Here is a 57,671-nt window from a genome sequence, read left to right as displayed (position 1 = left end):
ACGAGCGATTTCGACGATCTGACCATTGCAGGGATGAACCGCGAAGATGTTGACTTCCTGACTATCGACGGAAAAGTCGATGAAACGGACAACACCAACTATGACCTGACGGCCTCCCTTTCCTGGTATGCGGACAGAGACAACGCCACTACCAACGCCCACGGCACCTTTACCCTGAGCGACCCTGACGGCAGCTTTAACGTTGCGGCTACACTGACAGACGTTGATGACACGCTGGATCCGGGTAGCAGATGGGACGGTAAATCGCTGACCAAAGAAGGCGCAGGCACGCTGATCCTCTCCGGCGACAACGACTACAGCGGCGGCACCACCATCAATGAGGGTACGCTGGTCGCCGCCAGTACGACGGCGCTGGGCACCGGTCTGGTAGACAATAACGCCACGCTGGTGCTGGACGCAGACGGTGAAGTCAGCGCGGCGGGCGGCATCACCACTCATAGCGGCGCGACGACCCAACTGGCGCTCGGCACCTCGTTGGATCTCGGCGACAGCGCGTTAATTCAGCAAGATGGCAGTACGCTGAACGTTGAGCTGAATAGTGACTCAGTGCAACCGCTGATCACCGGCGGCAGCGCCACGCTTGGCGGCGATTTGGTCGTCAGCGACGCCAGCCTGCAAGCGCGCGCCTCCGATGCGGAGTTCCAGTCCTTTAAACTGATGGATATGGACAGCGATATCAGCGGCGATTTTACCAGCCTGACGATGAACCTCACCGACAAGCCGGACTATCTGACCGTAACCGGGACAATCAATCCTGCAGATGCGTCAGAATATTTGCTTACCGAAGGGCTGAGCTGGAATGCGACCGTCACGTCAGCGACGCCAGCACACGGCACGTTTACTCTGGGCGCAGGCGACAGTTTTGAAGTCACCAGCGTACTGGGCGATAAAACCGGCAACGGCGATTGGGACGGTAAATCGCTGACCAAACTGGGCGCGGGTAAACTGACGCTGAGCGGCGCGAACACCTACACCGGCGATACTAACGTACAGGAAGGCACGCTATGGCTGTCCGGAGACGGCTCGATTGGCGAGATGGGCAGCCAGCAGGCGGTGAACGTCGCTTCCGGGGCGACCTTCGGCGGCAGCAATGGTACGACCGTTAACGGTAAGGTGACCAACGAAGGGACGCTGGTCTTTGGCGACAGCGAGGAAACAGGCGCCATCTTCACCCTCAATGGCGATCTGATCAACATGGGGACAATAACCAGCGGTAGCAGCTCCAGCACGCCTGGCAATACGCTTTATGTCGATGGCAATTACACCGGCAACGGCGGCTCGCTTTACCTGAATACCGTCCTGGGCGACGATGATTCGGCGACCGATAAGTTAGTCATTACCGGCGATGCCTCCGGCACTACCGATCTGTACATCAACGGCATCGGCGATGGAGCACAGACCACTAACGGTATCGAAGTGGTGGATGTTGGCGGCGTATCGACCAGCGATGCGTTTGAGCTAAAAAATGAGGTTAACGCTAGTCTGTATACCTACCGTCTGTACTGGAATGAAAGTGACAACGACTGGTATCTGGCGTCAAAAGCACAGTCTGATGATGACGACAGCGGCGGTGATGACACGCCTTCGGATGGCGGTGACGATGGCGGTAATGTCACGCCTCCGGACGACGGCGGCGATGGCGGTAATGTCACGCCTCCGGACGATGGCGGCGATGTCGCACCGCAGTACCGTGCGGATATCGGCGCGTACATGGGCAACCAGTGGATGGCGCGCAACCTGCAAATGCAGACCCTCTATGACCGCGAGGGCAGCCAGTATCGTAATGCCGATGGCAGCGTATGGGCGCGCTTCAAAGCGGGTAAAGCGGAATCCGAGGCTGTCAGCGGCAATATCGATATGGACAGCAACTACTCTCAGTTCCAGTTAGGCGGCGACATTCTGGCCTGGGGTAACGGCCAGCAGAGCGTTACCGTTGGCGTCATGGCGAGCTACATCAACGCCGATACCGACAGCACCGGTAACCGTGGCGCAGACGGTAGCCAGTTCACCAGTAGCGGCAACGTAGACGGCTATAACCTTGGCGTCTATGCCACCTGGTTTGCCGATGCCCAAACGCATAGCGGCGCGTATGTCGACAGCTGGTACCAATATGGTTTCTACAACAACAGCGTAGAGAGCGGTGATGCGGGATCTGAATCTTATGATTCAACCGCTAACGCCGTCTCGCTGGAAACTGGTTATCGCTACGATATTGCGCTTAGCAACGGCAATACTGTCAGTCTGACGCCGCAGGCGCAGGTTGTCTGGCAGAATTACTCAGCGGATAGCGTGAAGGATAACTACGGCACCCGGATCGATGGTCAGGATGGCGACAGTTGGACAACTCGTCTGGGTCTGCGTGTTGACGGCAAGCTGTACAAAGGCAGCCGTACGGTTATCCAGCCGTTTGCTGAAGCTAACTGGCTGCACACCAGTGATGATGTGTCGGTATCGTTTGATGATGCCACGGTAAAACAGGATCTTCCGGCTAACCGTGCGGAGCTGAAAGTGGGTCTGCAGGCAGATATCGATAAGCAGTGGAGCGTTCGCGCTCAGGTTGCCGGGCAGACTGGCAGCAATGACTTTGGCGATCTGAACGGTAGCCTGAATCTGCGCTATAACTGGTAAGTTAGACAAAACCGGGCGGGCGTTCCCTGCCCGGTTTTGAGGCGAATGACAAACCGGTTGATCGTCAGATTATGGCTACACCTTATCCGACGTGGCGCGTAGGTTGGCTGAGGCGAAGTCGAAACCCAACATCGCGCTGCAAAGAGTGAGGGAATATTGGATTACGTGCCCGGCGTGACGGATTTGACTTCACTTTCAAGCCAACCGTCCTCCAGCCGCGTAGTCATAATATCGCCTGCTTTGACCTGTTTGATCTTTTTCAGCACCTTGCCGTTCGTTGTCGTCGAAACCGTATAGCCGCGCGCCAGCGTGGCTAACGGGCTGACCGCTTCCAGATGCGTGACCGCGTTGCCGAAACGCTCGCGCTGTTCGCTTAACCGTGAGCGGATATTCTCCGTCAGACGATATTCCAGCTGTTGGATGCGCGACTGCGCGCGGTGAATGCGCGGCTGCGGATTTTGCTGGCTCAGGCGTTGGCTTACGCGCTGTTGGCGCTGAGTGGCCTGCTTAATCCTGGCCTCAAGCGCAAATCCCATCCGTTGGCGTAGACGTTCCAGCGCGGTTTGCTGACGGGCCAGACGCAGTTGCGGATGTTGCTGTTGCAGACGGTGAAAAATCTGCGTGAAACGACGGCTACGGTTGGCGAGGTAGTAGTCCATCGCCATGCCCAGACGCTGTTGGGCGGACTGAATCTGACGCAACAACTCCTGCTGGTTGCGGCTGACAATTTCTGCAGCTGCTGATGGCGTAGGCGCGCGCAGGTCGGCGACAAAATCAGCTATCGTGACGTCCGTTTCGTGACCGACGGCGCTGACCACCGGAATGCGGCTGGCAAAAATCGCCCTCGCCACGCGTTCGTCGTTAAAACTCCACAAATCTTCCAGCGAACCGCCGCCGCGTCCGACGATCAGTACATCACATTCGCCGCGCGCGTTCGCCAGTTCGATAGCACGAACGATCTGCCCCGGCGCGTCGTCGCCCTGGACCGCCGTCGGATAGATAATAACGGGTAGGGATGGGTCACGACGCTTTAGCACGTGGAGAATGTCGTGCAGTGCCGCACCGGTTTTCGAGGTGATCACCCCGACACAGTGGGCCGGGGAGGGCAACGGCTGTTTATGCTGCTGATCGAACAAGCCTTCGGCCTGGAGTTTGGCTTTTAGCTGCTCATATTTCTGCTGCAACAAGCCTTCGCCCGCGGGCTGCATACTTTCGGCGATGACTTGATAATCGCCGCGCGGCTCGTACAGCGTGATATTGGCGCGTACCAGCACCTGCTGCCCGTGCTGCGGACGGAACGTCACCCGGCGGTTGCTGTTACGGAACATCGCACAGCGCACCTGAGCGGTATCGTCTTTGAGCGTAAAGTACCAGTGGCCCGACGCAGGCTGCGTGAAATTAGAAATCTCGCCGCTGATCCATACCTGTCCCATCTCCTGTTCTAACAGCAGACGAACCGTCTGGTTAAGGCGGCTTACGGTAAAAATTGAGGAAGTTTGAGAGGATAACATGTGAGCGGGATCAAATTCTAAATCAGCAGGTTATTCAATCGATAGTAACCTGCTCACGGGGGATCGCAAGCACTATTTGCAAAAAAATGTAGATGCAACCGATTACGTTCTGTATAATGCCGCGGCAATATTTATTAACCTCCCAGGTGAGATATTGCCCATGCTACGTATCGCTAAAGAAGCCCTGACGTTTGACGACGTCCTCCTTGTTCCCGCTCACTCCACCGTTTTGCCGAATACTGCCGATCTCAGCACGCAGTTGACGAAAACTATTCGTCTGAATATTCCTATGCTTTCTGCGGCGATGGACACCGTGACGGAAGCGCGCCTGGCAATTGCCCTGGCCCAGGAAGGCGGCATTGGTTTTATCCACAAAAACATGTCCATCGAGCGCCAGGCGGAAGAAGTTCGCCGCGTGAAGAAACACGAGTCCGGCGTAGTGACCGACCCGCAGACCGTCCTGCCAACCACCACGTTGCATGAAGTGAAAGCCCTGACCGAGCGTAACGGTTTTGCGGGCTATCCGGTGGTGACTGAAGATAACGAACTGGTGGGTATCATCACCGGTCGTGACGTGCGTTTTGTGACTGACCTGAACCAGCCGGTGAGTGTCTACATGACGCCGAAAGAGCGTCTGGTGACCGTTCGTGAAGGCGAAGCCCGTGAAGTCGTGCTGGCAAAAATGCACGAAAAACGCGTAGAAAAAGCGCTGGTCGTTGATGATAACTTCCATCTGCTTGGCATGATTACCGTAAAAGATTTCCAGAAAGCGGAACGTAAACCAAACTCCTGTAAAGATGAGCAGGGCCGTTTACGTGTCGGCGCGGCGGTCGGCGCAGGCGCGGGCAACGAAGAGCGCGTTGACGCGCTGGTGGCGGCAGGCGTTGACGTCCTGCTGATCGACTCTTCTCACGGTCATTCAGAAGGCGTGTTGCAACGTATCCGTGAGACGCGCGCTAAATATCCTGACCTGCAAATCATCGGCGGCAACGTCGCGACGGGCGCAGGCGCTCGCGCACTGGCGGAAGCCGGTTGCAGCGCGGTGAAAGTGGGTATCGGCCCTGGCTCTATCTGTACGACTCGTATCGTGACTGGCGTGGGCGTTCCGCAGATCACCGCTGTTTCTGACGCAGTTGAAGCGCTGGAAGGCACCGGAATTCCGGTTATCGCTGACGGCGGTATCCGTTTCTCCGGCGACATCGCCAAAGCCATCGCCGCAGGCGCGAGCGCGGTGATGGTGGGTTCTATGCTGGCCGGTACCGAAGAATCCCCGGGCGAAATCGAACTCTACCAGGGCCGTTCTTACAAATCTTACCGCGGCATGGGTTCTCTGGGCGCGATGTCCAAAGGTTCCTCCGACCGTTACTTCCAGAGCGATAACGCTGCTGACAAACTGGTGCCGGAAGGTATCGAAGGCCGCGTAGCCTATAAAGGTCGCCTGAAAGAGATCATTCACCAGCAGATGGGCGGCCTGCGCTCCTGTATGGGGCTGACCGGTTGTGCTACCATCGACGAACTGCGTACTAAAGCGGAGTTTGTGCGTATCAGCGGTGCGGGTATCCAGGAAAGCCACGTTCACGACGTGACCATCACCAAAGAGTCCCCGAACTACCGTCTGGGCTCCTGATTTTCTTCGCCCGACCTTCGCGTCGGGCGATTTATTTAATCTGTTTCACTTGCCTCGGAATAAGCGTCAATGACGGAAAACATTCATAAGCATCGCATCCTCATTCTGGACTTCGGTTCTCAGTACACTCAACTGGTTGCGCGCCGCGTGCGTGAGCTGGGTGTTTACTGCGAACTGTGGGCGTGGGATGTGACAGAAGCACAAATTCGTGACTTCAACCCAAGCGGCATTATTCTTTCCGGCGGCCCGGAAAGCACCACCGAAGAAAACAGCCCGCGCGCGCCGCAGTATGTCTTTGAAGCAGGCGTGCCGGTATTTGGCGTTTGCTATGGTATGCAGACCATGGCGATGCAGCTTGGCGGTCATGTAGAAGGTTCTAATGAGCGTGAATTTGGTTACGCGCAGGTCGAAGTGTTGACCGACAGCGCGCTGGTTCGCGGTATTGAAGATTCCCTGACCGCAGACGGCAAACCGCTGCTGGACGTGTGGATGAGCCACGGCGATAAAGTGACGGCGATTCCGTCCGACTTCGTGACCGTCGCCAGCACCGAGAGCTGCCCGTTCGCCATTATGGCCAACGAAGAAAAACGCTTCTACGGTGTACAGTTCCACCCGGAAGTGACTCACACCCGCCAGGGTATGCGCATGCTGGAGCGTTTTGTGCGTGATATCTGCCAGTGTGAAGCCCTGTGGACGCCGGCGAAAATTATCGACGACGCCGTGGCGCGCATTCGCGAGCAGGTGGGCGACGACAAAGTGATCCTCGGCCTCTCTGGTGGCGTGGATTCTTCCGTCACCGCAATGCTGCTGCACCGCGCGATCGGTAAAAATCTGACCTGTGTTTTCGTCGATAACGGCCTGTTGCGCCTGAACGAAGCCGAGCAGGTGATGGACATGTTTGGCGACCATTTTGGCCTGAATATCGTTCACGTACCGGCGGAAGAGCGCTTCCTGTCCGCGCTGGCTGGCGAGAACGATCCGGAAGCCAAGCGTAAGATCATTGGCCGTGTTTTTGTAGAAGTGTTCGACGAAGAAGCGCTCAAACTGGAAGACGTGAAGTGGCTGGCGCAGGGCACCATTTACCCTGACGTTATCGAATCTGCGGCGTCTGCAACCGGTAAAGCGCACGTCATCAAATCTCACCACAATGTCGGCGGCCTGCCGAAAGAGATGAAGATGGGGCTGGTTGAACCGCTGAAAGAGCTGTTCAAAGACGAAGTGCGTAAGATTGGTCTGGAGCTGGGCCTGCCGTACGACATGCTGTATCGCCATCCGTTCCCGGGGCCGGGCCTCGGCGTGCGCGTACTGGGCGAAGTGAAGAAAGAGTACTGCGACCTGCTGCGTCGCGCGGACGCTATCTTCATTGAAGAGCTGCGCAAAGCGGATCTATACGACAAAGTCAGTCAGGCGTTTACCGTGTTCCTGCCGGTCCGTTCCGTAGGCGTCATGGGCGATGGTCGTAAGTATGACTGGGTTGTCTCTCTGCGTGCCGTCGAAACCATCGACTTTATGACCGCGCACTGGGCGCACCTGCCGTATGACTTCCTGGGGCGTGTTTCCAACCGCATCATCAATGAAGTCAACGGGATTTCCCGTGTGGTGTATGACATCAGCGGTAAACCACCGGCTACCATTGAGTGGGAGTGATCCAGCGTCCGGCATAGACTGGCATCAAAGAGCACTAAAAGACCTATAAGTCCGCGTAACTGCGGGCTTTTTTCATTATTGGCTTGGCACAGTCTGGCAAATTTTCGCATCGCCAAGCACCCGGTTTCTATGGCATGGTAGATGGTACGATTTGAACCTGATGCCATGTTCAGCACTCGATACCATGTCGCTCATAATGGGGTGGTCATGGTATTGGGTTCATATAACGCATTGTTCTGTAATGATTTTTTATGGGCGGCGCGAGGATTTTTGAGCATGGTATTTTTGAGAGGAAACCCAACCAGACCATGCTGACTGATACCAAGCTGCGCAACCTCAAGCCAAAGGACAAGCTCTACAAAGTGAATGACCGTGACGGCCTCTACGTGGCCATCACGCCAGCGGGTTCGATTTCATTCCGCTACAACTACTCGATCCACGGCAGGCAGGAGACAATCACCTTCGGCCGCTACGGTGTCGGAGGGATCACGCTAGCGGAAGCCCGCGAACGGCTGGGCGAAGCCAAGAAGATGATCGCCGCAGGGAAATCTCCAGCCAAAGAGAAGGCGCGGGACAAAGCCCGCGTTAAGGACGCTGAAAACTTTGGTGCTTGGGGCGAAAAGTGGCTGCGCGGCTATCAAATGGCTGACGTTACCCGCGATATGCGTCGAGCTACCTTCGAGCGCGAGCTTAAGCCGAAGTTCGGTAACCAGAAGCTGACAGAAATCACCCATGAGGACTTACGGGCGCTGACTGATGCGATCGTGGAGCGCGGGGCACCGGCAACGGCCGTGCTTTGCCGCGAAATTGTGATGCAGGTCTTCCGTTGGGCTATAGAACGCGGCCAGAAGGTTGAGAACCCGGCCGATTTGGTGCGCCCGTCGACTATTGCAAAGTTTGAGCCGCGAGATCGAGCGCTGACGCCCGATGAAATCAGCTTGATGTACCAGTACATGGAGCGCATTGGCACCACACCTTCGATCCGCGCGGCCGCCAAGTTGCTGTTGCTGACGATGGTACGCAAAAGCGAACTGACCAACGCAACGTGGAGCGAAATCAATTTCACCGAAGCGCTCTGGACAATCCCCAAGGAGCGGATGAAGCGCCGCAATCCCCATTTGGTGTTCCTGTCTAGGCAGGCGCTCGACATTTTCATAGCTCTGAAAACCTTCGCAGGCGGCTCGGAGTACGTGCTGCCATCGCGCTATGACTCGGACTCGCCGATGAGCAGCGCCACGCTCAATCAGGTGCTCACGCTGACCTATCGTCTGGCACAGAAGGAAGGGCAGTCGCTTGGCAAGTTCGGACCGCACGACTTGCGGCGCACCGCCAGCACGCTGCTGCATGAGGCGGGCTATAACACTGACTGGATCGAGAAGTGCCTTGCGCACGAACAGAAGGGCGTTCGAGCCGTCTACAACAAGGCCGAGTACCGCGATCAGCGCCGGGCAATGCTTCAGGATTGGGCGGACATGATCGATGAGTGGACAATCAGGAAGCCCCGCCTCAAGGACTGATTCGGAGCCTTGAGACCTGCATTTTGTCGCGAAATGCCCACTTCGGTGGGCATTTTTTTGTCCGTAAAACGTATTAATTACCGGACGCGATAAATTGGCTTTAAGTGCCTATTGCAAAACTAATTAAAACAGCGGTTTGCGTTATCAATATTGTCCGTCAAACGTTGAATTTACGGACACTAAGTGATTGATTTAATTGAAATAATATGGGAGTAGGTGCTGGAATTTTCCGGAATTATGTAGCAATAATTAAACCTCGGATGATGACAAAACGAGGTATTTGGTGTGGAAAAAGAATTAAGGAGAGCAAGTAAAGTTCTCATTAGCAAAAAGCAACTGCTGGAGATGATTCCGCTGTGCGAGCGCACGATCTACAACTTTGAAAAGCAGGGGAAATTTCCTCAGCGCATTGCGCTCAGTAGCCGCAAGGTCGTGTGGGATTTGGCGGAGGTCGAGGCATGGATTGATGCGTGCAAACATTCCAGCCCTGCCCCTCGTCCCGGAATGGGGGCCTGAATTGTGGCGATTGACTTACGGGCAGCGTTCGAGAACGAACCGCCCACACTAGACTTTATTTGGCCGGGCTTCCTCGCAGGGACAGTAGGCGCGTTGGTGGCTCCCGGAGCCACAGGTAAGAGCTTCTGGGCGCTGGAAGCCGCAATGACCATCGCGTGCAGCGTCGCGGGTGGTGATCTTTTAGGGCTTTCCCCGGCCAGTACTGGCCGCGTGGTCTATTGCGCCGGAGAAGACCCGGCAGTCGCACTGGTGCGCCGTATTCATTCCATTGGCCAGCACCTGAACCAGCAGTCACGCGACGCCATCGCGCAGAACCTCACCCTTGAGCCGATCATGGGTAAGCGCTTGAACGTGATGGATGAGCGGCACCTTGCCCGCGTCATTGAATTTTGCGCCGATGCCCGGTTGATCGTACTGGATACCCTGAGCCGCATTCATGACAGGGACGAGAACAGCAATGGCGACATGGCAAGGCTTGTCGCCACGCTGGAGCATATTGCGGCCAGCACCGGGGCGTCAGTTCTGTATCTGCATCATGTCAGCAAGGGCAGTGCCCGCGAGGGGCAGACGGATCAACAGCAGGCGGCACGAGGCGCATCCGCTCTAATCGACAATGCCCGCTGGTGTGGCTATGTCGCCAGAATGACCGAGGCTGAGGCCGAACGCCTCAGTGATCGCATATATGACCGACAGCCTATCGGGGAAAACCGCCGGAAGTTCTTTGTTCGTTTCGGCGTTAGCAAACAGAACTACGCCGAGATTGACGCTGATCGTTGGTATCAGCGCCATGACGGCGGCGTGTTGCTGCCGGTGGAGTTGTTGGACGCCAAGCAGGACAGCGGAAAGGGGCGTCAACGTGAGCAAGCATGACTTGACTCACGCCCGGCACGACCCGGTGCATTGTCTGGCACCCGGCCTGTTCCGTAGCCTCAAACGTGGCGAACGCAAGCGTAGCAAGCTGGACGTTGTATATGACTACGGCAACGGCAAGCGTATCGAGTTCAGTGGGCCGGAACCGCTGGGGGCCGACGATCTCCGCATTCTGCAAGGACTGGTAGCAATGGCTGGACCTTCTGGCCTTGTGCTTTCTCCCGATCCTCAGACAGAAGCCGGTCGGCAGCTGCGGCTATTTCTCGAACCCAAGTGGGAAGCCGTCCAGCAGGATGCGATGGTGGTCAAGGGTAGCTATCGGTCGCTGGCCCGTGAGGTTGGCTATGCGGATATCGACAATACTAGGCCAGTACGCGATTGCATTGAGAGGCTCTGGAAAGTCTCTATCATTGCGCAAAATGGAAGGAAGCGGCAGGGCTTCCGATTGCTGTCCGAGTACGCAAGTGATGAGCAGGACGGCAAGCTGTATGTGGCATTGAACCCTCTTATTGCTCGCGCAATCATGGGCGGGCAGCACATCCGCATAGACATGGCCGAAGTTAGGAAGCTACAGACCGACCCCGCCCGCCTGATTCATCAACGACTATGCGGCTGGATCGACCTCGGTAAGTCGGGGCGGGTAGAGCTGGACACGCTATGCGGCTATGTTTGGCCGGATGAACCGACGAACCCGAATACCATCAAAAAGCGCCGCCAGACGGCACGCAAGGCGCTGGCCGAGCTTGCTGCCGTGGGTTGGAGGCTGGACGAGTATGCTAAGGGCAAATGGGAAATCGGGCGACCCAAGGCATCCGACTGTAACGCTGCTCCCCCCTGTTTAACGGCACCCCACCCCCTGTTTAACAGTACCCAACCCCCTGTTTAACGGCACCCGGCCAGTTTCTGAAAACCCAGCAACGGTGGGCCTTTGCGGGCCGTTCGCAAATTCCACCCAAGATTCTCTAAGAATCTCCAGCATGCGCGCTAAGCGCCGCGCCTTGATGGCGCAGCTCATCGCTTGCTGCTCTTGGTCGGCCTACGGCCGTTGGGCACCAAAAAAGGTAGGGCGGGCCTGCCGTCGTCGACGCGGTTAGTTCCGTGGATTACCCACCGGTCGCAGCACCTGGTCGAGCCGTTGAAACCGGCAAAAAGACATCAGGCACCAAAAAGGGAAGGGCAGGGCCAAAACAGGCACAAGGCCTCTAACGGCCTGCGAAAGCGTCCAAAATCCCTCCCGTATGGGCCGTGGTGGCGTTTTTTCAGTGTCGGTATGGGTGTTTGTCTGTCATGTATGAAAACTTCTCACAGAGCGATACAGGCCGTTTTTGCGGTGTGTAATAGACGGAGATGCTGCGGCAGGAAAACAAAACCCCGCACTCAGGCGGGGTTGTGGGTGATGGAACTGGCTGTGCTCGTCAGCGATTGATGACCCTGCCTCGCTGCCGTTCTTCCTCTTCCATCTGAAGGATGGCCATTCTCACACGCTCTACCAGTACCACCTGATTCTTGCTGCCGAAAAGTGGCATGCGATTAAGCATACCCATGCCGCCGTAGAATTGCGCAGCGGCAGGCAGAGCCAATCGGTTCACCCGATGCTGTAGTGCCGTGTACTGCTTATCCAGTGCATCGAGCTGCGGGCCAAAGCCTTTGCGTCGGAGCCATTGGCCAAGCGCCCACATACCAATACCGAGAACAAAAAAGCCGCCGAGCATCATCAGGCCAAAAAATACATCGTTCATCATGATTACGCCTCCGATTGAGAGTTAACGCCAGAATCCATGCCGGGCACTTTGAGCGCGCCGACATCTCCGGTCCTAGCTGTGTCCGATATCGGACGAATAATGTTGGATTCCGCTTGTGTAGTCGGCTCTGCGCCGTCGTCAGGCGTTGGACTGTCGTCGCCGGGGACTGGAGGGGGAGACCCGGTGCCCCCGAGCGAAAGCCCGTGGGAGCTTTCCATACCGGGTACGCTGATCGCGCCCAGCACGCCAAGCGCCCGTGTGGCCACCTCGGCGACCTGCGCAACAGCCTTGCCGTTGCCGCCGGTCCCTCCTTTTGGTGTCATCTGCCGTTGCTGAGCGACGGCCTGCTGATCCGTATCGTCGTCACCGTCATTGGCAGCTCTTCCGGCCTGTTTGGCGGCTTGCTTCAAGCCGCTGCCTGCTTCTTGGCTAGCTGGCGAAGCGGCCGCCGACATTGGATTCGCCGATCCTGACGCGGCACCACCCCCGACGCGAGAACCTGCGGCCTTTGCGGCCGCACCGCTGCCCCCTCCTGTGCTTGCGCCAATTCCAGCGCTGCCGACGCCCGTAGCACCACCGATGCCCCCTGCGGTACTGCCGCCTGCCATGCTGGCGTTCAGTGCGGAGGCCAGTCCACCACCCGCGGCACTGGCAGCGCCTCCGCCAGTTCCTGCGGCCCCTAGTGCTCCTGCGGCCGGGGCTGCTGCCCCTGCTGTTGCAACAGTAGCGATTGCGGCCGCCGCACCGGCTGCACCGGCTGCGGCCATGCCCCCAATTGCAGAGCCGCCGCCCATCGACGTGCCGCTAATCATGCCGCCGATCAGTTCAGGGATGGTTTTGGTCAGGTAGGCGCACACCAAAGACAGGCCGACCAAGGTCATCAACGACGCTTCGTCGTTGGTGTAGGCTGCCGACCATTCTGCGGAAACCTGCATGATCAGACCCACAATCAGAGTCAGGACAAACAGCTTGGCACCTACTGCAACGGCATAGCGAATGGGAGCCAGTGCATATTCGCGTGTCCATTGAGAGCCACCGAAACCCATAAACAGGACGGCGGCATTGATGATGACGTAGGCCTCTACCAGCGTCACGAACACCAGAGCCGCTATGAACGTAAAACACATCAGGACGATCAATGCAGATACGGCCACTACAACCGATGTGATTGGGCTGAACATCGAAACACCGGCCGTCAGCACCTGCCGTGAAAAGTCCACAGCAGTTGAGAACATATCCCCCGGCATCAGCTCCGCACTACCCAACCCTGCCGCGTGCGCCCCGGCCTGCCGGAAGCTGTTGACGATGGCCCCGCCCCACTCGGTCGCGTGATCGAGCATCGCATAGAAGAACCCTATCACGAGGATGAATTTCACCAGCTCATGGAGGATGTCGCCCAGTTCAGCTCCGCGCATGACCAAAGGAGCAAAAGTCCAAACTAGCTGGATGACGGCAAGGCATCCCAAGAGCCACAAGGCGTAATCATGCAGGCGCGGTGCCCATTGGTTTGAAGCGTTCTGAATCAGCCGCAGAAGGCTGTTCATAGACGTGTTGCTCTGCGCCAAATCGACCCCGGCAGCCATCGCACTAGTTGCAGATAGCAAGAGCACCGCGCCGACAAGCGCGAAAACGGTTGAACGTCGCATAGTCAGAACCCCTCAGACGGGCCGCGAGTGTTTGGGCGGCTGCGGAATTGGTCATCCTGATGGCCATTGCCGACCGCTGCGCATTCCGGCGCGGCGGTGTTCGTGACAACTACGGCCGTCAGTGCCGACCCACCAAGGGCCGAGACGAGGCAGAGGGCGGCAATCAGCGCCTTAGAAATCATCATGTTTAGAACCCCTCAGACGGGCCGCGTGTATTTTCACGGCTGCGGAATTGCTGTTCGGAGGCATCGCTAACGGACTGTCGTTCGTTTTGCTGCGCCATGTAGTTGCCTTGCAGGGTGATTTGTGTGGCTACCAGATCGCGCAGCTTCTGGAGCTGCTGCACGTTCTGCGCCGCAATCTCGTTCCCGGCTTGAATGGCCTGCTGACGGCCAACGGCCGACTGCGAACGGCTCACCAACTGATCCAGCATCGCGTTCTCATCCTCGAATGTGCTGGTATTTACGCCAGCGGCCTGCATGGCCGTGCGGGCGTTATCGAAGCCGGATTGTGCCCAGTCCCGATAGCGCTGCGGCATGTTGTTTTGCCCTTGGCCAATCGAGTTCAGATAGCTGTCATAGCCCTTGAATTGCTGGCGAAACTGTTCGTCCAGATTGCTGATGTTGCGGCCGAGTGACTGCGCCGAGTTGTAGACGCTGGCCACGCGCTGGAGGTCGCCAGTGATGGTGTTGAACATGCGGCTGGGCAGCGACATGCCCTGCTTAATCATGTTGTCGTACTGCTGGATCTGCGTCTGCAACTGCTGCGCGGTGTTCAGTTGCGTATTCACCGCTTCGGCGTACTCGTACATCTGCTGATAGAACGTCGAGCAGTTCGAGCAGTAGATGGCATAGGCCGGAGCCGGTGCCATGTAGAGACTTACACCAAGGCCTGCGCTTGCCATTGCTAGAGCGAGCGCCGCGCCTCGACCGAATTTTCGGGCGGCATAAGCCGACGTTTTTTGCGATTCCATTTCCATACCGAATACCTCATTTTGTCATCGTCCGAGGTTTAATTATTGACCGATATGGAGCGGTTTTAAATATGCGGATAATCTTGTATCCGCATAGAATTCAATGATTTATGTCCGTAAACTGTCCGTCAATCTTCACGAGATTGTTTCTCAACACTATGATTTTGATCGCGTTTTTCATGACGAGCGGAACGGGCTTGGCTGTCCGTTTTGATACGTTTTGCGGACAAAAAAAGCCCACCGAAGTGAGCTTTTGATAAGCCGGTGCGTGGCGTCAGTGGGCCGCGTAATAGGGATTCTGTACGCGATAGAGGTCACGCTCTGTTTCAGGGATGTGCAACGTTTCAAGGTGCCACTCTTCGAGTAAAGAAGCCAGCTCGGCCGCAATGCGCTGGGCTTCCATAACGCTCTTGCTAGGCCGCCCACTGGCTCGACCGAGGCAGGCTTGCAGTTCGTTGAGTTGATTGGCCAATGCGCTGATGCGGTGAGCTGTCTTCATGATCAATTCCCCTTGCTGATCCTTTCCACGATTCTGTCGAATTCTTCCCGGACTTGATCGTCCGTCAGTTCAAGATTAACCAATCCTGATTTTATTGCAATTCTTCCGATTCTTTCGGCTGCCTCATTGTCAAGTTTTGCCAGCCTTGCTTTTGCCGTTTCAAGCTCCGAAAGCGCATCAGCTCGCCGCTCTGAAAGTGTCTTTCTGGCCAATTTATCCACTCCTCTTTGGTGCCATTTTGGCTTTACGCCGTTGAATGTAATTGCATTCTAACGGCCGTCGGCATGTTTGGCCATAACAGGATCATCGCTTCCCGTCGTGCTTGTAGGGAGCGAGGATTGGCTGACCTTGCTTGATGTATCGTGTGACGTATTTGGTGAACTGGGTGTATCCCATTTCGAGCTGGTCCGCGAATGCCTCATAAATCCATACCAGCGGTACCCCGCGTTCGTGCTCCTTCCGCACCTCATCCAGTACCGCCACGAACGATGCGCGGCCACGGCGTTGAGGGCGACGTTCAGTATTTGCATTTTGATGGTCGGTCATGTGCCTTTCTCCGTTCTCGACGTTCGGTCCAAACCAGTATATCCAAGCAAAGAAAATTAGCGCAATTTTACGCAATTCTGCGCTCGTAATAACGCGACGCTGCGCGATTTAAGGAAAACTAGCGCAATTATAGGAAAATGAACGCAACTGATGTTAGCGAAGCTGGCCATTAGCGTTAAATTGCCTAAAATTGCACTGAGCAGTACGGCAAGATGTGTGTTGTACCGGTACGGGCAAGCCCGCACCAGTCCAACACCGCCCCTTACTCACCTGCGGTTCGACGGCATCTTGCTCTGCGAGGCTGTCAGTCGCTCCGCGACATTTACACCAAAGAGGAAAGGCTTATGGCCGGTGAAAATGCGATTGAGGCTATCAAGCCGCATTCGCGTGGGACACGTCCACGGCGGGAGCGAATTGAGGTTTGGGTCAGCATTGATGAGAAAAAAGAGTTAGCCGAAAGGGCCGATCAGGCGGGATTGTCGAATGCCGCTTTCCTTCGCGCTGTTGGGCTGAATCTGCCTATAGGTTCACGGGCCGATTTGGAAGCTGTTCGCCAGTTGGCAAAGGTGAATGGCGACCTAGGCCGGGTGGCCGGATTGCTGAAATTGTGGCTCGCTGAGAAACGCGGTCAGGGCGCGCGACCGATTGACGTAGAAGCGATGATGATGGATTTCCGCGCAATCCAAGAGGACATGCGGGCGCTCATGGGGAGGATTTCCAAATGATCGCACATCGCATCAACCGTGAACGCAAGGCCTCAAGCCCAGCCCGGTTAATCAAGTATATGGTGGCGGCCAAGGGCGGCATTGACCCGACGAGCTGGGAGCGCACGGCCGATTACATTCTGGATTCCGCCAATGGCACGACCGAGGGCGAGAAGGTCGCCAGCTACCGCGTTACCAACTGCGGCACGGATGATCCGGCAGATGCCGCAATCTTAATCCAAGCCACGCAAGCGGCGAACACTAGGTCGAAGGCAGAAAAGACCTACCACTTTGTCTATTCCTTCCCGCCCGGCGAGCAGCCAGACCTTGAGACGCTGCACGCCATCGAAGACGAACTATGCGCTGCCATCGGCCTCGATGAGCACCAGCGTGTATCAGCGGTTCACATCGACACCGATAACCTGCATGTGCATGTAGCCATCAACAAGGTTCACCCGACCGGTTTACAGAACATCGAACCCTATTACGATCAGTTCCGCCTGATGGAGGCCTGTGAGCGTCTTGAGGTAGAGCATGGCTTGCAAAGAACGTTTCATGGTCTGGAGGCAAAGCAGCGGCATCAGAACCGCGACATTGAGCTGTTGCCAGCGAAAGCCCCAGAGCAGCGCGATAGCCTATTCCGTAAACACCTTAGAAACGCTTGCGACCTCAGCATATCGGAGCCTCCCGAAGCCAAAACCCTGAACGGGTTGCGCAAGCTGTCCGATACCCGTCTACAGAAGCAGTCAGCAGATAAAGCAGAGGCAGTCCGCATCGGCGCGAAGGTGGCCAGCGTGGAGGCGCACTCCGGCATCGAGACACTGACCGGGTACGCGGCTCGCGAGCTGGCCCCGGCGATGCGGCAGGCGACGAGCTGGCAGGAGCTGCACGACGCAGCGGCCGAGCACGGCCTAGAGGTTCGCCAGCGCGGCGCTGGCCTTGTCATCGGCGAGCCGGATTTAGGCATTTGGGCGAAGGCCAGCAACGTCGGCCGCGACCTTTCCATGAAGGCCCTGACCGACCTTCTTGGCCCGTTCCAGCCTTCCGAACGGCAGGCCGAGGCAAAGGCGAACCGCAAGCGGTACAAGCCACGACCCCGGCGGCCGGACAACCCAACGACAGCGGGCCTGTTCAACCACTACCAGCGCGAGCGACAGGCGGCCATTCTGGCCCGCCGTCAGGGCCTCGACCAGATCAAGCGCGAGAGTGCGGCTTTCAATGCGCAAGTGAGGCAGTGGAGCCAGACAGAGCGAATGCTTTTGAAGGTCGCGGGCAAGGGGCCCACCAAACGTCTGATGTACGGCACTATCAAACAGCAGGCCGACGCCTCGCGCCAGAAGAACCGGCAGAGCGCAGACGCTCGCCGTCAGGCACTGTTCAAACAGACGACGATGCCCACTTGGGCCGACTGGCTAACGCAGCAGGCGGAACGCGGCAACTCCGAGGCGCTGGCCTTGCTGCGCGACCGCGAGGAACGGACACGCCGCTGGAACGGGGAGCTACTGACTGCCGACCGGGCCGACAAGGCCAAAGCTATCGTTCTCGACAAGCTCAAGCCCAAGGCCCGGAAAGACGGGACGGTGGCGTACAGCACCATCGACGGCGGCATGGTGATCGACCGGAAGACGCACGTGCAGGCGCAGAAAGCCACGACCGGCGCGGCACTGGTTGCGCTCGAACTGGCGTCCAAGCGGTTCGAGGGCCAAGCCCTCATCGTGGAAGGCACAGACGAGTTCCGGCTTGAAGTCGCCCAACTCGCCGGTATGCACAGCCTCAAGGTCACGTTCACCGATCCGGCGATGGAGCAGGTGCGCCGCGAGACGGTCGAGCATAAGGAAATGGAGAATTCAGGTAAGGCTGACTCAAGGAAAACTTCTCGCCGTCGCGGCAGCAAAGATGGTCAGAGTGCAGGGGTGGAAATTTGATCTAGCGCTCTTGGTTTTTAGGTCCAAGAACTATGGTGGAGGTGGGATCACCTGCCACCATACGATGCTTTTGGATTGCGCAATCCATATTTCCCTATCTTTGATCTGGTGCCTCTATTTCTTGTAACTCACTAAATATTTTTGGTTTTATTCGCTTCAATCGAAATGCGTCGAGACCAGTCTCCTTATCTATTCGCGCATTCATTTCCCGCTCTAGGTCAATTAACCAAGGTCTTTCGGTACTCAAGTTCCGATCGAGTTGACCATGTTCATATCGATTGTCGAGTGCCATAGTTGTTTGTCGCCATCCACTGCGCGGACCGCTAAGCCAAGCGTCCAAGAAAGAATTCACAGGTATATGATTGAGGATAGGAACATGCGCGAGAGTGTTGCTTCCAGAGTTTGTTGGTGAAATTGTCTTAAAGATAGACGCTTGATCTTCTTTGAGTTGACGCAAAATTTCTGCGGCATGACTTGGATAAGTGGCCTCTAGCGCTTGTTGCCGCGCTTGGTCCACGTGCTCACAAATGGCCCTGAAATGTGGTCTCGCAACCTCTGAAACCCAATAACCATAACCACCATAAGCCTCAAATAGCCTCTCAAATGAGTATTCCAAAGGTTTTGGAGGCATTCTTTTGGTTGCTAAAAGGTCGTCAATATACGCGGTGCAGAGTGATGTTTCTTCTTCCATAGAGTGGGCAATAACGCCCTGTTCAACCATCATTAGCCGAAGTGCCGCGATGTGAAGAAACTCTCCGATTTCAGTTACGGCACGCTCATCGAACTGCTTTTGCATCCGAGATATGCCTTCTTTAATAATTTCATCATCGAGCTCATCGAATTTCATTACTATGAGCCACGGAGGGGTATCTGAGGCTTGGATAAAATAAGGTGTTTGATCGAGCCATGCTGCAAGCATTTCAGAATCAAATCTACCCTCTATGAGGGTTGACTCTAAAATTTCATCGCTGAGAATTGATCCTGTAATATCAGATGATGAATATTTTGAAATTATTTTACTTAATGGCCGAATATTGTCTTGATTGTTGCGATCCATCCTCTCCTCGATATGTAGTTTCATCCGGTTAAGGAGTAGATCTCGTGTTAAATTTCCCGCACGCACCTCTATATCCAAGGCGCAGAAAAATTTTATAATGTGCTCTATAGCGTCTTTATTTTCTAGATGCCTGTCTTTCATTATTAAACGAAGTCTAGCAACATCGTTGATAACGTGTTTCAGTATTCTCAAAGAAGACTGCTCGGATTGCGACCAAACTTCTTCAATAATTGATTTTCTTTTGGTGACAAAATCTTGTGCAACTTTATCTTGAATATCAGTTAGAAACGCTTCAAAAGCCGCATGAATTTGTGGTTCGACCATAACAGTATGGCCAAATGTTTTTTCCTTAAGCTCGGCTAGTTGATCAGCTATGCGCTCATCGTGACAAATAACTATAACGCGGAAGCCGCGATGTTCAACATAGTGATTAATTGCACCCAGTAATTCACTCTTTTGATTTGCCCATAAAGAGCTGCGTTCTAAATCATCAAAAATAATCGTCCGATCTGGTTTTAACCGTTGTCTTAGAAAAACATTCCATACACTGTTCGCGAAGCCGGCAAGAGCGTACTTATCGCCCATTGCCTTTCCTACCTCTCCGATTGTTGATACATATTCGCTGGCATTGAGGCTCGGTAAGCATGATGCAAGCACCGCATCGTGAATGCCATCAACAGTATCAATGCCGTACAGGCTAACAAAGTAACTCTCAGAATCTGGTATTAATTGCTTTACTTGATAAGTTTTGCCAACACCCCATGGTCCCGTTATTAGAACGGCGTAACCCGGAGACTTGAGATTGCTATAGTATGCTAGATAATTTGCTAGGGGCGTGTTTGGGCTTGAATATGTTTTCACAGCACTCTCTTCGTCGGAGGATTTTCTTCTCATAACTCGATTAAGTATGTTCCGCATGATTTGTCTGCATCATTGTGTTGGATAGTATGTTATCGCATGCTCTGCTGCTGATGACAAAGGCCAAGGCTTTCCGTTTTCAATCGCTAAGTCTAAGTAAGCAGATTTGACCTCGAAAGTTATGGTGTAGGAGATGTGGTGAACTGGTAACATTGACTGGCCCATAGGAGCATTTGACCGAAGAATAAACGGGATGAGGAGAGTACGTGAGAGATAGATCGCATGACACGGCGATGGCCGAACACTTCCGCGCCGATCCGACCTATGCAGCGGAGCTGCTTGCTGAAGTTCGCCGCGACGGCAACCCGGGCGAGCTGGCCATTCTGCTGCGGCAGATAGACACTTTCTTAGCAGGTAATGTGAGGTTGCATGATGCCGAGAGAGGGCGCACTCTACTTCGCTGATTTGAACATGGTATTTTTCATGGTTCAGTAAGTCAGTCTCCTTGCAATATGTTGATTTATATGATTATTATTTGGTGATTTATAATTGAATGGGAATAAGCCGATAACCCCTCCTGTGTTTTCATGAACAGGTAAAAGTGAATTTAACCCTCTGTTTTTGCAGAGGGTTTTTATTTATGTGCATAGATGCATTTTCTGTGTAGCGCACAGCTCCTGACGGCAAATTTGACGTAATTACTAACCCACGAAGGTTGGCTGTATCTTGCCGTGGTCGTTAATTTGTTCTCGCGCAAAGTTATCGGTTGGTCAATGCAACCACGAATGACAAAAGATATTGTCCTGAATGCGCTTCTGATGGCCGTGTGGCGACGTCATCCCCAAAAACAGGTGCTGGTTCAGTCTCATCAGGATAGTCAGTACACCCGCTATGAATGGCTGAAATTGCACGGACTGGAGGGCAGTATGAGCCGTCGTGGCAACTGTCATGACAATGCGGTTGCAGAAAGCTTTTTCCAGCTACTGAAGCGTGAACGGATAAAGAAAAAGATCTACCAACGACTCAGAAGTGTCCAGGTTATCCGTGGCGACTCAGCCCAAATAAGGGGTATTTAAAATATAGTAACTTATTCTTCAACTATATAACCAACGTCCAGCTTTAGCACTTTCAACGAGCATACCAACCGTTAGTGGTTTACGCGGATCAGGCTCTTTACTTCCAAAGTACTCTGGATTCAGATAGTTGAGTATGTCAAATCCTTCTGAATCTACATTCCAACGCTTGAAGTACTCTTGTAGAAGTTCTTCACTATCTTCAAAAACGAGTTTTAGATCATCCTTAATACTGATATCAAGCGTGATGGTTCGCTTTGGCCCACAGAGAAAGTACTTTTTAGTGTTATATTCCTGATCGATAAAATCGATAATTTCTTTCTTAATATCTCTCATTAGAAGTACGTCCACTGAATGCGATCTTTAGGAACCGCCACACGATTAAATGTATCTTTAATATCACGCTGGATATCATAAATCGTAGTGAATGTCATAACCCAACCGAGCCAGGGTACATTACGACCAACGAAACGACCTAAATTATTCGTTGAGCTTAGCTGTAATGAGTTGATGGTTTTGCCTGTCAACGTTGGTAATCTGATCCCAGGTGGCAGTTTATAGTTCAACCAATTACTGATGTACTTAGAAGCAATTGATGTTCCTGGAGTTGTCCCACGAGGTTTACCCCTCGTAGGTAGAACTGGTTGCCCTGAGATAACCAGTGCAGCATCGACCGCTGAGATCCCCAGATGATCGCTCACAACGGCGATGGTGATAGCCCACCATAGTTGTTGTGGTGTCAGGTTGGATAACCCGCCGTAGAAGTACGTACCATTCAATGTTTCAGTAGTGTCCATTTACTCACCCCTTCTAACCATGACCAAAAATTATACAACACCTAATCTCTTTGTTCTAACTAATAATTACGGGGTAGTAAGCGATTCACCTCTTTGAAAAAAAAGATCATCGGGGTTGTTTTGCAGTACATGATAGGGGCACGCTGAAGGCTATCGGGTTTTGTATTCGGTCGAGGGAATCTTAGTAACCGCGCATGTGATCTTATCACCCAGGCAGGATATCCCGCGGTTGCTCTTTAAGCGTCTGATCATGGCCTGAACCCATTGAGTGGGTTGTCTTTTTGCGTTAACGCTAAAGCTTCTTTTTCTTGCGCGGGCTTTTTAACGGATAACAGCTTAACGTTGTCCCGGTGTGGTGACAGAAAGCGATGACTGTTGCGCTTCTTTTTTATCCTGATGGTGCTGCCAGGCGCCGATAGAAGAGTAGACGAAACGTCCAAAGAAGAAGAGAAAACTGATAAGCAGTACGATACGGGTCATGCGAGTGTTAAATCGATGTCGTTTTCGCATACTGTTGGCCTGACTCACAAAGGGTTCCTTAACGTTGGCCCAGCGGTATGGGCGGGATCAGGCTGGGTTCTTCAAGGGTATTATCAAGGCGAAGAACGTAACAAGCCTGCGTTCACTCTACATTAAGGCATACTGCGAACCGATGGTCAATTCCTCTTAATGTAAAATTGCGTCAGTTGATTTATCTTATATTGTTATGGAAGATAATTTTAGTATTTACATTAATAATAAATTAATGATAACAAAGAATAAAAAGGCGAATAAAGGCTGCAGGAGAAAGGTAATAATTGACTTAAATCAAATGTTACTTTTGTTTAATAATTACAATCGATGACTATCGTGTGATGTATATCGCATCATCAATTTAAAGTCAGGTGGGATGCCTGTCTGTTAACGCCCCTTTGGGATTGGGGGGTTCTGCTGAGCATCTATGAAACTAAATAAAACTTATATAAATATCAGAGATAAATGGTGGGGACTACCGCTCATCCTTCCTTCGATTTTACTACCTGTTTTAAGTAGCGCAAATACTTATGCGCTTACCAGCACTGGAAATGTGGTTCTTTTTTACCTGCCGTTAGCTTTTATGCTTAGCCTGATGCTCTTTTTCGGCTGGGCAGCACTGCCGGGCATTGTGCTTGCTATCTTCTGGCGCAGATACCCGCAGACAGGGCTGTATGAAACCCTTTCTGTGACGATGCACTTTATCATTACTATCGTGCTAAGCTGGGGCGGCTATCGTGTCTTTTCCCCCCGGCGAAACAATGTTTCCCACGGCGACGCCCACCTGTTGTTTCAACGAATATTCTGGCAGGTATTTTGTTCTGCAACATTATTTCTGGTCATCTACCAGTTTGCCGCTTTTGTTGGCATGTACGAAAGCAAAGCCAGCCTGATGGGGGTAATGCCCTTTAATATCAACACGCTGATTAATTACCAGGCGTTACTGGTCGGTAACCTTGTCGGCGTGCCATTGTGCTATTTTATTATTCGTACTCTCCGCAATCCGCTGCACCTGCGGGGGTATTATCAGCAATTAAAGCTACAGATTGATAGCAAGGCCACTAAAAAAGAGATCGTTATTTGGCTGGCCGTATTGACTACACTAATGTTTATACTGTGTATGCCATTGACTGATAATAGTTCAATATTTAGTACCAACTATACGCTTTCGTTATTATTGCCGGTCATGCTATGGGGCGCGATGCGCTATGGCTATAAGTTTATTTCAATTATCTGGGCCGTCGTGTTAATTACGTCGATTCATTATTATCAGCGTTATATGCCCTGGTATTCAGGTTATGATACGCAATTAGCGATTACCTCTTCGAGCTATCTGGTTTTTTCTTTTATTGTTAATTATATGTCTGTACTGGCCACGCGTCAGCGCGTAGTGAGTGGTCGCGCACGGCGGCTGGCCTATCTTGACCCGGTTGTACATCTTCCCAATTTACGTGCGTTAAACCGCGCGCTCCAAAATGCGCCCTGGTCTACGATCTGTTTTTTACACGTGCCGGGCCTGGAGCTATTGGGTAAAAATTATGGCGTCATGCTACGCATCCAGTATAAGCAAAAGCTCTCTCACTGGATTACGCCGATGCTGGCCTCAAATGAGTGCGTCTACCAGATGTCAGGGCACGACCTGGTGCTGCGTCTTAATACAGAGGCGCATCAGCAGCGTATTGAAGCGCTGGATAAACATATTAAGCAGTTTCGGTTTATCTGGGATGGACTGCCGCTACAGCCGCCTGTCGGCGTGAGCTACTGCTGCGTGCGTTCTCCGGTTAGCCACCTTTATCTTCTGCTGGGCGAATTAAGCACCAGTTCCGATCTTTCGTTGACGACTAACGCGCCGGAGGATTTACAGCGGCGCGGCGCAATGCACCTGCAGCGCGATTTGAAGGGCAGAATTGCGATGATGAATCGGCTGCAACAGGCGTTGGAGCACGATCATTTTTTCCTGATGGCGCAGCCTATTTTCGGCGTTCGTGGGGACGTTTACCATGAAATTTTACTGCGACTCAGGGATGACAACGGCGACGTTATCAACCCGGACAATTTTTTACCCGTGGCGCATGAGTTTGGTTTGTCTTCCGCTATCGATCTCTGGGTGATTGAAAACACGCTGCGGTTTATGGCGGCCAGCCGGGAATATATGCCCGCGCATCGTTTTGCCATTAATCTGTCGCCAACATCAGTATGCCGCGCTCGTTTTCCTGCAGAAGTTAAGCAGCTGCTTACGCAATATCAAGTTGAACCCTGGCAACTGGTTTTTGAGGTAACGGAAAGTAACTCTCTCACCAATGCTGAGCAGGCGCAGTTGACGCTGGGACAGCTACAGCAGTTTGGCTGTCAGATAGCGATTGATGATTTCGGTACTGGCTACGCCAGCTATGCGCGGCTGAAAAACGTTGACGCCGATATTCTTAAAATTGACGGCAGTTTTATTCGCAATATAGTGTCAAACAGTCTCGATTATCAGATTGTGGCTTCTATTTGTCATTTAGCGCGAATGAAAAATATGCAGGTCGTCGCGGAGTATGTCGAGAGCGAAGAAATACGAAGCGTCGTGCTCTCGTTGGGGATCGACTATCTTCAGGGATATTTAATTGGCGAGCCGCAGCTATTATCTGAGATTCAGTAAAGGCAGACGCCGCGGCGCGGCGTCTGGCTCACAATTTACGCGGCGATCTCCGGCGAGCTTTCTTCCTCAATATTGAGACGCCAGCCAGTTACCGCTTCCCAGTACTGCTGTTCTTTTTCCAGATCAAGCAGTACCAGCGCATTCTGGCTGAACCAGTCATGCGGAAAACATAACGTCCAGTGGCTGTCATCGGTCGTTAGCCGCAGCGTCGGCGGCGTGGTGGTCGCCTGCCGCTGGTTGTTCAGTAATACGCCCAGCCGAAGTAGCTGAATTAACGGCAGATACTGTTTTTTCTTAAACAGCGTAAAGCGGGGCATATCATCCAGTTTTATGGCTTTACGATGGTAACGCACCAGCGTCGCCATCATCATTTGCTGCTCCTGATTAAAGCCGGGCAAATCGCTGTGTTGCAGAATATAAGCCGAATGGCGATGTAAACCGCTGTGATTAATATTCAGTCCAACCTCATGCAGCATTGCCGCCCAGCGAAGCAACGCTTCAAGCTGCGGATGCGCCAGTTTTGGCTGCTGGGCCTGCCACTGTTCGTACATCTGCATGGTGGTTTCCAGCACGCGTCTGGCCTGTTCTCTGTCAATGTTGTATTGATTGGCCAGACTTTTTGCGGTACGGCTGCGAACATCCTGATGGCGGAAGCGGCCTTCCATTTCATACAGCACGCCTTCGCGCAACGCGCCGTCGGAAAGGCGAAGCTCGCGGATAGCCAGAGCATCAAAAACGCCGCACAGAATCGCCAGGCCCGGCACAAAGACCGCTTTTCGTTCTTCAGACAGACCCGGCAGGCTGAGAGCATTAAAGGAGCGGTGCTTCAACACTTCTGACTTCAGTTTATCGAGGCGCTCCGGCGTAATGAAGCCATCTTTCTCACCCAGCGCCAGGAGAACTTCATGAGCGGCCTTAATCGTACCGGAAGCGCCCATCGCCACGTTCCAACCCTGAATACGATACTGCCAGGTTAAGGTTTCCAGTTTTTGCGCCGCCGCCATTCGGGCGCGCTGGAAGTTTTCTTTATTGATAACGCCGCCGGGAAAGTAGAGCTGCGCGAAGCTCACGCAGCCCATACGACGGCTTTCAACCAGCCTGGGTTCGAAGTTTTCGCCAATGACCAGCTCTGTTGACCCGCCGCCGATATCGATCACCAGCTTGCGGCCTTTTTCCGGCTGCGTATGTTCTACGCCCATAAAAATCAGGCGCGCTTCTTCGTTACCGGAAATAATCTCTATCGGGTAGGGAATAACCTTTTCCGCGCGTTTGAGAAAATCAGCGGCATTTTGCGCCTGACGTAACGTATGGGTGCCTACGATACAGACGCTGGAAGGGGAGAAACCTTGTAAGCGTTCAGCAAACAGCGACAGACAGCTAAGCCCCCGTTCCATGGCTTCTTCGCTGAGTTTGTTATCTGCGCCCAGCCCGTCCGCCAGATGGACGCGCTGTTTTAAACGCCCGATAATCTGCATTGCGCCGTCAACCACGCGGGCAATGACCATATGAAAGCTGTTTGAGCCGAGATCGACCGCAGCGAACTCCTGCGGGCGGGGGGATTTATCGTAAATTGGCATAGCGTTAGTCTGGTTGCTCGAGTGATTTGATGTAGTCATAAATTGCCAGCTGCGCCTGGACTTTACGGCGATTGCCGCGCGGTACGTAGCGGTTGCTGAGTTCTTTATCGATAAAACGCGCTTTTACCGTGTCGCTAAACAGAATGTCAATGATATCCAGGACGCGTTGTTTAAGCCGCGGGTCGAGGATAGGCGTAGCGACTTCGATACGGTAGTCAATATTACGCGTCATCCAGTCAGCTGAAGAGAGCCAAACTTGCTTATCACCGCCGTTTTCGAAAATATAAACCCGATCGTGTTCCAGATAGCGATCCACAATGCTAATCGCGCGAATATTATCGCTAATGCCTTCCAGTTGCGGAATAAGAGAACACATACCGCGCACCAGCAGATTGACCTGGACGCCCGAACCCGACGCGGCGTATAGCCTGTCGACCAACCCTTTATCGACCAGGTTGTTAAGCTTTAAGGTAATCCCTGACGGTAAGCCTTGCTGGGCATTGGCGATTTCACGATCGATCATCTCATACAGCAGACGCCGTGAGTTTTGTGGAGAAACCATCAAATAATCGAAAGTGACCGGGCGATAGGGGTTTTCAATAAAATTAAAGACCCGGCGCACTTCATTGGTAATGCGCGCATCGGCGGTCAGCAGCGAATAATCGGTATACAGCCGCGCCGTTTTTTCGTTGAAGTTACCGGTGCCGATATGCGCATAACGCACCACGTCATCGCCCTCTTTTCGTGAGATGAGGAAGAGTTTGGCGTGAATTTTCAGCCCGGGCGCAGAGAAAATAACATGGACGCCCGCTTCGGTTAACCGCTTGGCCCAGTGAATATTTGCCTCTTCATCGAAGCGCGCCTGCAACTCCACCACCACGGTGACTTTTTTGCCGTTATGGGCGGCATGGATCATCGAGTCAATAATGCGCGAGTCTTTCGCTACGCGATAAATATTGATTTTGATCGCCAGCACGCTTGGGTCAAACGACGCCTGACGCAGCAGTTCCAGCACATGTTCAAAGGTGTGATAAGGATAATAGAGCAGCACATCACGTTCACGAATCGCGTCGAAACCGTTACGAAACTTCTCTTTATCAAACCAAAGATGGCGTAACCGCGGTAACGGTTTATTGACCAGGTTGGCTTTACCGACATTCGGAAAATTAATAAAGTCTTTAAAATTGTGGTAGCGCCCGCCGGGTACGATTGAGTCATACCGGGAGATCGTCAGTTTTTCCCGCAGCACGTCGACCAGCGCGGCGGGCATATCGCGTTGATAGACAAAGCGCACAGGTTCAGCGGTCAGGCGCTGCTTCAGGCTGGAAGACATCAGCTCCATCAGACTGGATTCCATCTCATGCACCAGGTCATATTCGGCATCGCGGGTCATTTTCATCGAATAGGCATTAAGCGCGTCATAGTCGAAGAACCCTTTAAAAATGTCATCCAGGCAGTAGCGCAGAATATTATCCAGAAGGATCATCGGCTTGCGTCTGCGTGGTGTTTCCGGCGGCAGATTAACGAAGCGTGGGACTTTGTCGGACGGTATCTCCAGCAGCGCATAGTTGATGGTGTCGCCGCGGATAATCTCCACCGCCAGATAGGTGTAATCATCTTTTAAAAACTGAACAAGATCCGTCTCCCGGTTAATGAGAATCGGGGTAATATGCTGGCGCAAATAGTGCTTAAAATAGTGGCGCAACCAGCTTTGTTGGTTCACCGAGAGCTGACGCTCGTTGATCAGAAAGATTTGATTACGCGCCATTTCCAGCAGTAATTCGTTGTACAGGCCGTCGAACTCCTGGTCTGCTTTCAACACGCGGGACTGAATTTTGCCTAACAAATGGCGTGAATGAGAATTTGAACCCTGCTCTTCGCTGATAATAATGCGTCGTTTCAGTTCAGCGAAACGCACTTTGTAGAACTCGTCGAGGTTATTAGAATAGATTCCCAGGAACCGCATTCGCTCAATCAACGGGTTGGATTTGTCCGCCGCTTCCTGTAACACGCGTTCGTTAAATGCTAACCAGCTTAGTTCTTTCTCGATATATAGCTTTTCCTGACCCATTACTACCTATACTCCGTTTTATTCACGGGACACTGCCTGATGATTATGGCGAGCATTACGCGTTAATGTCCAACTGCGCCAGAAAAATATGACAATAAACTGATAGCATAAAGGAAGGGAAAAGAGTAGGCCGGATAGGCATTTATGCCGCCATCCGGCAAGCAGACGCAGTCCTGTTCGATGACGTATTATTCGTCAGACGCATAACCTTGCGGCGGCAGACGACGCCCGTCCAGCCAGGCGGCGTTATCGCGCATCTTTAGACGCCCCTGCGCAAACCAGCTAATCACCAGCGGATAAATCGCATGTTCCTGAGTCTGTACGCGTGCGGTGATATCATCTTCGCTGTCGTCGGCAAAAACCGGCACCTTCGCCTGGAGAATGACCGGGCCGCCGTCGAGTTCGTCTGTCACGAAATGTACCGAGGTACCGTGCTCCTCATCGCCGTTTTCCAGCGCCTGGCGATGGGTATGCAACCCCGGATATTTTGGCAGCAGGGAAGGGTGAATGTTCAGCAGACGCCCGTAGTAATGCGCGACAAACATCGGACTCAGAATACGCATAAAACCGGCCAGCACGACCACATCGGGCGCATACGCGTCTATCTTGCGAATCAACTCGCGATCGAAGGCGTCGCGGCTGTCAAACCGATCGGCAGTCAGCGCTTGCGCCGGAATGCCGGCTTCTCTGGCGCGTTCAAGGCCGAACGCGTCGGCCTTATTGCTGAATACTGCCCTGAGGGTGCCTTTAATTTTCTTCGCTTCGCAGGCATCGATAATCGCCTGTAAATTGCTTCCATTGCCGGAAATCAGCACCACAATATTCATTATTCAATAACCACACGCTGTTCGGAATCAGAGGCTTTGATGATACCGATTTTCCATGCGTTTTCACCTTTCTCGTTTAGCAGAGCAAGCGCTTTGTCCGCTTCCGGAGCGGAGAGCGCAATCACCATGCCGACGCCGCAGTTAAAGGTACGGTACATTTCATGTCGGCTGACATTACCGGCGGTTTGCAACCAGGTAAAGATGGCGGGCCACTGCCATGACGACTCATTAATTACTGCCTGGGTATTCTCCGGCAGAACGCGCGGAATATTCTCCCAAAAGCCGCCGCCGGTGAGGTGGGCGATAGCGTGCACATCGACGTTTTCAATCAGTTCCAGAACCGATTTTACGTAGATACGGGTCGGTTCAAGCAGATGATCGGCCAGCGGCTTCCCTTCCAGCAGAGTGGTTTGTGGGTCGCAGCCGCTAACGTCAATAATTTTCCGCACCAGCGAATATCCATTCGAGTGCGGGCCGCTGGAGCCGAGCGCAATCAGCACGTCGCCTTCGGCAACCCGGGAGCCGTCGATGATTTCTGATTTTTCGACTACGCCGACGCAGAAACCCGCCACATCGTAATCTTCGCCGTGATACATGCCCGGCATTTCCGCCGTCTCGCCGCCGACCAGCGCGCAGCCGGATTGCAGGCAGCCTTCGGCAATACCGTTGATCACGCTGGCAGCGGTATCGACATCCAGTTTACCCGTGGCATAGTAATCGAGGAAAAACAGCGGTTCCGCGCCCTGAACGACCAGATCGTTTACGCACATCGCCACCAGATCAATACCGATAGCGTCGTGACGCTTTAAGTCCATCGCCAGGCGAAGTTTGGTGCCTACGCCGTCAGTGCCGGAAACCAGTACCGGTTCACGATATTTTTGCGGCAACGCGCACAGCGCACCGAAACCGCCCAGACCGCCCATAACCTCCGGGCGGCGAGTTTTCTTCACTACGCCTTTGATTCGATCAACCAGAGCGTTACCCGCATCAATATCGACGCCGGCATCTTTATAGCTAAGAGAGGTCTTATCGGTCACTGCCTGGTTCCCCACGTTTTTTCTTGCGGTAAAAGTTAAATTCGGCGCAATTCTAACAGGGAAAGCAAACGTTTGCGAGCGTGGTCTGCGCCCTGGATATCCGGGCGATTTTTTTTGGCATGGTTTCGGTCGCTGCTTGAAAATTTCTCTGTTGGTAAAAAAGAAAAGGATATCCAGCACTTGGTTTACGACAGGTGGCCTGGACAGGCTATTCATCCTTAAAATTGCTAAGATTCAAACGGTTGTTAGCCTTTATCGCCTGTTTCAACGTGAGTGATTTATACTCACTTTTCCGCTATCTGCGCTTTTGGTTGATCCAGGTCAAGCATACATTGTGTTGCGTCAGAGAGGAAAAGCGGTATAATCCGGCGATTTTTTTTGTGGTTGCCAGTCATCTGAGGATAGGAGAAGAGTATGAAGATCGTGGAAGTCAAACACCCACTCGTCAAACACAAGCTGGGTCTGATGCGTGAAAACGACATTAGCACTAAACGCTTTCGTGAACTCGCCTCAGAAGTAGGCAGCCTGCTGACGTATGAAGCGACAGCCGACCTGGAAACGGAAAAAGTCACCATCGAAGGCTGGAATGGCCCGGTGGAAATCGACCAGATCAAAGGTAAAAAAATTACCGTTGTGCCGATTCTGCGCGCGGGTCTGGGCATGATGGAAGGCGTTCTGGAAAATGTACCGAGCGCGCGTATCAGCGTAGTCGGGATGTACCGTAACGAAGAGACGCTTGAGCCAGTACCTTATTTCCAGAAGCTGGTATCGAACATTGATGAGCGCATGGCGCTGATCGTCGACCCGATGTTGGCGACCGGCGGTTCTGTCATCGCGACCATCGACCTGCTGAAAAAAGCAGGCTGTAGCAGCATTAAGGTGCTGGTGCTGGTCGCCGCGCCGGAAGGCATTGCGGCGCTGGAAAAAGCGCACCCGGACGTTGAACTGTACACCGCCTCTATCGATCAGGGGCTTAACGAGCACGGATACATTATTCCGGGGCTTGGCGATGCCGGCGATAAGATTTTTGGTACCAAATAAGTGAATAAATAATTAAAAGCCGACTTTAAGAGTCGGCTTTTTTTTGAATAAAACAACTCATAACAAACACACTTAGAGGAAAACACTATGACGCGCCGTGCTATCGGGGTGAGTGAAAGACCGCCGCTTTTACAGACAATCCCGCTTAGTTTACAGCACCTTTTCGCCATGTTTGGCGCGACCGTGCTGGTGCCAGTTCTGTTTCATATCAACCCCGCGACGGTTCTGCTGTTTAACGGTATCGGAACGTTGCTGTATCTCTTTATCTGCAAAGGTAAAATTCCGGCCTACCTCGGATCGAGCTTTGCCTTTATTTCCCCGGTACTACTGCTGTTGCCGCTGGGTTATGAAGTGGCGCTGGGCGGTTTTATTATGTGCGGCGTGCTGTTCTGTCTGGTCTCTTTCATCGTTAAAAAAGCGGGCACCGGCTGGCTGGATGTGATGTTCCCGCCTGCGGCAATGGGCGCAATCGTTGCCGTCATCGGTCTGGAGCTGGCTGGCGTCGCGGCGGGGATGGCCGGATTGCTGCCTGCGCAAGGGCAGTCGCCGGACACGAAAACAATTATCATCTCCATGGTCACGCTGGCGGTGACGGTGTTCGGCTCCGTACTGTTTCGTGGTTTCCTGGCGATCATTCCGATTTTGATCGGCGTGCTGGCAGGCTATGCGCTGTCATTCGCGCTGGGAGTGGTCGATACCACGCCGATTGCCCAGGCACACTGGTTTGCGCTACCGACTTTCTATACGCCGCGTTTTGAATGGTTCGCGATCCTGACGATTCTGCCCGCGGCGTTGGTCGTGATCGCCGAGCATGTCGGTCATCTGGTGGTGACGGCGAATATCGTCAAAAAAGATTTAGTGCGCGATCCCGGTTTGCACCGCTCGATGTTCGCTAACGGACTGTCGACGATCGTCTCCGGTTTCTTCGGCTCCACGCCGAATACCACCTATGGGGAAAATATTGGCGTCATGGCGATCACCCGCGTTTACAGTACCTGGGTTATCGGCGGCGCGGCGATTTTCGCCATTCTGCTTTCCTGTGTTGGCAAACTGGCGGCGGCGATTCAGATTATCCCGTTACCCGTGATGGGCGGCGTCTCGCTGCTGTTGTACGGCGTTATCGGCGCGTCGGGGATTCGCGTATTGATCGAATCAAAAGTCGACTACAACAAAGCGCAAAACCTGATCCTCACCTCGGTGATTTTGATCATCGGCGTGAGCGGCGCGAAAGTGCATATCGGCGCGGCAGAATTGAAAGGGATGGCGCTGGCGACCATCGTCGGGATTTGCCTGAGCCTGATTTTTAAACTGATTAGCCTGTTGCGTCCGGAAGAAGTGGTACTGGAGGCAAATGATGCGGAGCCTCCGCATCAGTAACGGGTTGCCGGGCAGCGATGCTGCCCGGTTCTATCTCAAGGGAATTATGTGGTAAACTCAGCGCGATTTTATGTCATCCTGGGTTGAGGTATCTCTGAACACACCGGCACAGCTCTCTTTGCCACTTTATCTTCCTGACGACGAAACTTTCGCAAGTTTCTGGCCGGGGGATAACGCCTCTCTACTGGCCGCGTTACAAAACGTGTTGCGCCAGGAACATAGTGGATATATCTACCTTTGGGCGCGTGAAGGCGCGGGCCGCAGCCATTTGCTGCACGCCGCCTGCGCTGAACTGTCGCAGCGTGGAGATGCGGTAGGCTACGTCCCGCTCGATAAACGTACCTGGTTCGTGCCGGAAGTGCTCGACGGTATGGAACACCTCTCGCTGGTGTGTATTGATAACATTGAGTGTGTCGCTGGCGATGAACTGTGGGAGATGGCGATCTTTGATCTCTATAACCGCATTCTGGAGTCCGGTAAGACGCGGTTATTGATCACCGGCGATCGTCCGCCAAGACAGTTAAATCTGGGCTTGCCCGATCTCGCTTCCCGTCTGGACTGGGGGCAAATCTATAAACTCCAGCCTCTTTCCGATGAAGACAAACTTCAGGCGCTACAGTTGCGCGCCCGGTTACGGGGGTTTGAACTGCCGGAAGATGTCGGGCGGTTTTTACTCAAACGTCTTGATCGCGAAATGCGCACGCTGTTTATGACGCTGGATCAGCTCGATCATGCGTCGATCACTGCCCAGCGAAAACTGACGATCCCGTTTGTCAAAGAGATTCTGAAACTGTAATACGCCGCGACGGCGGCGTTCAACGGTTAACCGAGGATGTCCAGCACCTGCTCAGGCGGTCGGCCAATGCGCGCTTGGCCATTTGCTACCACAATGGGGCGCTCCATCAGTTTAGGGTGTTCAACCAGCGCCTGGATTAACGCCTCTTCACTCAGCTGGCTATCCGCCAGGTGAAGCGTCTTATAGAGATCTTCTTTCTGGCGCATCAGTTCGCGCGCGCTGGACATGCCCAACATACGCAGCAGTTCCCGCACGGTGGCGGCGTCGGCGGGCGTATCCAGATAAAGCACCACTTCCGGTTCCACGCCGTTAGATTTCAGCAGGTTCAGCGTGTCGCGGCTCTTCGAGCAGCGCGGGTTATGGTAGATTTTAATCGTGTCGGTCATGAGTTCTCCTTGTGACGCCATCCGGCTAATAAACGGCGATTACATTTTCGTGTATGGCTTGAAGCGTTCCTGTAACTGGCGCAACTGGTCGATACGCGCATCGTAACGCGCCTGTTGCTGGCTACCCAGTTTTGCCTGGGCGCTGGCGCTACTGAGCAGTGAAATTGCCTGATCCAGTCGTCCCGCCAGCGCATAACTTTCAGCGCGCGCCGCCAGCTCCTGATCGCGGTTGTTCAGCGCGGCTTCGGCCTGAGCAAGCAGATCCCAGCCGTTACCGTCATCTTTATGGCTAAAGGTGTAGCGATTCAGAATGGTTTCCGCCGCTTTCGGCTGGCCTCCCTGGAGGTACGCATTGGCGAGGTTTAACTGCAGCACAGGATTAACGCGCAGATCGCGGGCATTTTTCAGGCGATTAATCGCGTCGTTGGCTCTTTTCTGCCCCAGGTCAATATCGGTGGCGAGGTCAAGATACCAGGCATTGTTCGGCTCTGCGCTTAACAGCGGCTGCAACGTTTTGCGCGCTTCATCGTACTTGCTCGCTTCCATCGCCTGCAACGCCCGGCCATATTGCGCCGCATGTTGCTGACGCACGTTGCCTTTAGACCACTGATCCAGCAGGTCGCTGGTAAGCTGGTTACGTCCGGAATTGTACATTCCCAGGGCGCGCGCTTTGGCGAGATAGAAGTCAGCGGAAGATTGCACCACGACCGGACGCATCTGGTTGGCACGGTTGCGGGCATCCGCAAGGCGGCTTTCCGGTAAGGGGTGAGTGAGCAAAATTTCAGGCGGGCGCGTGGAGTAACGCGCCTGGTCGAGCAGTTTTTCGAGGAAAGAGGGCATCGCCTGTGGGTCAAATCCGGCGCGTTGCAGTACCTGAATACCAATACGGTCGGCCTCTTGCTCATTTTGCTGGGTGAAACTTATCATTCCCTGGCGCGTTCCCGCCAGAGTACCGGTTAGCGCCGCCATACCGGCCTGTGGGCTGGCCATGGCCAGCAAAATGGAACCCAGCGCGCCCACCCAGGTAAGCGGCGCGCTGCGCTTTTGATCTTCCATCGCGCGCGCCAGGTGGCGCTGCGTCACGTGGGAGATTTCATGCGCCATGACTGAAGCTAGCTGGCTTTCGTTATCCGCGTAGCGAAAAAGTGCCGAGTGCAGCACCACATTGCCGCCAAAGAACGCGAACGCGTTGATTTCGTCATTATTGATCAAGAAAAAATGGAAGGGCGTTTTGACGGAGTCGGCGTGCGAGACCAGACGCATCCCCAGCGCGTTAATGTATTGCACCAGCAGCGGATCGTTGATTAACGGCGCGCTGCCGCGTAGCTGGCGCACATAAAAGTCGCCCATTTGCATCTCTTGTCCGATAGAAAGCGTGCTTCCTGCCGAGGTTCCCATATCGGGCAGCGTGTCGGCAGGGTCGGCAAATGCGGGCGCGACCTGACCGAGAGCCAATGCTGCAATGAGGGTTGCCACCAGGTTTTTTTTCAACTGCCTGAACATAACCTCTATCCTGTTGTTTTGAGATAGCCCTTTGACCAACGTCGTGAAATATCGTTCCACGCTCCGACACTTCATAAGTGTAACTGTGATGAGCACAGACTCACTATTTTAGTTTCCTGAATCAACGATAAAAAGCGAAGTCTTTTTTGTGACATTTCGATACAATTCGGCATCACAATCCCGCAGTTGAGTTCTGGGAAGGGTTTTATGCTCGAAATGTTAATGCAATGGTATCGCCGTCGCTTCAGCGACCCGGAGGCGATTGCCTTGCTGGTCATTCTGGTGGCTGGTTTTAGCATCCTCTTTTTCTTTAGCGGCCTGTTAGCGCCGCTGCTGGTCGCAATCGTACTGGCCTACCTGCTGGAGTGGCCGACGGCGCGCCTGCAGGCGATTGGCTGTTCCCGGCGCTGGGCAGCCTCCATTGTCCTTATCCTCTTTGTCGGCATTCTGTTATTAATGGCGTTTGTGGTGATGCCGATTGCCTGGCAGCAGGGTATTTACCTGATTCGTGATATGCCCGGTATGCTGAATAAACTGTCCGATTTTGCCGCGACCTTGCCGCGACGCTATCCGGCGCTGATGGATGCGGGCATTATTGATGCGATGGCGGAAAACATGCGTACCCGGATGCTTAACATGGGCGATTCGGTGGTGAAGTATTCGCTGGCTTCGTTAGTCGGGCTACTGACGCTGGCGGTATATCTGGTGCTGGTGCCGCTGATGGTCTTTTTCCTGGTAAAAGATAAAGAGCAGATGTTGAATGCCGTGCGCCGCGTGCTGCCGCGTAATCGCGGGCTGGCGGGGCAGGTGTGGAATGAGATGAATCAGCAGATCACCAACTATATCCGCGGAAAAGTGCTGGAGATGGTAGTGGTGGGCGTGGCGACCTGGCTGGGCTTTTTGCTGTTTGGCCTCAACTATTCGCTGCTGCTGGCGGTACTGGTGGGCTTTTCGGTCCTGATCCCCTATATCGGCGCCTTTGTGGTGACAATTCCGGTGGTGGGCGTCGCGCTGTTTCAGTTTGGTCTGGGAACGGAATTCTGGAGCTGTTTTGCCGTTTATCTGATTATTCAGGCGCTGGATGGCAATCTGCTGGTACCGGTACTTTTCTCCGAAGCGGTGAATTTGCATCCGCTGGTGATTATTCTGTCAGTGGTGATTTTCGGCGGTCTGTGGGGTTTCTGGGGAGTGTTTTTCGCCATTCCATTGGCGACGCTGATTAAAGCCGTTGTCCATGCCTGGCCGGATGGTCAGGTGACGGATGCCTCATCCTGAGCGGTCTGTACAAAAGTTGTAAAGCGTGAACGACATCATAGTGCCCTGCCGCCATTTTGCGCACGCCTGATGAGGGACAAGCGCTTAGAAAGCCGCTCTTTTTTTTAATGCCGCACCGTGTTGCGGCATTTTTATTGTCGGAACCTACAAAATTCTCGCTGTAAAGCCGCCAAAATTTGGTGACTTAGCCTAAGCATTCTTCTGAGAAATTCGTTAATAAGTGACATCATTGATGCGAGATTGTTTTTTTAATGTGAAGCGATAACGAAACAGGGAATGAGTGTGTTGAGAAAACATTACTTGAAAGGGTATACCGCGCGGCAAATTGTACAGCGAGCCATGAAAATTATTCCTTACTCGGTAAATGTCATGGATGAACATGGCGTCATTATCGCGTCTGGCGAACCTTCGCGACTTCGCCAGCGTCATGAAGGAGCCATTCTGGCGCTAAAGGAAAACCGTATTGTAGAAATTGATTCCGCTACCGCCAATCAGCTAAAAGGCGTGCGATCCGGCATTAATCTTCCCATCTCTTTTCATGAACAGCTTATCGGCGTGGTAGGCATTACCGGCGAGCCGGAGGAGGTTCGCGCGTATGCCGAGCTGGTTAAAATGGCGGCGGAGCTGGTGATCGAACATATGGTGTTGATCGAACAGCGACAGTGGGATAAACGCTATCGCGAAGAGCTGATCAACCAATTGATTTTGCGAGAAAATTCAACAGAGTCGTTGCGCTCTATGGCGGCCTATCTGGGCATTGATCTGGCGGTTCCCAGAGTGGTGCTGATTATTGAACTTTCCCAGCCGGATCGCGAAGCGCTGCGCAATGTAATGGATTATTTCGAGAATCACGCGCGCAACCATTTGGTGACGTTTACCGAATTTAATGAATTAATCATTATTAAGCCTATCACGTTAAAAGAGGGAAAGTGGAATACCCGCCAGGAAATGGGCGAATTGCAGATTTTTAAATCATGGGCTGCATCATCGGGCGTTAGCCGTATTTTGGTTGGGGGTTATTTTGCCGGCGAGACGGGATTGCACCGATCTTTGCTCACTGCGAGAGCCACGCAGGCGATGGCGAAAAGACAAAAGCTGCGCAGCCAGTACATTTTTTATCATGACCATGCGCTTCCCGCGCTGCTAAGCGGGCTGTCTGAAAGTTGGCAAGTGCAGGAGCTATCGCGTCTGTGGCTGCAACTGGCGCAACATGACGCGAAAGGCGTATTGCAACAGACGCTGCGGACCTGGTTTGAACATAATTGTGACCTGACGCAAACAGCCAAAGCATTGCATATTCATGTGAATACATTGCGCTATCGCTTACAGCGCTGTGAGGATATTACGCACATAAAAATCAACGAGTTAAAAAGTACGCTTTGGCTTTATATCGGTATGGAGCTCCAGGCCGAATCTGTACCGTCCGACAAGTTACCGCTGCCAGGTCGAATCGAAATTTGTTGAAAGCTCCAGCGGATTTTTAGGCGGGTTTTTCCATACTGCGCGCTCCATGTTAAAGGAGGCGCAGTATATGACGTCGATATCCACCCTGGGAGCCATTGCCGCATTGGTTGTGGCCATCGTATTAATTTTAAGAAAAGTGTCGCCAGCCTACGGCATGATGGCGGGCGCGCTGGTCGGCGGTTTGATTGGCGGCGCCGATCTTCTGCAAACCGTGTCGCTGATGGTGTCAGGCGCGCAGGGCATTGTTAATGCCGTATTGCGTATTCTGGCCGCAGGCGTACTGGCGGGCGTATTAATTGAGTCCGGGGCGGCGAATACGATTGCTGAGACGATTGTCCGCAAAGTGGGGGAAACCCGGGCATTATTGGCATTAGCCATTGCCACACTATGTTTGACCGCCGTCGGCGTATTTATTGATGTGGCGGTGATTACCGTCGCGCCGATTGCGCTGTCGATTGCGCGTAATGCAGGCCTGTCAAAAAGCGCTATCCTGCTGGCGATGGTTGGCGGCGGCAAAGCGGGTAACGTGATGTCACCTAACCCGAACGCTATTGCCGCCTCCGATGCGTTTCATGTTCCTCTTACCTCTATTATGCTGGCGGGCGTGGTTCCGGGCATCGTTGGGCTTATTATCGCCTATCTGTTAGCGAAACGGCTGAATAATAAAGGCGCGGGCGTCGCCGATCATGAAGTGACTCACCATGATGACTCCGTCGCCAGACCCGGTTTTCTGGTGGCGATTAGCGCGCCGCTGGTCGCTATTTTCCTGCTTTCTCTCCGTCCGTTTGCCGGCATTTCCATTGACCCGTTAATTGCCCTGCCCGTAGGGGGATTGGTCGGTCTGCTGTTGATGGGACGCGCGCGCCACTGTAACCAGTACATGGTCGCCGGTCTGATGCGTATGGCGCCTGTCGCTATTATGTTGCTGGGAACCGGTACGCTGGCCGGCATTATCGCTAATTCCGAACTTAAAGATGTCCTGATTCATGGCCTCACCGCTTCGGGATTGCCGTCCTGGCTGCTGGCGCCCGTGTCTGGCGCCATGATGTCAATGGCGACGGCCTCAACCACGGCGGGAACGGCGGTGGCGTCCGGCGTTTTCTCTCCCACGTTACTTGAACTTGGCGTTTCCGCCCTGGCGGGAGCCGCTATGATCCATGCGGGCGCCACGGTACTGGACCATCTGCCGCACGGCAGCTTTTTCCACGCGACGGGCGGCAGCGTCAATATGCAAATTCATGAACGTTTAAAGCTAATGCCGTATGAAACGCTGGTGGGGCTAGCCATTACCTTTATTTCTACTCTGATGTTCGGTTTCTTTGGTTTTGCAGGATAATCCCTATGAAAATTGTTATTGCTCCTGATTCATTTAAAGAAAGTTTGTCCGCAATGGCGGTCGCTGAGGCGATAGAAAAGGGGTTCCGCGAAATTTATCCTGACGCCGACTACGTTAAAGTGCCCATGGCGGATGGCGGGGAAGGAACCGTACAATCAATGGTGGAAGCCAGCGGCGGGCGTTATGTCGACCAGTGGGTACAAGGCCCGCTTGGGCAACCGGTGGCCGCGCGCTGGGGAATGCTGGGCGATAGCGATACCGCCGTGATTGAAATGGCGGCGGCATCCGGGCTGCATCACGTTTCGCCTGAATTGCGCAACCCGCTTAATACCACCAGCTACGGCACCGGCGAGTTAATCGTCGCGGCGCTGGAGCGTGGCGTAAAGCGTATTATTCTGGGAATTGGCGGCAGCGCGACGAATGACGGCGGCGCGGGGATGATGCAGGCGCTTGGCGTTATATTGCGCGATAAACAGGGGCGCTCGCTTTCTCCGGGCGGCGAGGCGCTGGCGGCGCTGGCCTCTATCGATCTGTCCGGTTGTCACCCATTGCTGCGTAAGGTATCGATAACCGTGGCGTGCGATGTCAACAATCCGCTGTGTGGTTCCCAGGGCGCATCGGCCATTTTTGGCCCACAAAAAGGGGCGACAGCGGAAATGGTGAACACCCTGGACGCGGCGCTGGAAAACTGGGGCCGACATATTTATCAGGCTACGGGACGTGAGGTGATTAACGCTCCCGGCGCGGGTGCGGCAGGTGGAATGGGCGCCGCGCTTTTAGGATTGCTCAATGCGGAATTACGCGCCGGCGTAGAGATTGTCGTGGAAACGCTACAGCTTGAGCAGGCGGTTAAAGATGCCGATCTGGTGATTACCGGAGAAGGGCGGCTGGACAGCCAAAGTATTTGCGGCAAGACGCCGATTGGCGTCGCCAGAGTGGCGAAGCGGTATCATAAACCGGTTATCGCGCTCGCCGGTGGGCTGCAACACGATCATCACGTTGTGTATCAGCAGGGTATCGATGCGGCGCTGTCGATTTTGTCGCATATCGTTACGCTGCCGGAAGCCTTACACGAGGCGGAATATAACCTGAGCCTGTCGGCGCGCAATGTGGCGGCGATATGGCGTCTGGCGCGGCAAGCCTGACGGCGCATTCCCTTTCCAGGCCGCACATCAGCGCGGCCTGAGGCTTTTACGCGTTTTCTTTCAGCCAGTTCAACACCACATCATGGTGATTGCTGGTTTTAAAATCATTAAAGACGTGTTCAATCTTACCATCAGCGTCAATCAAAAAGCTGATGCGGTGAATGCCGTCATACGTTTTGCCCATAAACGACTTTTCGCCCCAGACGCCGAACTGTTCACACACCTGATGGTTTTCATCGGACAAAAGGGTAAAGTTCAGCAGCTCTTTTTCAGCGAAACGGGAGAGTTTTTCAGGTTTATCGGTGCTGATACCCAGCACGTCCACGCCTGCTTTTTTGAGCTCGTCCATGTTATCGCGTAAGCCGCAGGCCTGCACGGTACAGCCGGGTGTCATGGCTTTTGGGTAGAAATAAACCAGAACGCGCTGTCCCTGGAAGTCGGTCAAATTTACTTGTTCCCCGTCTTGATCCGGCAAGCTAAATTTCGGTGCGATATCACCGGCTTTCAGTGGATTCATTACTTAACTCCATCCTGTTCATCATGTTGTGAGTAATTGACGACGTTTATACTGCCTTGCGCATTGAGTTCTGTACATAGTGCTTTAAAGGCTTGCTCAATATTTGCGGAATTTTGCGACGCCGGGCTATGTGCGGTGATTTGAATAAATAATTGCGCAGCTTTATCACCTTCAGCCGGCTGCGTGCGGGAGACCAGCTCCGCAATATTCATTTCATGACTATTAAACAGCGCGGTGAATCGCTCAATTAAATGCGGGGAGTCGGCGACCTCAACCTGAACCCATACCGTCGCGGGCATTGCCGGGCGGGGACGGTCGGACGTCCGTTTCATCACAATCAGCAGATCCAGCTCCGCGCCTTTTAACGGTAATGTCGATTCAATCAAGGTAATCGCGTTCCACGTGCCGGACAACAGCATAATAAACGTGAATTCATCGCCCAGCATCGCCAGTCGGCTGTCTTCGATATTACAGCCGCAACTGCTGACATGGCGAGTAATGGTATTCACAATACCGGGCCTGTCGGCGCCCAGCGCAGTGATAACCAAATAGTGTTGTGATGACGGTGTCAAACCAGTTATTCCTTTGAGCGGTGAGGTAATCTTAAGGAAACCATAAAAAAAACCTGCATACAACAATCAGAACGGCTTTGGTCGCTTGCTTTTATTGCCATACCAAACGTACCATTGAGGGACTTGTTTGCACAGAGGATGGCCCATGTTCACGGGAAGTATTGTCGCGCTTGTTACGCCGATGGATGAGAAAGGTAACGTCAGTAGGTCTTGCCTGAAAAAACTCATTGATTATCATGTCGCCAACGGTACCTCGGCGATTGTTTCGGTTGGCACCACCGGCGAGTCTGCCACGCTAAGCCATGATGAACATGGCGATGTCGTGATGATGACGCTGGAACTGGCTGACGGACGTATTCCGGTTATCGCCGGCACGGGCGCAAACGCGACCGCGGAAGCGATTAGCCTGACGCAGCGTTTTAACGATAGCGGCATTGTTGGCTGCCTGACGGTAACGCCGTACTACAATCGCCCGACGCAGGAAGGTTTGTTCCAGCATTTCAAAGCCATCGCGGAACACACTGACTTGCCGCAAATTCTGTATAATGTGCCGTCCCGTACCGGTTGCGACATGTTGCCGGAAACCGTGGGTCGTCTGGCGGAAATAAAAAATATTATCGCTATCAAAGAGGCGACAGGGAACTTAACCCGCGTTCACCAGATCAAAGAGCTGGTTTCAGACGATTTTATTCTGCTTAGCGGCGATGACGCGTCTGCGCTGGACTTTATGCAACTGGGTGGTCATGGCGTGATTTCCGTTACTGCTAACGTAGCGGCGCGCGAGATGGCTGACATGTGCAAACTGGCGGCGGAAGGGCAATTTGCCGAGGCGCGCGCTATCAACCAGCGTCTGATGCCGTTACACAACAAACTATTTGTCGAACCCAATCCTATCCCGGTGAAATGGGCATGTAAGGCATTGGGTCTTGTGGCGACCGACACGCTGCGCCTGCCAATGACGCCTATCACGGACCATGGTCGTGACATCGTCAAAGCAGCGCTTCAGCATGCTGGCCTGCTGTAAAGTTTAGGGAGATTTGATGGCTTACTCAGTACAAAAGTCGCGCCTGGCGAAGGTTGCGGGTGTTTCGCTTGTTTTGCTGCTCGCTGCCTGTAGTTCCGATTCGCGCTACAAGCGCCAGGTAAGCGGCGATGAATCCTATCTGGATGCCGCGCCGCTTGCTGAACTTCACGCCCCGGCAGGAATGATCCTGCCGATAACGACCGGCGACTACGTTATTCCGGTCACGAAGGGGAGCGGCGCGGTTGGTAAGGCGTTGGATATCCGTCCGCCAGCGCAGCCGTTAGCGTTAGTGAGCGGCGCGCGTACCCAGTTCTCTGGCGATACCGCTACGCTATTGGTGGAAAATGGTCGTAGCAGCACGCTGTGGCCGCAAGTCGTCAGCGTGATTCAGGCGAAAAATTATCCGATTGAAAAACGTGACGATGCCAGCCAGACCCTGACGACCGATTGGGTGAACTGGAACCGCCTGGATGAAGACGAACAGTATCGTGGACGTTATCAAATCTCGGTGAAGCCGCAGGGCTATCAGCAGGCGGTAACGGTAAAACTGGTTAATCTGGAACAGGCTGGCAAGCCGGTCGCTGACGCGGCGTCGCTGCAGCGCTATAGCACGGAAATGATGAACGTCATTTCCGCCGGTCTGGATAAGACCGCTACGGATGCGGCAAATGCCGCGCAGAACCGTTCCGCCGCAACGATGGATGTGCAGAGCGCCGCTGATGATACCGGTTTACCTATGCTGGTCGTTCGCGGTCCGTTCAACCTCGTGTGGCAACGCCTCCCGGCCGCGCTGGAAAAAGTGGGCATGAAAGTCACCGACAGCACTCGCTCTCAGGGCAGCATGGCGGTAACGTACAAACCGTTGTCTGACAGCGACTGGCGGGATCTGGGCGCTAGCGACCCGGGCCTGGCATCCGGAGACTATAAATTGCAGGTCGGCGATTTAGATAACCGCAGCAGCTTGCAGTTTATCGATCCTAAGGGGCATACTCTGACGCAAAGCCAGAACGACGCGCTGGTTGCCGTCTTCCAGGCAGCGTTCAACAAGTAATTTAACAGGGCTGGAGTAATCCGGCCCTTTTTTCTGATAAGATACGCAAACGTGTGCGTCGGTACAAAAACGCGATTTAACCGCTATTTCGCACCACAATTACAGGCCGACGTCTCCGGCAGGCGTAGCAGGAAATGAATACTTATCGTTAATTCACACCCAGGAGTGTTAAAGATGCAAAAGCAAGCTGAGTTGTATCGTGGTAAAGCGAAAACCGTATACAGCACGGAAAACCCGGACCTGTTGGTGCTCGAATTCCGCAATGATACGTCAGCAGGGGATGGCGCGCGCATTGAACAGTTTGATCGCAAGGGCATGGTAAACAACAAATTCAACCATTTCATTATGACCAAACTGGCCGAGGCGGGCATCCCGACCCAGATGGAACGTTTGCTGTCTGATACCGAGTGTCTGGTGAAGAAGCTGGAGATGGTGCCGGTTGAATGTGTGGTGCGCAACCGTGCGGCAGGGTCGCTGGTCAAGCGTCTGGGCGTGGAAGAAGGCATGGAGCTTAACCCGCCGATATTCGATCTGTTCCTGAAAAACGACGCGCTGCACGACCCGATGGTGAATAGTTCCTACTGTGAAACGTTCGGTTGGGTAAGTCAGGAAAATCTGGCGCGTATGAAAGAGCTAACCTACAAAGCCAACGACGTACTGAAAAAACTGTTTGATGACGCGGGTCTTATCCTGGTGGATTTCAAACTGGAGTTTGGCCTGTATAAAGGCGAAGTGGTGCTGGGCGATGAGTTTTCGCCGGACGGCAGCCGCCTGTGGGATAAAGAGACGCTGGACAAAATGGACAAAGACCGCTTCCGCCAGAGTCTGGGCGGTCTGATTGAAGCCTATGAAGCCGTCGCGCATCGCCTGGGCGTGAAATTAGATTAATTCCGCTTCTGACCGGGGGGCAACCGCTCTCCGGTATCATCCTTTCCTCATTCTGATAGCGTTTACCTGTGGTAATCCTGCGCCTGACCGCCTACGATCATCTGTATAACAAAGAGAGAATGAGGTGATTATGCGCTGGCAAGGGCGTCGTGAAAGCAACAATGTAGAGGACAGACGTAATCGGCCTGGCGGCCCTTCGCTGGGGGGCCCTGGCTTTCGTCTTCCGCGCGGGAAAGGCGGCATCATTCTGTTGGTGGTGGTGTTGGTCGCAGGGTACTATGGGGTGGATTTAACCGGTCTGTTGACCGGTCAGCCGGTTTCGCAGCAGCAGTCGACGCGTTCGATAAGCCCCAATGATGATGAAGCGGCAAAATTTACCTCGGTGATTCTGGCGACGACCGAAGATACCTGGGGGCAACTCTTTCAAAAAATGGGCCGCGGCTATCAGCAGCCAAAACTGGTGATGTACCGTGGTATGACGCGTACCGGCTGTGGTGCGGGTCAGTCCGTGATGGGGCCGTTTTACTGCCCGGCGGACGGCACCGTCTATATCGATCTCTCATTTTACGATGATATGAAAAATAAGCTGGGCGCGGACGGTGATTTTGCTCAGGGTTATGTCATCGCCCACGAAGTCGGCCACCACGTACAAAAACTGTTAGGTATTGAGCCGAAAGTACGCCAGTTGCAGCAAAACGCGTCGCAAACGGAGGTGAATCGCCTTTCGGTGCGCATGGAGCTACAGGCGGATTGCTTTGCTGGCGTGTGGGGACACAGTATGCAGCAGCAAGGCGTACTGGAGGCGGGCGATCTGGAAGAGGCGCTCAATGCCGCACAGGCTATCGGCGACGATCGCTTACAGCAACAGGGGCAGGGGCGCGTCGTGCCGGATAGTTTTACCCACGGCACCTCAGAACAGCGCTACAGCTGGTTTAAGCGTGGCTTTGACAGCGGTGACCCGGCGCAATGTAATACGTTTGGCAAAAACTTTTGATAAACCGGGGCAGGGATGTCTGATATCGATGCGCTACAGGCGTTAACGTCGCAAATGACACAGGAAGGCATTCGCCGTTTACTGGTCATCAGCGGCGATGCGGCGTGGTGCCGGGAGCGGGCCGAGGCGATACGCGCTGCGCTGCCCGGTGACTGGCTGTGGGTCGCGCCTGACGCGCCCGCCCAGCCGCGCTGTACGCCACAGGCGTTACAAACGCTGCTGGGCCGTGAATTCCGTCATGCGATATTTGATGCCTGGCAGGGCTTTGACGCCGCAGCGTTTGCCGCCCTGAGCGGGACCTTGCAGGCCGGAAGCTGGCTGCTTCTGCTGATGCCGCCGTATGAGACGTGGGAAAGCAGGCCTGATACCGATTCACTGCGCTGGAGCGACTGCGCGCAGCCTATCCCCACACCGCAGTTTGCACAGCATCTTAAACGGACTCTTTCCCGCGATCCGCAAACGCTGCTTTGGCGACAGCGCCAGCCGTTTTGCTGGCCATCTTATCCTTTCCGTGGACGCTGGCGACCCGCCACCGGCGAGCCGCAGCCGGAGCAGGCGGCTATCTTATCGCGTTTACGTGAAATGCCGCCCGGCGTGGCGACGGTGATTGCCCCCCGTGGGCGCGGCAAATCGGCGCTGGCCGGGCAATTCATCTCCCGGATGGCGGGCACGGCTATCGTGACCGCACCGGCGAAAACGGCAACGGATATCCTGGCAGCGTTTGCCGGTGAGCGGTTCTGCTTTATGGCGCCGGATGCGTTGCTGGCGAGCGGGGCAAGAGCCGACTGGCTGGTAGTTGACGAGGCGGCGGCAATCCCCGCGCCGCTGCTGCTGCAACTGGTTTCGCGCTTTCCCCGCATACTACTCACCACCACCGTTCAGGGCTACGAAGGCACCGGACGCGGTTTTTTACTTAAGTTTTGCGCCCGTTTTCCGCAGCTTCACCGCTTCACGCTTCGTCAGCCTGTCCGCTGGGCGCCAGAATGCCCGCTGGAAAATATCGTCAGCGAGGCGCTGATATTCGACGATGAAGCGTTTGCGCAGGCGCCACATGGTGCGATAGCAATCTCGGCTTTTTACCAGCAGGCCTGGGGGGAGACGCCCGCGTTGCCGAGGGCTGTGTATCAGTTACTGTCGGGGGCGCACTATCGTACTTCGCCGCTGGATCTGCGCCGAATGATGGATGCGCCAGGACAGCATTTCTTGCAGGCTACGGCGAATAACCGTGTGGCGGGCGCCGTCTGGCTGGTCGAAGAGGGGGGCTTATCCGCAGAACTCAGTCAGGCTGTATGGGGCGGTTTCCGGCGGCCGCGTGGAAATCTGGTGGCGCAGTCGCTGGCGGCGCACGGTTGCGACCCTTTAGCCGCGACGCTGGTCGGGCGTCGCGTAAGCCGTATCGCAGTGCACCCCGCTCGCCAGCGCGAAGGCATCGGTCAGCAGTTGATTGCCTGCGCGTGCATGCAGGCGGCGCAGTGTGATTATCTTTCCGTCAGCTTCGGCTATACGCCGGAGCTGTGGCGTTTCTGGCAACGCTGCGGTTTTGTGCTGGTACGAATGGGCAACCATCGGGAGGCGAGCAGCGGTTGCTATACGGCGATGGCGTTATTGCCGCTGAGCGACGCGGGAAAACGGCTGGCGCAGCAGGAACACCGACGTTTGCGCCGCGATGCGGATATCCTGACGCAGTGGAACGGCGAGGCGATACCGCTGGCGGCGTTAGATGAACAGGCGCTTAATGATGAAGACTGGCGTGAGCTGGTCGGTTTTGCTTTCGCGCACCGCCCGCTACTGACATCGTTAGGTTGCCTGCATCGTTTACTGCAATACAGCGCATTGCCATTACCGGCGCTGAGAGGGCGGCTGGAGGAAAAAGCCAGCGATGCCGAACTGTGCGCCCGGCTACGCATTTCAGGCCGTAAAGCTCTGCTGGCGTTGCAGCGTGCGCAGGCGGCGCAGGCGCTGATTGCGCTGGATGCCGGACGAACGCAGCGTTTGCGCGACGTAATGCCCGGCGGTGGGGACCATGCCGGATAGCGATACCTGTCCGGCATGATATCCGGTTACTTTTTCGGCTGATCTTTCTTCGGCCAGTCTTCTTCATCGTCCCACTTATCGTTAAAATCGCGATGCGGGGGCAGCTCAGGTTTATTGGCAAGGAATTTCTTATGGTCGATGCGTTTGAGATCTTTGATCACATTCAGCAGTACGCCTACCAGAAACACCAATACCAGAATCCACCAATATTTTGCCAGCCAGTCCATGCTTATTTCCTCTTACCGGAACGCTCATCAGGCGACGAGCTGTTCCATAATGCGTTGATACATACGGGCCAGTAGCTGGAGATCGGCGGCATTCACACATTCATTAATTTTATGAATGGTGGCGTTCACCGGCCCCAGTTCTACCACCTGCGCTCCCATACGGGCGATAAAACGTCCGTCGGACGTACCGCCCGTCGTCAGTAATTGCGGTTTAATTTCATTATAGTGCTCAATGGCGTTTACCACCGCGTCCACCAGCTTGCCGCGTGCGGTCAGGAACGGCTGGCCGGAAAGCCACCAGTCTACGGTATAGCGTAGCTGATGCTTTTCAAGCAGCGCATGTACCCGCTCTTTGATCATCTCATCGGTCAGTTCCGTGCTGAAACGGAAGTTAAACTGCACGAACAGTTCACCGGGAATGACATTATTGCTGCCGGTGCCTGCCTGGATATTGGCTACCTGCATACTGGTGGCCGGGAAAAAGTCATTGCCCCGATCCCACTCGATAGCGACCAGTTCATTAAGAAAAGGCGCGGCGCGATGAACAGGGTTATCCGCCAGATGCGGATAGGCGACGTGCCCCTGAACGCCATGAATAGTGAGGTTACAGGTGAGGGAACCGCGACGCCCGTTTTTGACGACATCACCCACAATTTCAGTACTGGAAGGTTCGCCGACCAGACAGTAATCCAGCCGCTCGTTACGGGCCATCAGCGCTTCAACCACCTTTACGGTGCCATTTTTTGCGCTGGCTTCCTCATCAGAGGTAATCAAAAACGCGAGGCGGCCCCGGTGATGAGGATGCTGCGCAACAAATCGTTCAGCAGCCACCACCATGGCCGCCAGTGAACCTTTCATATCCGCCGCGCCGCGACCGAACAACATTCCGTCGCGAATCGTAGGTTCAAACGGCGGATTGATCCAGCGATCGACATCGCCAGCCGGTACGACGTCAGTATGCCCGGCGAACGCCAGCGTTTCGCCACGCCCACGCCATGCCCAAAAATTTTGCGTGTCGCCAAAATCCATATGCTCAATGGTAAAACCGATTTTACGCAGGCGTTCAATCATTAATGCCTGACAGCCTGCGTCATCCGGACTCAGGGAGGGGCGACGAATAAGTTGCTGTGTCAGCTCAATAACCGGGCACGACATAGACTACACCTCATCAAAAAACTGCTGATAACGGGATTCACTGAAACCAAGCAGCATAGGCTTCCCGGGCGCGCAGAGCAATGGGCGTTTGATGATTGCCGGCTGTTCAACCATGAGAGCAGCGGCGGAGTCGGCATCGGTAATCCCGCTGCGGTCGCCTTCATCCAGTTTGCGCCATGTTGTGCCGCGCGTATTCAGTAACGGCTGCCAGCCGAGTTCGGCAATAAAGGTATTAAGAAGAGGGAGGTCTATGCCATCCACACGGTAATCGTGAAAACGATAATCAATGCCATGCTCCTCCAGCCAACGGCGCGCTTTTTTGATCGTGTCGCAATTCTTAATGCCATAGAGGGTAATCATATTGAATCCTTTAACGCGAAATTCGAATAAATAATCAATAGTATCGTCTGCGGGATAATAAGTGTGGCTGTTAATGGTTATTTATCCAGCGCTGATCGGCAATCAATATAACATTGTTGAGTGAATGTGAATAATGATTCCAAAACGTTCCAGATGTGGCTTGTTTATAATTCGCGAGGAAAATCCTATTTTGCGCACATGCAATTGATTGTTTTTTAACCCGATTTGATAAAGTAGTAGAAAAGGTATTAATGTTGCTAAATATTGCAGTAAGTCACATAAAATTTACGGCTACAGCGCCATAGTAATATCATAGACAGCATAACCAGAGGATATCGCAACAATCGGTTAAATGAACTTCTCTCTATACCGCTAACTACGTAGAATACCCATAATAATAAGAGAGGCTATTATGATTGAACGTGAACTGGGGAACTGGAAAGATTTTATCGAAGTCATGCTTCGTAAATAAATGCCTGGAAGGCACCGCGCTCCCATAGGGGATAAGAAAAGGCGACTCAACGAAAGTCGCCTTTTTTGTGCCCGACACCTCGTATCAGGCTGGCCGGGAGCTTATTCCGGGCGCGGCTTCAGCGGGAAGCGGCGACGTATCAGCACGAAAAACAGGGGTACAAAGAAGATAGCCAGAATGGTTGCTGAGATCATTCCCCCCATCACGCCGGTTCCGACAGCATGTTGGCTACCCGAGCCTGCCCCGGTGCTGGTGGCCATCGGCAATACGCCAAAGATAAACGCCAGCGAAGTCATCAGTATCGGTCGCAGGCGCTGGCGGCTGGCGTACAGCGTGGCGTCTAACAGCGCGTGTCCCTTCTGATTCATTTCGTTGGCGAATTCCACAATCAGAATCGCGTTTTTCGCCGAGAGGCCGATAACGGTCAACAGCCCCACCTGGAAGTAAACATCGTTTTCCAGCCCGCGCATCCAGGTAGCGAGTAGCGCGCCAATGACGCCGAGCGGCACAACCAGCATCACCGAGAAGGGCACCGACCAGCTTTCATACAATGCCGCCAGACACAGGAAGACGACTAATAGCGAAATAGCGTACAGCGCGGGCGCCTGCGCGCCGGAGAGCCGTTCCTGGTAAGACATGGCTGTCCATTCCAGGCCAAAACCGCCCGGTAGCTGATGCACCAACGACTCCATGACATCCATCGCCGTCCCGGTACTAACCCCCGGCGCGGCCTCTCCGACAATTTCTACCGCCGAATAGCCGTTATAGCGTTCCAGACGCGGCGAGCCGGTTTCCCAGCGCGAGGTGGCGAAGGCGGAGAAGGGGACCATGCCGCCATCTTTGTTACGGACATACCAAAGATTAATATCATCCGGCAACATACGATATTTCGCTGCGGCCTGAACATAGACTTTCTTCACGCGACCACGGTCCATAAAGTCGTTGACGTAGCTCGATCCCCAGGCTGTTTGCAGGGTGTCGTTGATATCGTCAATCGATACGCCCAGCGCCTGCGCTTTCCGTTGGTCAATATCAATTTGCAGTTGCGGGCTGTCGTCCAGGCCGTTGTGGCGCACGCGGGTCAAGGAACTGTTTTTCCCGGCCAGCTCAATGAGTTGATCTCGTGCGGCCATCAGCGCGTCATGGCCTGCTCCGGCGTGATCCTGTAATTCCATATCAAAACCGGCGGAGCTGCCCAGACCGCTAATTGCCGGCGGGCTGCTGGCGAAGACGCGAGCTTCTTTAATCTGGTTAAACGCTTTTGTCGCCCGCTCAATAATGGCGAACGAGGAGCCGGTGGTGGGATCGCGCGCGTCCCAGTCTTTCAAGCGAACAAACATGCGTGCGACGTTTTGCCCATTCCCGCCAGGGCCGGAACCTACCGTCGAGAAGACCGACATAATGTTGTCTTTCTCATGGGTGAAGTAATAGTTTTCAACCTTTTCAACGACTTTCAGAGTCTGCTGTTGCGTAGAACCGCTCGGTAGCTGGATAGACGTAGTGAACATGCCCCGATCTTCTTGCGGCAGAAAGGAGGTGGGGAGGCGCAGAAACAGGAACACCATGCCGCCAAGCAACAGAACATAAATCAGAATCCAGCGCAGGCTGCGATGCAAAATTTTCGCTACGCCTTTCTCATAACGTTCGGCATTACGATTGAAGGTACGGTTAAACCAGCCGAAAAATCCGCGTTGCCCGTGCTGTTCGCCTTTGTGCAGCGGTTTTAATAACGTTGCGCACAGCGCCGGCGTCAGGATCATGGCGACCAGCACCGACAGCACCATTGCCGAGACAATGGTGATAGAAAACTGACGATAAATCGCCCCGGTGGTACCGCCAAAGAACGCCATCGGCACGAATACCGCAGACAGCACCATCGCGATACCGACCAGCGCCCCCTGGATTTGTCCCATGGATTTGCGCGTCGCTTCACGCGGCGTGAGCCCTTCTTCGCTCATGATACGTTCGACGTTTTCCACCACCACGATGGCATCGTCGACCAGGAGCCCGATCGCCAGCACCATCGCGAACATGGTTAATGTGTTAATACTGTAGCCGAACGCGTAAAGCACAGAGAAGGTGCCCATTAATACTACCGGCACGGCGATCGTCGGAATTAGCGTGGCGCGAAAGTTTTGCAGGAACAGGTACATCACCAGGAAAACCAGCGCGATAGCCTCCAGCAACGTTTTGACCACATCGATAATCGAGGCTTTGACAAAGGAGGTGGTTTCATACGCGATCTTGTATTCCAGCCCTTGAGGGAAGTACTGCGCCAGCTCGTTGAGGCGATCCAGCACCAGCTTCGCGGTCGCCATTTCGTTCGCGCCGGAGGCCAGCTTAACGCCAAGACCGGAAGCCGGCTTGCCGTTAAAACGGCTGAGGTAGTCATATTTTTCCGCCCCCAGCTCCACGGTGGCGACATCGCCCAGTTTGACCTCGGAACCGTCCTGATTAACGCGCAGGGTGATATCGCGAAATTGTTGCGGCGTTTGCAGCAGCGACTGTGCATTGATGGTGGCGTTCAGCGCCTGCTTGTCGACCGAAGGCGTACCGCCAAGCTGCCCGACGGCGATTTGCGCATTCTGCGACTCAATTGCATCGGTCACGTCTTTCGTGGTCATCTGAAAACTATTCAATTTGGCCGGATCGAGCCAGATACGCATAGAGTACTGTGAACCATAAGCGTCAATATCGCCGACGCCGTTGACGCGGCTGAGCGGGTCCTGAATATTACTGGCGACGTAGTCGGCGATATCCTGCTTGTCCATAGAACCGTCGGTAGAGACGAAAGCGATGGTCAAAATATTGGTATCGCCCGTTTTGCGTACCGTGACGCCTTGATCCTGTACCGCCTGCGGCAGTTTACGCATCGCGGACTGTAACTGGTTTTGCACCTGCTGAACCGCCTCATCAGGATCGGTTCCCGCAATAAAGCTCAGGGTGATGGTCGCCTGTCCGGTGCCGCTACTTTGTGATGACATGTACATCAGATTATCGAGGCCCGTCATATTCTGCTCAATAACCTGGGTTACGGTATTTTCCAGCGTTTGCGCCGACGCTCCCGGATAATTCGCGGTAATACGTACGTTGGGCGGTGCCAGATCGGGATATTGTTCAACAGGTAAAGAAAAAATGGCTAACGCCCCTGTCAGACACAACAGGATAGCCAGCACCCAGGCAAAAATGGGGCGATCGATAAAAAAATTCGCCATTAAAGGGGAACCTCGTGTTTCTACATATCGTTATAGATTTGAACTGCTTCACTGTAGCGGCAAGCTACGAGCCAAACGTGGAGAAATAAAGGAGATAATGTAAATTATCATGCGCTTTTACAGCATACTTTTTGTGCCAACGCCGGAAAGCCTGACATCTGGCCTTCCGGCGATTTGCCGTTCTTTACGTTAACTGACTCTCTTCCTTATTGAAGGAGCGAAAACTGATACTGACCAGCGTGCCGCCGCCGGAGGGTTGCGAAAAATTCAGCGTGCCGCCAAGGCGCTCCGCGCGCTCACGCATTATATTCAGACCATAGTGTCCGGCAGGCTCATGCGGTTCGCCGATACCAATGCCATTATCGCGAATATAAACGGTATGATCGCCGTCAGGCGCGGTGACGCAGCTCACGGCGATTTCGCTCGCGTTGGCGTGTTTAATGGCGTTCAGGACCGCTTCACGCACAATTTGCAACAAATGCACCTGCATTTGCGCATCCAGCGCCAGCGTGGGTAAACGGCAATCCAACGTGAGTTTGGCCGGGGTCTGACTCTGTAAATCTTCCAGCATCTCATGCAATGCGGAGGGTAAATCGGCCTGCTGTAACGTCAGACGGAACGTGGTGAGTAGCTCGCGAAGCTGGCGGTAGGCGTCGTTCAGCGCTCTGGAAAAATCCGCCATGATGCTTTGCGCGCCGGCGTTATCTTCTGGAATGGCGCGCTTCAAAAGCGTTAACTGAATACGTAAATAAGAAAGTACCTGCGCCAGCGAATCGTGTAGCTCACGGGCAATTGTCGCGCGCTCTTCCATTAACAAAAGTTGCTGGAAGTGTTTTTGCGCCTGATTAAAGTACAAACCACGCCCCAGCATCGTGGAGACGCTGTTCAGCAGCGGCGTAGAGGCATTAACGTTGGGGCTTTGCCAGTGGAGTTCGCCATAGACCGTGTCCTGCATCGTCACTGGCAGCATTTGCATCGGCAGGTCGGGGCTTTGCGTGCCTTCGCTAATCCGCCAGTTATCGCCCACGGTTAACTCCAGATACCAGGCGGCGTCATGTTCACGGACAATTTGCAAAATATGGCGAAAACAGTGGACGTCGATTTGGCTGGTATTCAGCGCCTGGGAGCACTGGTATAACACCTCCAGGCGGCGATGCGCTTCGTGCAGATCGTGCGTTTTTTCTTCCACCGAGGCTTCCAGCGAACGGTAAAGTTTATGCAGCTCGCTCGACATCTGACTAAACGTTTTCGCCAACAATCCCAGCTCATTGGGTAAGCTGGTATCCAGCGGCAGCGGGGCGAACTGACCATGTTCAATTCGCTGACTGGCGGTGACCAGTTGATTCAGCGGGCGAACGACCTGCTGGCGAATACGCCGTAGGGTAAAAAAGACCAGCGTAAAGATGCCGATACCGCCCGCCAGCGATATGGCGACGACCAGCATGACTTTACGCTCGGCGTAATGCTGTAACGCCAGAACGAAGAGATCAATTTGATCGACATAATTGTTGATATTGGTCTGATACCAGGCAATGTCGCCGTCCTGTAGGCGGCTATTCATCTCCAGCCAGTTGGCGTGCAGGCGCGCGTAGCGAGTTTTCACCGCCTGCGGCACATACCAGGCGTTGAGATTTTGCAGTACCGGCGAGTTGAGCGCGTGCTGGAAAAGTTGACGATGCGCATTAATCTGCGGGCTACGGCTTTGCAGATCGTAACCCAGCCGATAGCTCTGCATTCGTAGCGAACCAGCGATATTGATCGCTTCGGCATCCCGTAAACTGCTGGTCAGCGTCAGTAATGCGCTGCCGGTGGACAGAATAGACAACAGCACAATATAGAAAAAAGCCTTAGCCAGACTGGCTGAGACCGGGCGTTTAACCGTCACGCTGGCACTCCCCGCATTTAGCTGAATCGCAATCGCATTTGCTTTGAAATAAATTGATCTGCCACAGGTTCTGGACAGATAGTTGTGCTTCCTGGGCAGATGAACATTGCCGACCCCGCCTTCGTCAGTTAATAACAATGCTCATATAAAGAATAAGGTTTTTACAACCAAAACAGAAGGATGCCATGAATCGTTTTATTATGGCCAATAGCCAGCAGTGTCTGGGCTGCCATGCCTGCGAGGTCGCCTGCGTAATGGCTCACAATGATGAGCGACATGTCCTGACGTCACAGCGCTATCAGCCCCGAATTACTGTCATCAAACATCAGCGCCAGCGCAGCGCGGTTACATGTCACCATTGCGAAGATGCGCCCTGCGCCCGTAGCTGTCCGAACGGCGCGATCGCGCATATTAACGACAGCGTGCAGGTCAATGCGCAGAAGTGTATCGGCTGTAAATCCTGCGTCGTCGCCTGCCCATTCGGCACCATGCAGATGGTATTGACGCCCGTCGCGCCAAACCAGTTCAAAGCCAGCGCGCATAAATGCGATCTGTGTCAGGGACGTGAACAGGGTCCGGCCTGTGTGGAAAATTGCCCGGCGGATGCGCTGCAACTGGTCACCGAAGACTCGTTGACCCGTCTGGCTAAAACGCGACGGCTGCGTACCGCCCGGCAGGAGATTCGCCCCTGGCATACCGTGGATACACAACACAGTGGGACAGCAAGCAGCAAAGTCGAGCGTATGCAGGCGACGCCGCCGCGCGGCGAACCGGATAAACTGGCGATTGAAGCGCGTAAAACCACCTTTGAGGAAATTTATCTGCCGTTTCGCGCCGCGCAGGCGGAGCGTGAAGCGGCCCGCTGCCTCACATGCGGGGAACACAGTATCTGCGAATGGGCCTGTCCGCTGCATAACCATATTCCCCAGTGGATCGAACTGGTGAAAGCCGGCGATATTGATGCGGCGGTAGAGCTTTCCCACCAGACCAACTGTCTGCCGGAAATTACCGGGCGCGTCTGTCCGCAGGACCGGCTATGCGAAGGCGCGTGTACACTCCGCGATGAGTATGGCGCGGTTACCATCGGCAACATTGAGCGCTATATCTCCGATCGCGCTCTGAGCAAAGGCTGGCGTCCCGACCTGTCGGACGTACAGAAGAGCGATAAGCGCGTGGCGATTATCGGCGCCGGGCCGGCAGGTCTTGCCTGCGCTGACGTGCTGGCGCGCCATGGCGTAAGCGCCACCGTCTACGATCGCCATCCGGAAATCGGCGGTTTGCTCACCTTTGGTATTCCGGCTTTCAAACTGGATAAATCTCTGCTGGCGCGCCGTCGGGAAATCTTCAGCGCGATGGGGATTCGTTTCGAGCTTAACTGCGAAGTAGGGAAAGATATTTCTCTGGAGACGCTGCTGGAGAGTTATGACGCCGTCTTTGTCGGGGTAGGAACCTATCGTTCCATGAAGGCTGATTTACCGAATGAAGACGCGCCGGGGGTATATGATGCGTTACCATTCCTCATCGCCAATACCAAACAGGTGATGGGGCTTCCGGCGTTGCCTGACGAGCCGTTTATTGATACTGCGGGCCTTAACGTGGTTGTGCTGGGCGGCGGTGACACCGCAATGGACTGCGTACGTACGGCGCTGCGTCATGGCGCTGCTAACGTCACCTGCGCTTATCGCCGCGATGAGGCCAATATGCCGGGGTCGAAAAAAGAGGTGAAAAACGCGCGGGAAGAGGGCGCGAACTTTGAATTTAACGTTCAGCCGGTTGAGTTGGTGCTGGATACGCACGGGCGCGCCAGCGGTATTCGCTTTTTGCGTACGCGGCTTGGCGAACCGGATGGTCAGGGGCGACGCCGCCCGGTACCTGTACCGGACAGCGAGTTCGTGATGCCGGCGGATGCGGTCATTATGGCGTTTGGTTTTCATCCGCATGGTATGTCGTGGCTGGAATCGCATGGCGTGAAGGTGGATAACTGGGGACGTATTGCCGCCAGCGTCGAGAGCGAGTTTCGTTACCAGACGTCCAACCCGAAAATTTTCGCTGGCGGCGATGCGGTGCGCGGCGCCGATCTGGTGGTGACGGCGATGGCAGAAGGCCGACATGCCGCGCAGGGGATACTCGA

Annotated in this window: 50 protein-coding genes and 2 pseudogenes (2 of these 52 cut by a window edge); 28 read left to right on the top strand and 24 right to left on the bottom strand. The window is 54.0% G+C overall.

Annotation, left to right across the window (positions count from 1 at the left end; all coding sequences use genetic code 11):
* On the top strand, positions 1-2,649 hold part of the coding region annotated (gene shdA, locus NA986_RS16185; RefSeq protein ID WP_439039724.1) for a fibronectin-binding autotransporter adhesin ShdA (this coding region is incomplete at its 5' end). 1,027 nt of the annotated region lie to the left of the window's left edge; 2,649 of 3,676 annotated nt are visible.
* Positions 2,650-2,810: 161 nt separating this feature from the next.
* On the opposite strand, the gene xseA is transcribed toward shdA, so the two are convergent.
* The gene (gene xseA, locus NA986_RS16180) at positions 2,811-4,160 is read right to left on the bottom strand and encodes an exodeoxyribonuclease VII large subunit (RefSeq protein WP_023215822.1); all 1,350 of its coding nucleotides are present in this window, start codon (positions 4,158-4,160) and stop codon (positions 2,811-2,813) included.
* Between the two features lie 160 nt (positions 4,161-4,320).
* Between xseA and guaB the strand changes: the two genes are divergently transcribed.
* The 6 genes from guaB to repC all read left to right on the top strand — a co-directional run bounded on the left by guaB (position 4,321) and on the right by repC (position 11,223).
* Positions 4,321-5,787, top strand: coding sequence for an IMP dehydrogenase (gene guaB / locus NA986_RS16175; RefSeq protein WP_000944174.1), 1,467 nt, complete (start codon positions 4,321-4,323; stop codon positions 5,785-5,787).
* A gap of 69 nt (positions 5,788-5,856) precedes the next feature.
* Positions 5,857-7,434, top strand: a complete 1,578-nt coding sequence (gene guaA / locus NA986_RS16170; protein ID WP_000138296.1) for a glutamine-hydrolyzing GMP synthase — start codon at positions 5,857-5,859, stop codon at positions 7,432-7,434.
* A gap of 308 nt (positions 7,435-7,742) precedes the next feature.
* The gene (locus tag NA986_RS16165; RefSeq protein WP_034065736.1) at positions 7,743-8,951 is read left to right on the top strand and encodes a tyrosine-type recombinase/integrase; all 1,209 of its coding nucleotides are present in this window, start codon (positions 7,743-7,745) and stop codon (positions 8,949-8,951) included.
* A gap of 285 nt (positions 8,952-9,236) precedes the next feature.
* Positions 9,237-9,467: a helix-turn-helix transcriptional regulator gene (locus NA986_RS16160; protein WP_000410046.1), complete on the top strand. Its 231-nt coding sequence runs from the start codon at positions 9,237-9,239 to the stop codon at positions 9,465-9,467.
* 3 nt (positions 9,468-9,470) lie between these two features.
* A complete protein-coding gene (locus tag NA986_RS16155; RefSeq protein WP_016241392.1) occupies positions 9,471-10,337 on the top strand; it encodes a helicase RepA family protein in 867 nt (288 codons plus the stop codon).
* A complete protein-coding gene (gene repC / locus NA986_RS16150) occupies positions 10,324-11,223 on the top strand; it encodes a replication protein C, IncQ-type (protein ID WP_000033721.1) in 900 nt (299 codons plus the stop codon). The genes NA986_RS16155 and repC overlap by 14 nt, the downstream gene beginning before the upstream one ends.
* A gap of 529 nt (positions 11,224-11,752) precedes the next feature.
* On the opposite strand, the gene NA986_RS16145 is transcribed toward repC, so the two are convergent.
* The 6 genes from NA986_RS16145 to NA986_RS16120 all read right to left on the bottom strand — a co-directional run bounded on the left by NA986_RS16145 (position 11,753) and on the right by NA986_RS16120 (position 15,743).
* Positions 11,753-12,079, bottom strand: a complete 327-nt coding sequence (locus NA986_RS16145; protein WP_000980775.1) for a hypothetical protein — start codon at positions 12,077-12,079, stop codon at positions 11,753-11,755.
* Positions 12,080-12,081: 2 nt separating this feature from the next.
* Entirely contained in the window at positions 12,082-13,725 is a 1,644-nt protein-coding gene (trbL, locus tag NA986_RS16140; protein WP_198910096.1) for a P-type conjugative transfer protein TrbL, read from the bottom strand.
* Positions 13,726-13,912: 187 nt separating this feature from the next.
* Positions 13,913-14,704, bottom strand: a complete 792-nt coding sequence (gene trbJ, locus NA986_RS16135; RefSeq protein WP_000425121.1) for a P-type conjugative transfer protein TrbJ — start codon at positions 14,702-14,704, stop codon at positions 13,913-13,915.
* A 268-nt stretch (positions 14,705-14,972) separates the two neighbouring features.
* Entirely contained in the window at positions 14,973-15,197 is a 225-nt protein-coding gene (locus NA986_RS16130) for a hypothetical protein (protein ID WP_000844753.1), read from the bottom strand.
* Positions 15,198-15,199: 2 nt separating this feature from the next.
* Positions 15,200-15,418 carry a TraC family protein gene (locus tag NA986_RS16125; RefSeq protein WP_006641737.1) on the bottom strand — a complete coding sequence of 73 codons (219 nt, stop codon included), beginning with the start codon at positions 15,416-15,418 and terminating at the stop codon, positions 15,200-15,202.
* Positions 15,419-15,500: 82 nt separating this feature from the next.
* On the bottom strand, positions 15,501-15,743 hold the full coding sequence (locus NA986_RS16120; protein WP_000129517.1) for a TraK family protein: 243 nt from the start codon (positions 15,741-15,743) through the stop codon (positions 15,501-15,503).
* 344 nt (positions 15,744-16,087) lie between these two features.
* On the opposite strand from NA986_RS16120, the gene NA986_RS16115 reads away from it, so the two are divergent.
* Positions 16,088-16,468 carry a plasmid mobilization protein gene (locus NA986_RS16115; RefSeq protein ID WP_000896705.1) on the top strand — a complete coding sequence of 127 codons (381 nt, stop codon included), beginning with the start codon at positions 16,088-16,090 and terminating at the stop codon, positions 16,466-16,468.
* Positions 16,465-18,372, top strand: coding sequence for a TraI/MobA(P) family conjugative relaxase (traI, locus tag NA986_RS16110; RefSeq protein ID WP_001341050.1), 1,908 nt, complete (start codon positions 16,465-16,467; stop codon positions 18,370-18,372). The genes NA986_RS16115 and traI overlap by 4 nt, the downstream gene beginning before the upstream one ends.
* 94 nt (positions 18,373-18,466) lie before the next feature.
* On the opposite strand, the gene NA986_RS16105 is transcribed toward traI, so the two are convergent.
* Entirely contained in the window at positions 18,467-20,290 is a 1,824-nt protein-coding gene (locus tag NA986_RS16105; protein ID WP_186483359.1) for a P-loop NTPase fold protein, read from the bottom strand.
* Between the two features lie 263 nt (positions 20,291-20,553).
* Here NA986_RS16105 and NA986_RS16100 point away from each other — a divergent pair, with 263 nt between their 5' ends.
* On the top strand, positions 20,554-20,751 hold the full coding sequence (locus tag NA986_RS16100; RefSeq protein ID WP_001205642.1) for a hypothetical protein: 198 nt from the start codon (positions 20,554-20,556) through the stop codon (positions 20,749-20,751).
* 240 nt (positions 20,752-20,991) lie between these two features.
* Positions 20,992-21,303 (top strand): annotated as a pseudogene (locus NA986_RS16095) (DDE-type integrase/transposase/recombinase); the annotation flags it as partial.
* Positions 21,304-21,381: 78 nt separating this feature from the next.
* Here NA986_RS16095 and NA986_RS16090 read toward each other — a convergent pair.
* Both NA986_RS16090 and NA986_RS16085 read right to left on the bottom strand, forming a co-directional pair.
* Positions 21,382-21,711, bottom strand: coding sequence for a DUF1493 family protein (locus NA986_RS16090; protein WP_077957226.1), 330 nt, complete (start codon positions 21,709-21,711; stop codon positions 21,382-21,384).
* The gene (locus NA986_RS16085; protein ID WP_000381628.1) at positions 21,696-22,157 is read right to left on the bottom strand and encodes an STM2901 family protein; all 462 of its coding nucleotides are present in this window, start codon (positions 22,155-22,157) and stop codon (positions 21,696-21,698) included. The genes NA986_RS16090 and NA986_RS16085 overlap by 16 nt, the downstream gene beginning before the upstream one ends.
* Before the next feature lie 139 nt (positions 22,158-22,296).
* Between NA986_RS16085 and NA986_RS16080 the strand changes: the two are divergent.
* Positions 22,297-22,416, top strand: a pseudogene (locus NA986_RS16080) (hypothetical protein); the annotation flags it as partial.
* Between the two features lie 77 nt (positions 22,417-22,493).
* Here the strand turns inward: NA986_RS16080 and NA986_RS16075 are convergent.
* Positions 22,494-22,685, bottom strand: a complete 192-nt coding sequence (locus tag NA986_RS16075; protein ID WP_000075924.1) for a YfgG family protein — start codon at positions 22,683-22,685, stop codon at positions 22,494-22,496.
* Positions 22,686-22,863: 178 nt separating this feature from the next.
* Here NA986_RS16075 and NA986_RS16070 point away from each other — a divergent pair, with 178 nt between their 5' ends.
* Together NA986_RS16070 and NA986_RS16065 are read left to right on the top strand one after the other, a co-directional pair.
* Complete coding sequence (locus NA986_RS16070) at positions 22,864-23,001, top strand: hypothetical protein (protein ID WP_001540598.1); 138 nt, start codon at positions 22,864-22,866, stop codon at positions 22,999-23,001.
* Positions 23,002-23,097: 96 nt separating this feature from the next.
* Positions 23,098-25,311 (top strand): bifunctional diguanylate cyclase/phosphodiesterase, encoded by a 2,214-nt coding sequence (locus NA986_RS16065; RefSeq protein WP_000773647.1) that lies wholly within the window; start codon positions 23,098-23,100, stop codon positions 25,309-25,311.
* A 35-nt stretch (positions 25,312-25,346) separates the two neighbouring features.
* On the opposite strand, the gene ppx is transcribed toward NA986_RS16065, so the two are convergent.
* From ppx to purM, 4 genes are all read right to left on the bottom strand, one after another.
* Complete coding sequence (gene ppx / locus NA986_RS16060) at positions 25,347-26,888, bottom strand: exopolyphosphatase (RefSeq protein WP_001123330.1); 1,542 nt, start codon at positions 26,886-26,888, stop codon at positions 25,347-25,349.
* Between the two features lie 4 nt (positions 26,889-26,892).
* Positions 26,893-28,959, bottom strand: coding sequence for a polyphosphate kinase 1 (ppk1, locus tag NA986_RS16055; protein ID WP_000529555.1), 2,067 nt, complete (start codon positions 28,957-28,959; stop codon positions 26,893-26,895).
* Positions 28,960-29,147: 188 nt separating this feature from the next.
* Entirely contained in the window at positions 29,148-29,786 is a 639-nt protein-coding gene (gene purN / locus NA986_RS16050; RefSeq protein ID WP_001028589.1) for a phosphoribosylglycinamide formyltransferase, read from the bottom strand.
* Positions 29,786-30,823: a phosphoribosylformylglycinamidine cyclo-ligase gene (gene purM, locus NA986_RS16045; protein WP_000130477.1), complete on the bottom strand. Its 1,038-nt coding sequence runs from the start codon at positions 30,821-30,823 to the stop codon at positions 29,786-29,788. The genes purN and purM overlap by 1 nt, the downstream gene beginning before the upstream one ends.
* Positions 30,824-31,237: 414 nt before the next feature.
* Between purM and upp the strand changes: the two genes are divergently transcribed.
* The 3 genes from upp (at position 31,238) to NA986_RS16030 (ending at position 34,037) form a co-directional block, all read left to right on the top strand.
* Positions 31,238-31,864, top strand: a complete 627-nt coding sequence (gene upp, locus NA986_RS16040; RefSeq protein ID WP_000706208.1) for a uracil phosphoribosyltransferase — start codon at positions 31,238-31,240, stop codon at positions 31,862-31,864.
* 87 nt (positions 31,865-31,951) lie between these two features.
* Positions 31,952-33,241: a uracil permease gene (gene uraA, locus NA986_RS16035; RefSeq protein WP_000198343.1), complete on the top strand. Its 1,290-nt coding sequence runs from the start codon at positions 31,952-31,954 to the stop codon at positions 33,239-33,241.
* 94 nt (positions 33,242-33,335) lie between these two features.
* A complete protein-coding gene (locus NA986_RS16030; RefSeq protein WP_061835882.1) occupies positions 33,336-34,037 on the top strand; it encodes a DnaA inactivator Hda in 702 nt (233 codons plus the stop codon).
* A gap of 26 nt (positions 34,038-34,063) precedes the next feature.
* Here the strand turns inward: NA986_RS16030 and arsC are convergent, their stop codons facing one another.
* Together arsC and bepA are read right to left on the bottom strand one after the other, a co-directional pair.
* The gene (gene arsC, locus NA986_RS16025) at positions 34,064-34,423 is read right to left on the bottom strand and encodes an arsenate reductase (glutaredoxin) (protein WP_000132650.1); all 360 of its coding nucleotides are present in this window, start codon (positions 34,421-34,423) and stop codon (positions 34,064-34,066) included.
* A gap of 39 nt (positions 34,424-34,462) precedes the next feature.
* On the bottom strand, positions 34,463-35,926 hold the full coding sequence (gene bepA, locus NA986_RS16020; protein WP_000489631.1) for a beta-barrel assembly-enhancing protease: 1,464 nt from the start codon (positions 35,924-35,926) through the stop codon (positions 34,463-34,465).
* Between the two features lie 207 nt (positions 35,927-36,133).
* On the opposite strand from bepA, the gene NA986_RS16015 reads away from it, so the two are divergent.
* From NA986_RS16015 to NA986_RS16000, 4 genes are all read left to right on the top strand, one after another.
* Positions 36,134-37,201: an AI-2E family transporter gene (locus tag NA986_RS16015; RefSeq protein WP_000892056.1), complete on the top strand. Its 1,068-nt coding sequence runs from the start codon at positions 36,134-36,136 to the stop codon at positions 37,199-37,201.
* Positions 37,202-37,477: 276 nt separating this feature from the next.
* Positions 37,478-38,665, top strand: coding sequence for a sugar diacid recognition domain-containing protein (locus NA986_RS16010; RefSeq protein WP_023205179.1), 1,188 nt, complete (start codon positions 37,478-37,480; stop codon positions 38,663-38,665).
* Positions 38,666-38,732: 67 nt separating this feature from the next.
* The gene (locus tag NA986_RS16005; protein ID WP_000200859.1) at positions 38,733-40,001 is read left to right on the top strand and encodes a GntP family permease; all 1,269 of its coding nucleotides are present in this window, start codon (positions 38,733-38,735) and stop codon (positions 39,999-40,001) included.
* A 5-nt stretch (positions 40,002-40,006) separates the two neighbouring features.
* On the top strand, positions 40,007-41,146 hold the full coding sequence (locus NA986_RS16000; protein WP_023215827.1) for a glycerate kinase: 1,140 nt from the start codon (positions 40,007-40,009) through the stop codon (positions 41,144-41,146).
* A gap of 46 nt (positions 41,147-41,192) precedes the next feature.
* On the opposite strand, the gene bcp is transcribed toward NA986_RS16000, so the two are convergent.
* Positions 41,193-41,663: a thioredoxin-dependent thiol peroxidase gene (gene bcp / locus NA986_RS15995; protein WP_001068686.1), complete on the bottom strand. Its 471-nt coding sequence runs from the start codon at positions 41,661-41,663 to the stop codon at positions 41,193-41,195.
* Positions 41,663-42,235 (bottom strand): glycine cleavage system transcriptional repressor, encoded by a 573-nt coding sequence (locus NA986_RS15990; protein WP_000189061.1) that lies wholly within the window; start codon positions 42,233-42,235, stop codon positions 41,663-41,665. The genes bcp and NA986_RS15990 overlap by 1 nt, the downstream gene beginning before the upstream one ends.
* 145 nt (positions 42,236-42,380) lie before the next feature.
* Here NA986_RS15990 and dapA point away from each other — a divergent pair, with 145 nt between their 5' ends.
* From dapA to tmcA, 5 genes are all read left to right on the top strand, one after another.
* Positions 42,381-43,259, top strand: a complete 879-nt coding sequence (dapA, locus tag NA986_RS15985; RefSeq protein WP_000494020.1) for a 4-hydroxy-tetrahydrodipicolinate synthase — start codon at positions 42,381-42,383, stop codon at positions 43,257-43,259.
* A gap of 16 nt (positions 43,260-43,275) precedes the next feature.
* Positions 43,276-44,310 (top strand): outer membrane protein assembly factor BamC, encoded by a 1,035-nt coding sequence (gene bamC / locus NA986_RS15980; RefSeq protein WP_000331877.1) that lies wholly within the window; start codon positions 43,276-43,278, stop codon positions 44,308-44,310.
* A gap of 174 nt (positions 44,311-44,484) precedes the next feature.
* The gene (gene purC, locus NA986_RS15975; RefSeq protein WP_001171630.1) at positions 44,485-45,198 is read left to right on the top strand and encodes a phosphoribosylaminoimidazolesuccinocarboxamide synthase; all 714 of its coding nucleotides are present in this window, start codon (positions 44,485-44,487) and stop codon (positions 45,196-45,198) included.
* 130 nt (positions 45,199-45,328) lie between these two features.
* On the top strand, positions 45,329-46,192 hold the full coding sequence (gene ypfJ, locus NA986_RS15970; RefSeq protein ID WP_001267523.1) for a KPN_02809 family neutral zinc metallopeptidase: 864 nt from the start codon (positions 45,329-45,331) through the stop codon (positions 46,190-46,192).
* A 15-nt stretch (positions 46,193-46,207) separates the two neighbouring features.
* A complete protein-coding gene (gene tmcA, locus NA986_RS15965; RefSeq protein WP_023215829.1) occupies positions 46,208-48,226 on the top strand; it encodes a tRNA cytosine(34) acetyltransferase TmcA in 2,019 nt (672 codons plus the stop codon).
* Positions 48,227-48,252: 26 nt separating this feature from the next.
* Here the strand turns inward: tmcA and NA986_RS15960 are convergent, their stop codons facing one another.
* From NA986_RS15960 to NA986_RS15950, 3 genes are read right to left on the bottom strand one after another with little or no spacing between them, the layout of a single operon-like run.
* On the bottom strand, positions 48,253-48,453 hold the full coding sequence (locus NA986_RS15960; RefSeq protein ID WP_000383842.1) for a YpfN family protein: 201 nt from the start codon (positions 48,451-48,453) through the stop codon (positions 48,253-48,255).
* Between the two features lie 27 nt (positions 48,454-48,480).
* The gene (dapE, locus tag NA986_RS15955; protein WP_001277825.1) at positions 48,481-49,608 is read right to left on the bottom strand and encodes a succinyl-diaminopimelate desuccinylase; all 1,128 of its coding nucleotides are present in this window, start codon (positions 49,606-49,608) and stop codon (positions 48,481-48,483) included.
* A gap of 3 nt (positions 49,609-49,611) precedes the next feature.
* A complete protein-coding gene (locus tag NA986_RS15950; protein WP_000631923.1) occupies positions 49,612-49,968 on the bottom strand; it encodes an ArsC family reductase in 357 nt (118 codons plus the stop codon).
* A gap of 412 nt (positions 49,969-50,380) precedes the next feature.
* On the opposite strand from NA986_RS15950, the gene ypfM reads away from it, so the two are divergent.
* Complete coding sequence (ypfM, locus tag NA986_RS15945) at positions 50,381-50,440, top strand: protein YpfM (RefSeq protein WP_001386977.1); 60 nt, start codon at positions 50,381-50,383, stop codon at positions 50,438-50,440.
* A 101-nt stretch (positions 50,441-50,541) separates the two neighbouring features.
* Here the strand turns inward: ypfM and acrD are convergent, their stop codons facing one another.
* Together acrD and narQ are read right to left on the bottom strand one after the other, a co-directional pair.
* Entirely contained in the window at positions 50,542-53,655 is a 3,114-nt protein-coding gene (acrD, locus tag NA986_RS15940) for a multidrug efflux RND transporter permease AcrD (protein ID WP_001533680.1), read from the bottom strand.
* Between the two features lie 184 nt (positions 53,656-53,839).
* Positions 53,840-55,540: a nitrate/nitrite two-component system sensor histidine kinase NarQ gene (gene narQ / locus NA986_RS15935; RefSeq protein ID WP_023215830.1), complete on the bottom strand. Its 1,701-nt coding sequence runs from the start codon at positions 55,538-55,540 to the stop codon at positions 53,840-53,842.
* Positions 55,541-55,725: 185 nt separating this feature from the next.
* On the opposite strand from narQ, the gene aegA reads away from it, so the two are divergent.
* Positions 55,726-57,671 carry the 5' portion of a formate-dependent uric acid utilization protein AegA gene (gene aegA / locus NA986_RS15930; protein WP_023215831.1) on the top strand. It continues 16 nt past the right edge of the window, so the window shows 1,946 of its 1,962 coding nt (coding positions 1-1,946); the start codon lies at positions 55,726-55,728; its stop codon lies off the right edge, out of view.

The sequence above is a fragment of the Salmonella sp. NW177 genome (assembly GCF_051811585.1).
GTDB classification, from domain to species: domain Bacteria; phylum Pseudomonadota; class Gammaproteobacteria; order Enterobacterales; family Enterobacteriaceae; genus Salmonella; species Salmonella enterica.
The sequence above is the reverse complement of the archived record's forward strand: the minus strand, read 5'-3'. Positions and strand labels throughout refer to the sequence as shown.

Coding starts and splice junctions, on each gene's coding strand:
- xseA (WP_023215822.1), bottom strand. CDS start 4,160: ATGTTATCCTCTCAAACTTCCTCAATTTTTACCGTAAGCCGCCTTAAC.
- guaB (WP_000944174.1), top strand. CDS start 4,321: ATGCTACGTATCGCTAAAGAAGCCCTGACGTTTGACGACGTCCTCCTT.
- guaA (WP_000138296.1), top strand. CDS start 5,857: ATGACGGAAAACATTCATAAGCATCGCATCCTCATTCTGGACTTCGGT.
- NA986_RS16165 (WP_034065736.1), top strand. CDS start 7,743: ATGCTGACTGATACCAAGCTGCGCAACCTCAAGCCAAAGGACAAGCTC.
- NA986_RS16145 (WP_000980775.1), bottom strand. CDS start 12,079: ATGATGAACGATGTATTTTTTGGCCTGATGATGCTCGGCGGCTTTTTT.
- trbL (WP_198910096.1), bottom strand. CDS start 13,725: ATGCGACGTTCAACCGTTTTCGCGCTTGTCGGCGCGGTGCTCTTGCTA.
- trbJ (WP_000425121.1), bottom strand. CDS start 14,704: ATGGAAATGGAATCGCAAAAAACGTCGGCTTATGCCGCCCGAAAATTC.
- NA986_RS16130 (WP_000844753.1), bottom strand. CDS start 15,197: ATGAAGACAGCTCACCGCATCAGCGCATTGGCCAATCAACTCAACGAA.
- NA986_RS16120 (WP_000129517.1), bottom strand. CDS start 15,743: ATGACCGACCATCAAAATGCAAATACTGAACGTCGCCCTCAACGCCGT.
- NA986_RS16115 (WP_000896705.1), top strand. CDS start 16,088: ATGGCCGGTGAAAATGCGATTGAGGCTATCAAGCCGCATTCGCGTGGG.
- traI (WP_001341050.1), top strand. CDS start 16,465: ATGATCGCACATCGCATCAACCGTGAACGCAAGGCCTCAAGCCCAGCC.
- NA986_RS16085 (WP_000381628.1), bottom strand. CDS start 22,157: ATGGACACTACTGAAACATTGAATGGTACGTACTTCTACGGCGGGTTA.
- NA986_RS16070 (WP_001540598.1), top strand. CDS start 22,864: ATGGAAGATAATTTTAGTATTTACATTAATAATAAATTAATGATAACA.
- NA986_RS16065 (WP_000773647.1), top strand. CDS start 23,098: ATGAAACTAAATAAAACTTATATAAATATCAGAGATAAATGGTGGGGA.
- ppx (WP_001123330.1), bottom strand. CDS start 26,888: ATGCCAATTTACGATAAATCCCCCCGCCCGCAGGAGTTCGCTGCGGTC.
- ppk1 (WP_000529555.1), bottom strand. CDS start 28,959: ATGGGTCAGGAAAAGCTATATATCGAGAAAGAACTAAGCTGGTTAGCA.
- purN (WP_001028589.1), bottom strand. CDS start 29,786: ATGAATATTGTGGTGCTGATTTCCGGCAATGGAAGCAATTTACAGGCG.
- upp (WP_000706208.1), top strand. CDS start 31,238: ATGAAGATCGTGGAAGTCAAACACCCACTCGTCAAACACAAGCTGGGT.
- uraA (WP_000198343.1), top strand. CDS start 31,952: ATGACGCGCCGTGCTATCGGGGTGAGTGAAAGACCGCCGCTTTTACAG.
- arsC (WP_000132650.1), bottom strand. CDS start 34,423: ATGACCGACACGATTAAAATCTACCATAACCCGCGCTGCTCGAAGAGC.
- bepA (WP_000489631.1), bottom strand. CDS start 35,926: ATGTTCAGGCAGTTGAAAAAAAACCTGGTGGCAACCCTCATTGCAGCA.
- NA986_RS16015 (WP_000892056.1), top strand. CDS start 36,134: ATGCTCGAAATGTTAATGCAATGGTATCGCCGTCGCTTCAGCGACCCG.
- NA986_RS16010 (WP_023205179.1), top strand. CDS start 37,478: ATGAGTGTGTTGAGAAAACATTACTTGAAAGGGTATACCGCGCGGCAA.
- NA986_RS16005 (WP_000200859.1), top strand. CDS start 38,733: ATGACGTCGATATCCACCCTGGGAGCCATTGCCGCATTGGTTGTGGCC.
- NA986_RS16000 (WP_023215827.1), top strand. CDS start 40,007: ATGAAAATTGTTATTGCTCCTGATTCATTTAAAGAAAGTTTGTCCGCA.
- bcp (WP_001068686.1), bottom strand. CDS start 41,663: ATGAATCCACTGAAAGCCGGTGATATCGCACCGAAATTTAGCTTGCCG.
- dapA (WP_000494020.1), top strand. CDS start 42,381: ATGTTCACGGGAAGTATTGTCGCGCTTGTTACGCCGATGGATGAGAAA.
- bamC (WP_000331877.1), top strand. CDS start 43,276: ATGGCTTACTCAGTACAAAAGTCGCGCCTGGCGAAGGTTGCGGGTGTT.
- purC (WP_001171630.1), top strand. CDS start 44,485: ATGCAAAAGCAAGCTGAGTTGTATCGTGGTAAAGCGAAAACCGTATAC.
- ypfJ (WP_001267523.1), top strand. CDS start 45,329: ATGCGCTGGCAAGGGCGTCGTGAAAGCAACAATGTAGAGGACAGACGT.
- tmcA (WP_023215829.1), top strand. CDS start 46,208: ATGTCTGATATCGATGCGCTACAGGCGTTAACGTCGCAAATGACACAG.
- NA986_RS15960 (WP_000383842.1), bottom strand. CDS start 48,453: ATGGACTGGCTGGCAAAATATTGGTGGATTCTGGTATTGGTGTTTCTG.
- dapE (WP_001277825.1), bottom strand. CDS start 49,608: ATGTCGTGCCCGGTTATTGAGCTGACACAGCAACTTATTCGTCGCCCC.
- NA986_RS15950 (WP_000631923.1), bottom strand. CDS start 49,968: ATGATTACCCTCTATGGCATTAAGAATTGCGACACGATCAAAAAAGCG.
- acrD (WP_001533680.1), bottom strand. CDS start 53,655: ATGGCGAATTTTTTTATCGATCGCCCCATTTTTGCCTGGGTGCTGGCT.